The sequence below is a fragment of the Psychrobacter fozii genome, assembly GCF_003217155.1.
GTDB lineage: Bacteria > Pseudomonadota > Gammaproteobacteria > Pseudomonadales > Moraxellaceae > Psychrobacter > Psychrobacter fozii.
The window spans coordinates 230,686-288,356 of the sequence record NZ_QJSU01000004.1; the positions used below are offsets into that span (position 1 = coordinate 230,686).

Consider the following 57,671-nt stretch of genomic DNA (forward strand, 5'->3'; position numbering starts at 1 on the left):
ACGTGCCAATAGTCATAAAAAATCCAAAGATAAGTGACCAAGCACAACTACGTAAAAAAGACATGACACTATGAATATTTCTGGGATCAATCTGCTGCATTCCCAGCCATTTCAGCGGCTTCCACAATACGATCGACAATGCCGCTAAGATAGGAATAAACATCATCACTCGAATAAAGTGGTAAAACATTGCGGCATCACCAAATGGAGAAGCCAAAAATGCCCATTCATCTCCAAAATATTCTTTCAGTATCTTTTCTTGTCCATTGTAATCACCAAATGACAAACTAAAGAGCTTCCTATTTTCGTTAAGTGGTGGTAGCGTCAAGTTATTATGTATCCAACCAATGCAGGCATTGACCCAGTCAGGCTGCCATACTAGGCTCAGATCTCTTATCCAGCAGCGGATATACAATATATCGAAGAGTATGAATGCAAATAAAAATGCCAGTGATAGCGTTTCTAGTCGGTTAGGTGGCAACTTGCCATTGCTAGTAATCTGCTTATGTACCTGCTCTCTTTGCTCAATATCCTCTATGCTGTCTAGCGTTTCATACACTTTGGCAGTGGCTTGAAACAGGTACGCATTTTTGCCTTTTATCAGCCGATACCAAAACTTAGGAACACTTAAGGCCACACATAAGAGCAAGAACCATACTGAGTTGAGGATTAGGTTTTGAATATCGTTGAATACTGGTATGCGTATACCAATAGAAAACAAACCAACGAAAAACCAAAATAGGCATATGAGTAAATAAAAGAAGAGATACTCTTCATAGAGACGGTCTGATGTCATCCATTCTTGGATAGATTCGTTATCGGAAAGGGTTTTCATTAATTATTCTATCTATATACTTATCTAAAAATTCGGTTATATTCTACATTCTTTTAACAAACAAAATACGACTAGTTCATAATTGACTATTTACCCAATGATATTCTTTTATCAGCATAAATCACTTCCTCAGATCACCAATTTATTGGCGGGGCACACCCTTAAAATGTTATATTAACCCTCTATTTTAATAACATGATGTTTATGGACTCGCCTACCTTGACGACTCAATCAGATGACAATCACGCTCATTCCATACTTAATGATACGCCATCAATCTCTGTATCCGATGACACAGTGTCTGCGAACGATGCGGAGCAAGCAAACGCTAGTAATAGTCCGCAAACCCTTGCACCTAATACTATTATTTTAGCAGATGCCTTAACGGATAAAACAATCGCTTGGCGGATTCATAATTGTAAAATCAGTAAAAAAACAGTCACTCAAGACCTTCCGCTGCCCTTTCTATATCATTACGACAGTTTAGACGATGTGATTAAACAGACGCATCCACTCACACCTGCGCTACTGGCTAAATTCAATATACCCATGACGGCTCATGAAGCCGCTCAATTCATTGGTATTAGTGAAGCGCTATTGAGTAGCCCGTGGCATGTCAAAGTCATTGGCTCATTGGTTGTCTTTAGTGAGACTCTGCAACTAGCAGTACGTCTACATTGGACCAACTCAGGCAAAGAGACGCAGCAAATCTATACCAAGGAAGCCGCAGACGCGATTACCGCAGCTTTTAAAGACTGGCAGTTTTTTGGCCGAGTGGATGTGCTCTATAAAAACACTCAGCAGGCACTGGTCAGTATCGACGAACAAGCACCAACCAACGATCAGATTATGAACATCGATGTGAGTAGCGACTATCAGCTTTTGCCGTCGACTCATGCGTTAGCGATTATCGCCAAACTGGATGCAGATAAAGTTGAGCTGCCGTGGTTTGAGACGGCGATATTAGAGCGTCTTGAATAGCACTTTTTTGATCCATCATTTATCATAAGCAACGAATTGTTTTTAGGTATTCATAGCTAATGGTATGGTAACAACCTAGAATTATTCACTAGTCCTCACGCATCATAAAAAGCACACTATCAATATCACAGCTGAGGCTGCACATTTTCACAAACCTCGCCTATTTGTAAGGAATATCACATGGATTATCGCTCAAAAACCTCTACTGGTGGTCGTAATATGGCAGGCGCTCGCGCATTATGGCGTGCAACTGGCATGACTGACGGCGACTTTGGCAAGCCAATTATTGCCATTGCCAACTCATTTACCCAGTTTGTACCTGGTCACGTGCATCTAAAAGATCTTGGACAACTGGTCGCACGTGAGATTGAGCAAGCAGGTGGCGTTGCCAAAGAATTCAACACTATTGCGGTCGATGATGGTATTGCGATGGGTCATAGCGGTATGTTGTACTCGCTACCAAGTCGCGACCTAATTGCCGACTCTGTCGAGTACATGGTCAATGCTCACTGCGCGGATGCGCTAGTGTGTATTTCTAACTGCGATAAAATCACGCCGGGTATGTTGATGGCTGCTATGCGCCTTAATATCCCAGTGGTATTTATTTCAGGTGGCCCAATGGAAGCGGGCAAGATTTTAGCCAGTACCGTTGGTAAGAGCCACAATACTGATAGCAGTGACAGCAGCGCAGTTCGTAAACTGGATCTTGTTGATGCAATGATGGATGCCGCTGATGACAGCATTAGTGATGAAGATGTAGCCGCTATCGAAGCCTCAGCGTGTCCAACTTGTGGTTCATGCTCTGGTATGTTTACTGCTAACTCAATGAACTGCTTGACCGAAGCTTTAGGCTTGGCATTACCGGGTAATGGCTCTCTACTTGCTACTCACTCACTACGTCGCGAGCTATTCTTAGAGGCAGGTCGCACCATTGTGTCATTGGCCAAACGTCGCTATGAGCAAGATGATGATTCAGTGTTACCGCGCTCAATCGCTAGCAAAGCGGCTTTTGAAAATGCAATGACCTTGGATATCGCCATGGGCGGCTCGACCAATACTATTTTGCATCTGTTAGCGGCTGCTAATGAAGCAGAAATCGACTTTAAAATGCATGATATTGACCGTCTAAGTCGTGGTGTGCCTTGTCTTGCAAAAGTTGCACCTGCCTCACAAAAATACCATATGGAAGATGTGCATCGTGCTGGCGGTGTCTTTGCGTTATTGGCTGAGCTTGATCGTGCTGGATTACTGAGCACTGACGTACCAACCATTCATAGTCCAACGATGAAAGAAGCGATTGATAAGTGGGATATCATGAACGCTGATAACCTTGAGGCGCGTGCACGATTCCTTGCAGCGCCTGGTGGCGTACGTACCACTGAAGCGTTTTCACAATCAAAAGAATGGTCAAATTTAGACGTTAACCGCGAGTCTGGTTGTATCCGTAGTGCCCAACATGCCTATTCTACAGATGGTGGCTTGGCCGTACTGTATGGCAATATCGCCGAGCGTGGCTGTGTGGTTAAAACCGCAGGCGTTGACGAAAGTATCTTAGTATTTACTGGTCGCGCGCGTCTATTTGAGTCACAAGATGATGCCGTCGCTGCGGTATTGGCTGATGATATCGTTGCCGGTGATGTGGTCATTATCCGCTATGAAGGCCCTAAAGGCGGCCCAGGTATGCAAGAAATGCTGTACCCAACGACTTACCTAAAGTCAAAAGGCTTAGGCAAAGAGTGCGCCCTACTCACCGATGGTCGCTTCTCTGGTGGTACATCAGGCCTATCAATCGGTCACGCCAGCCCTGAAGCAGCCGAAGGTGGTGCCATCGGTCTGGTTGAAGAAGGCGATACCATCCATATCGACATCCCAAATCGTACCATCAACATGCAAGTTAGTGATGCCGACTTGGCCGCTCGCCGAGACGCGATGGAAGCACGCGGGCGCGATGCATGGAAGCCTGTGAGCCGTGATCGTCATGTGACCCCTGCGCTACGTGCCTATGCTGCTATGACGACCAGTGCCGATACTGGTGCTGTCCGTGATGTGAGCCAAGTAGAACGCTAGAACGTGCAGACTGTGTTTTAAGGTAAATAAATTATCTTAAAACACATCAATCTAAAGACCCATGAAAAGCCTGCATATCTTATGCAGGCTTTTTTTCACCAAAAAACAACGTAGCAGACGTTTTAATAACGATTTTTTGCGGTAATTGATTTTTTTTGGCGTCATGATAAGGGTTATCAAAACTGCCCCCTTAAAAACCACGACGTGCCTACTCCTTATGATCGAAAACTATAATTTATTCTTATTAATTTGCGGTGTCGCTTTTTTATTAGGAGCGTTGTTTCCTATTATGTTTAAGCGCACACCCATCTCTCTGCCTATGCTACAGGTCAGTTTTGGTCTAATTATGGGCTATTGGTGGACGACCCTATCATTTTTAGATCCGATGGATAACGGTTTAATCATCGAAAAATTAACCGAAATTGTGGTGCTCGTATCATTGGTAGGCGCTGGTATTAAGATTGATACCAAGCTGTCTTGGCGATTGTGGAGGCCGACAGTACGCCTATTACTGATTACCATGCCGATTGGTATCTTTGCGATGGCCATTTTGGGATATTATGCGTTTGGTTTGAGCCTTGGAGCAGCTATTTTGCTAGGGGCTGTGCTAGCCCCAACCGATCCGGTATTGGCATCTAGCATTCAGGTAGGGCCGCCTAATACAGGCGGCGAAGACACACCGCGCTTTACCCTTACCTCAGAGGCAGGACTTAACGATGGACTGGCTTTCCCTTTCGTTTATTTGGCAATAAAAATAGCAGAAGTATTTAGTGAAGGTAATAGCTTTACTAGTGAGATGCTTTGGTCGTGGTTTACCCATGATGTACTGTGGAAAATTGGCGCAGGTTTGGTCGTTGGCATCGTTGTTGGTAAAGTCATGGCAAAGCTGGTATTTTCGAAATATAGCCAAGACACTACTATTTCTCAAGGCTATGTGGTCATCGCCCTGACACTTGTAGCATATGGATTAGCAGAGTTTGTACATAGTTATGGTTTTATCGCTGTCTTTATTGCGGCATTTGCCTTCCGGCGTTCAGAGCATGAGCACAGCTACCATCACAAACTCCATGATTTCGCAGAGCAATCCGAAGGTTTGCTTATGTCGCTCGTACTGGTTATGTTTGGCATTTTTCTAGGTCAAGGATTACAGTCAGGTGTGGAGCTGACGTGGCGTGTTTACATCGTCAGCTTCACCTTCTTATTATTGATACGTCCTATTGGTGGGTTTATCGCTTTATCAGGGCTAAATCTTCCTCGCACTGAAAAATACGCTATCTCAGCATTAGGTATCCGTGGTATTGGTACGTTGTATTATTTATCTTATGCGCTGAACCAAGGGTTCTTCGGTGATGAAGACGCACTCAAGTTATGGATTGTCTGCTCAATTGTTATTCTAGCCTCAATCTTCATTCATGGCTTGAGTGCAACTAGGCTACTTAAAATGACACCGAATAAGCCTCATTGAACTTATCAATAAGGTTTTTAAAGCGCTGCATCAATCATACTCAACACAGATTCCGTTAGCACAAACTGACGGATATCATTGAGCATCGTTGCATCAAAATTATGGACAAAGGCAAGTGATAACTGGCGCTCAGGGTCACACCAAGCTACTGAACCGTTGTAGCCCATGTGCCCAAATCCTTGCTTGCTTACATCAGCTGTTTCATTGGCTTCGTTTTGACAAATATCAAACCGGCGGTGATAACCCAAGCGCCAATGCATCGCTGCTGGCATGACAGCATCTAGTCCTGAGACTTGTGGTGTGGATAGCTGCTCAAAGGTTGTACTATCAATAAGCGTCTGTCCTTGCCACTCGCCGCCACTGGCAAGCATGGCATAAATGGTTGCCAATGCCTGAGCTGAAGCGACACCATTGGCTGCTGGAATGACTGCCTGTAGTGTCTCACGACTATGATAATCGATCGCTTGTTTTCCAACTGGTATGAGCGCTGCCTTATAATTTTTTAGATTGAGCTTGCTCGTGTCAAAGTACAAACGATTAATATAAGCCGTGTCCAACACAGGTAAGCTGGTTTGCTCATCAGCTTGACCAATATCTGCCGATTTCATATTCGCTAATGCTTGTTGCTGCCAACATGAGTAACTAGGCAGGTTTTCGTAAGCATGCAAGACACTTTGTGAATCTACTTTTAAGGTTGGTTTTTGACGTTTACTACGCAGTTGTGAGTTGTCTTCATTTGATGACTCAAAATCTTTGGCTAGCTTTGCCACTTGGTTAACTTTGCTTGTTGGTACGCCAAAATAACAGCTATCAGCAATACCTAAAGGCTCAGTAAGATAACGGTGCAGCGCTTCAGCTAAAGACAGTTCAGTAACGGTTTCTATGACACCGCCCAATACCCAACCATAAACTAAAGCACTATAGGCGCTGTCATATAGCTCGGCATGGTCTGGTGCGGTGATCGGCATTTCAGCAACTGTCTTGATCATGTATTCCCAATCAAGTAAGGCTTCACTGTCTACCTCGATACTTTGAATAGAAAATAAATTGGCTTGGTGTGACATCACATTGCGTAGCGTCAGCTCACCTTTACCCTGTGCCGCAAATGCTGGCCAATATTGTGCAATAGGTGTGTCATAATCAAGCATCTGCTGCGAAACCAATACATGCACCAGTGTCGCCAATATACCTTTACCTGTTGAAAAGTTTATCGCTAAAGTGTCAGGCTGCCATGACATGTCCAAACGTGCCAAGCCCGTACTTACCTGAGCAATACACTTGCCAGCCTGATAGACAACCACCGCACCACCTGCTGGCGCATCATCAAGCTGTAAGTCGGTGAGCAGTTGCTGTAGGTGCTGCTGAAGCTGTGTATTAATCTGATTATTATGATTGGTTTTATTATTATCGGTCATAGTTTTCCTGCTCTGTTTTGTAGAATAGCTAAGTATGAAAAACCTTAGCGCTTAATATGATACCAATCCCAAAAAGTACGATTAGCGGTTTAAACTTGTTTTTATTTACTCAAAAAAAAGGCCACCTATCGGTCGCCTTTTTACTCGTCAAACGTGCTTATACTTTAACGTGGTACCAATAGACGATTATGAACTTCTTCGGCAAGCTTAGTCAAACCATGACTGCGCCCACGTTCCATAGCAGTATCCATCTTACGCCCACGCAACCAACCTGCACGCAGGGCAATTGCCGCGCCAACTCTGTTACCAGTTCCGCAATGTACGGCGATTTTTTTGCCATGATTTTGGCGTAATATGTTGTCAAACGCCAATATTTTCAGCTGTTTTAAATCCGCCGCGCCGCCAATAGGCAGATGCTCATAGTGCATACCTGCCTGCTCGATCGCTGATGATTCATCAAAACTCAATTCATCATCAGGCTGCAAATTAATCACTAGCTCGACACCCGCTTGCGCTAAAGCTACTACCTTTTCGTCATCGAGTGCACCGCATACAATGGTGTTATCATCAGGACGAAAATAAGGCTCAAAAATGGCAGCTAAATCGACACCATTATCAGGAGCCTCTTGGTCAGGTGTGACGTTTGTAGTCTCAGCCTCATTGTTAACAACGTCGTTATTAGCAACGTCGTTGTTAGCGACATCGTCATTGGCAGCTGAATTATCAAGTTGTTCTGGGCTTGTTGCTTCCGTATGTGCAGTCATAAGTATAAAGTTGTTCGTTAAGTTTGCTATTGAAATAGTTGTTAGTTAAACAGCAGCCATGTTACTGACTTCTATGCTAGCTTTTGTTAACTATCACTCTGTAATTTAACCGTACCTGCCAAATGCGGCTTGTCATTCTTAGAGCTATATAAGCCAAACTCACAAGTGCCATCTGCGCTCTCAAGCTGCGCTACCGGATCAGCAATGAGTTCGACTTCTGCTGGCAAAAAGATAGGCAGTTTGAACGATACATCAACGGTACAAGCGTCTGGCAACTCATCCATCATGGCAAGACACTTAGCCTTTGACCACATACCATGGGCGATGGCTTTAGGGAAGCCAAAAGCGCGTGCAGATAATGGATGTAAGTGGATAAGGTTAAAGTCACCTGATACAAAGGCATAACGACGACCGATATCTTCTGGTACTTCAAAGATACTGTGTACACCTTTTGGATTGACTGACGGTTTGACCACGACTGGACGCGGTGTGCTTTTTTTATCTTTACTACGGCTTGGTTGTTTGCTACGTGACAGATAAGTCGACGTACCTTCCCAAATCACCTTGTCCTCTGATTTTACCGTTGTCACAAAATCAAACTGCTGACCTTGAGCATGGTCACGCAAATTATCAAAGGTGACAGACATAGCGACCGTTTCATGCTCACCAATTGGACGATACTGGGTCACACTGTTATCGACGTGTACCAGCCCTAGCATAGCAAATGGGAACGGCTCTTTGACCATCATGTTCATTTGCAGCGTTTGAGACAGCACCGAAAAATACGTAATCGGGATATTGCCATTATCAGCAAAGCCACAAATTTTACGATAATCGTTTAAGTTACCCTGATCGATGTGCAGATCGTCCACATAATAGGTCGATTGCGGCAATTGATCTCTACTAACTTTACCATTATTGACGATAGGCAATAAACTTTTGACGATATTGGCGTAGGTCGTATGCGCTTTTGGCAGCGCATCATAATGCTTGTCTGACATAATAAATCCTAAGTGGGGCTTGAGCAAATTTTCTTGGTGCATACAGAGATGCTATAAAGTCGTTCGTTAAGGCTTACCAGTAAACAGTATCTTAAGCGCTATACTCAATCCAAAGTATAAGTAATCTACGTGATTTTTAATACAGGTTACAAGCACTTATTATAACGAAACATGATTTGGCTGATGGTTTCTGTGTTTTTATCATAAAAAAGCCACCCTCGGGCAGCTTTATTACGATTTATCAGCAATTTTTTCGTAAGCATATGTGAGGTAAATAATAAATAATGCACTATATTATATATTTACTATAGGCTTAATCATTACTTCTGTCTACTTAGAAATAGGTGTTAGGCCCCTAGTAAGCTCTGACCACAAACACGAACAACGTTACCGTTCAAACCACCAGAAGCAGGTGATGCAAACCATGCGATGGTCTCAGCAACATCTACTGGCAAGCCGCCTTGGCTCATTGAGTTCATGCGACGACCGGCTTCACGAATAGCAAATGGAATCGCTTCCGTCATTTGAGTTTCGATAAACCCTGGTGCCACTGCATTGATGGTCATGCCTTTAGCATTGTCTTCTAGTTGCTTAGCAGTCGCATCAACCAGACCGATAACACCTGCTTTCGAGGTGGCATAGTTGGTTTGACCCATGTTGCCTGCAATACCTGAGATAGATGATACACATACGATACGTGCATTTTCTTTTAGCACGTCATTGTCTAGTAAGTAACAATTTAGCCTAGCAATACTGCCTAGGTTGATATCGATAACCATGTCCCATTTTTTCTCATCCATGTTTGCCAATGTCTTATCACGTGTGACACCAGCATTATGGATAATAGAATCTAGACCGCCACGCTTTTGTGCTGCTTCAGCGATTTCTTTGCCTGCGTCATCACTAGTGATGTCAACGGTCACGACAGAACCACTGATTTCACTCGCGACTTTTTGTAGATCAGCTTGCTGCTGCGGTACATCGAGACAGATAATGTGAGCGCCTTCACGAGCCAACACACGAGCGATTGCTTCGCCGATACCGCGACTTGCGCCAGTCACTAGCATGGTTTTGCCACCTAGAGGCTGCGTCCAATCTACTTCGACTGACTCGCCTTTGCTAACGCGGACAACTTGTCCTGAGACATACGCTGAACGAGCTGAGGTGAAGAATCGTAACGTCGAATCTAGATTTTGCTCTGCACCTTCTTCAACATAAATAAGCTGTGCCGTAACACCGCGCTTAAATTCTTTACCAACAGACTTTACAAAGCCCTCAAGTGAGCGCTGAGCCATTGCTGCTTCGATGTCAGTAATGTTTTCTGGTGTACGACCAACGATAATGACTCGACCAGATTTGTCGACACGGCGAGCAACAGCATGGAAGAATTCATACACTTCTTTGAGCTGCTCGGCATTGACGATATTACTGGCATCAAACAATAGAACTTTGAATTTGTCATCGCCACCGGTATTGGCTTTTGCTTCGATGCTCGCATCAGCTAATTCGTCTTTGATATCGTCGCTGCTATTTACATAAACATCAGCATGTACGTCTGACAAAATACGTGAGATCGATGCGCTAACGCTTTTATCCTCGCCCTTAGCACGACCAACCAACACACTACCGCGTACTAAATTCTCACCACTCTCGAAACGATCAAGAGTCACTGGTAATGGCAAACCCAAATTTTTGGCCACTTTTTTGCCAAGAGAAGACTGAACAAAATCACCGTAACGGTCTGACATAATATAATCCTTATAAAAATGATTAAAATAAAAAATGCAATGTGCTTATCATATAGACTCGGCAACATTATAATTATTGATATTTAGTAAGTGCGTACAAAACTGGCCTAACTATACACTGCCATCATAAACAAGTCCAAAAACTGACAATGTCCACAAAAATCTGTAAACAAGCAAGTACACAAGACGGCCGCTTTTTCTAGATTTAAAAACCATAACATTATGCTAAAATCAGACCTATAAGTTATGGTAAATAGAATTATCGATAACAATATATTATCAAAACAGCTTTTATGCAATGTTAATAGTCAATACCAGCCAGTCTAAGAAAGTTATATTATTAACTGTTTTCAAAGCCAGTATCAACCTTATATATAAGTGTCACATAGTTTGCTAAAGATATACAGTAAGGTCGTAAAAACGCTTTATCCTAAACAGCCATAACGCATAATAAATGATAATATTTACCTCTTATCTATTTTGAATCTCTTAACTGTATTTTTTAATTCAATTGAATTTTTTATTATTACCCTCTCTTTCTTCTACCCATATTTTTTAAGGATAATATTATGAGTAATAAAAACAACCACCCTGATAGCCCTGTTATCGAAAGCACTGTTGTAAAAGCCAGTGATACAAAAAATGAAAACTCACAAGCAACCTCTACTGACAGCACTAAAAAAGAAACAGCTGTCAAAAAAACTGTAAGTGCTTCGACTAAAGAAGCTGAAACGGTTGAGGACAAAAAAGCAACTGAGGATAAAACAGCAACGACTGCTATCAAGACCTCTTCCGCTGCTGCTAAAAAGACCAGCAAAGCGAAGCCTGCCTCAAATCTAAACCGAGTGGCTATTCTAGGGGGCAACCGTATCCCGTTTGCTCGCTCAAACGGCTCATACGCTGATGTCAGCAACACAGACATGCTAACGGCCGCTTTAGATGGTTTGGTTGAACGCTATAATCTACAAGGCGAAATCGTAGGTGAAGTGGTGGCTGGTGCTGTGATGAAACTGAGCCGCGATATCAACTTGACTCGTGAGGCCGCGTTAAATACTGCACTCAACCCACATACCCCAACTTATGATATTTCACAAGCTTGTGGTACTGGCTTACAAGCGACCTTTGCTTCTGCCAACAAAATCGCACTGGGTCTTATCGATTCAGCAATTACTGGCGGTGTTGATACCACTTCTGACGCGCCTATCGCAGTTGGCGATGGCCTACGTAAAGTACTTATCAAATTGGGTGCCGCAAAAGACAACAAACAACGCCTGAAAGCATTGATGGGTCTAAATCCAAAAGACCTAATCGATTCACCACAAAACGGTGAGCCACGCACTGGTCTGTCAATGGGTGATCATCAAGCGATCACAGCACTTGAGTGGAATGTCAGCCGCGAAGCGCAAGATGAGCTGGCTTTTAATAGCCATCAAAATCTAGCACGTGCTTATGATGAAGGTTTCTTTGACGACTTAATCACGCCGTATAAAGGTTTGACTCGTGACAACAACTTGCGCCCAGACACAACCTTAGAAAAACTGGCTAAACTCAGACCTGTATTTGGTAAAAAGAATGCCAATCCAACGATGACAGCAGCCAACTCTACCCCACTAACTGATGGTGCCTCTTGTGTACTATTAGGTACTGATGAATGGGCAAAAGAACATGGTCTTAAGCCATTGGCTTATATCGTCCATCAAGAAACCGCTGCCGTTGACTTCATCGGCAAATCAGGCACGACTGAAGGTTTGCTAATGGCGCCTGCGTATGCCGTCCCGCGTATGCTTGAACGTGCTGGCCTAACACTACAAGATTTTGATTTTTATGAAATCCATGAGGCCTTTGCGTCACAAGTATTATCAACACTAGCCGCTTGGGAAGATGAAAGCTTCTGTTCAGAGCGTTTAGGACTTGATGCGCCGCTAGGGGCTATCGACCGTACTAAGCTAAACGTTAACGGCTCATCATTAGCAGCAGGTCATCCATTTGCTGCCACTGGTGGTCGTATCTTAGCAACTGCTGCTAAATTACTAGATCAGAAAGGCTCAGGCCGTGCACTTATCTCTATCTGCGCAGCAGGTGGTCAAGGTGTGACTTGTATTCTAGAAAAATAATCTGGATTACATTTAGTTTAAAAAAAAAGATACGCTGACCTATTATTTTAATCAGCATCTGTCTGTCAAAAATGCCCTTTAAGTTAATTAAAGGGCATTTTTTATTGCCTATAGTTTGTTATTATAAAAGCGAACCAGGAGTAGTATCTTACAAAATCCAATATGCCAACCAAAGGTAATATTTATGGGTAAGACAAAATATTTATTAGAAAAGCTAAGGGAAGTCATTTTTGGTTCTGAAAAATTTGTGATGTCAGAACCACGTACAACGACTGATTTTGAATCTTTAGCAACTAAAAAGCAGATAGATCAATACAATCGAGAACAAGCTATTCTTTCAGAGCGTATCGAAAAAGAAGTTCTGGATGATGAGTTGCGTCGAAAAATGCATCAAGATTTAATCGATACCTATGATGAAGAGTTAGAAAATGAAATAGATGACTGTGCACGTGATTTTCGTTTTGATGGACGCGAGATGAGCGAGCAAGAAAAGCTAGACCGTCGTACGTACTTTCATGAATTGGTCCGACTACAGCGAGAGCTTATAAAGCTACAAGATTGGGTCGTTGATCGCGGTGAGCGCATCGTCGTCATCTTTGAAGGGCGTGATTCTGCTGGTAAAGGTGGTGCCATTAAGCGTATTACTCAGCGTTTAAACCCTAGAGTATGCCGTGTTGCCGCATTACCTGCTCCCACGGAACGCGAGCAGACGCAGTGGTATTTTCAGCGCTATGTCGCCCACTTACCAGCAGCTGGTGAAATTGTACTGTTTGACCGTAGTTGGTATAACCGAGGCGGTGTTGAGCACGTGATGGGCTTCTGTACAGAAGCACAGTATGAAGAGTTTTTTCAATCAGTACCTGAGTTTGAGCGTATGCTCGTACGCTCAGGTATTCGCCTCGTAAAATACTGGTTTTCTATTACCGATGACGAGCAACATGCGCGATTTATGAGCCGGATATATGATCCACTTAAGCAGTGGAAACTCTCACCGATGGATTTACAGTCGCGCCGACGTTGGGAAGATTACACCAAAGCCAAAGAAACCATGTTTGAGCGCACTCATATTCCTGAAGCGCCGTGGTGGGTAGTAGAAGGCAACAATAAGAAACGTGCTAGGCTGAACTGTATTGCCCATTTACTCGAACAAATCCCTTATAAAGAAGTGCCACGTGACGAGGTGGAATTACCCAATCGAAAACGCGATGATGAATATTACCGTGAACCTATCCCAAACGACATGTATGTGCCACCGCGCTATTAGAACACTCTCACATTCCGCCAGTTTTTTATATTTTTGCTAAAAAGCAGCCTTATATCGAGTATAAGGCTGCTTTTTTATAGCGGCATTTGTTCAAAACTAATTATCGTAATGGATAAAAATATTGATAGTTATACAGACTACATCGTATAAGTCGCCTGCAAACCATCTACTTTACCAGCCAATAGTCGCTCAACTTCGTTTTTGATTCGTTGACCAGAAATATCCGTACCAATCTGCACGGCAAAACCTGCTGGACGACCACCTTGTGTTTTAGAGTTTATCCAAACCACCTTACCGTTCATAGGTAAACGCTCGCTAGAGTTCGGTAAGGTAACTGCGATAAACACTTCATCACCTAGCTGTTGATCTTGAGTCGAAGGTACAAACAATGCCCCATTACTCACAAAGGATAAGTAGCTAGCATATAGCATTTCGATATTTTCAATATGGCAGGTTAATACCCCACCGCGTCCTGGCATCGCCATAGTTAGCTTCCTTTATTAATTGGGTTAAATGTGTTTTTATGAGTGACTAACGGTATGTAGAGCAAAGCATTGAGTCAATTACCAAACGATAATAAAATGCCATAAAAATTGCTTTATAAGTATGCCAGTTCTTGCATTAGCTTATCATAGGCAAATTTTTCTTGCACATTTTGTTGTAGTGCAATTTTGGTTTGTTGCAAGCTATTAGCAAATGCTTCCAACCCACTATCAGTCGGTTGATAAGCCTCTAGCAATGCTGATAAGTTGATATCTTTTTGTAGCTCATCCAGCCCTAGACAAACACGGCGTATATCGAGCAGCATCAGCTCAGACAGTTGGATAAACTCTACGATGTTAAGCTGATTTTGCCAATAATCACTGGCTGCGATACTGCTACGTTTACCACTACGTAACGCTTGCCACGTCGTCAACCACAGTGCACGCTTGCTATACCAAGGCGCTTGTGCCAGTGCTATCGCCGCTAAAGGCGCGCCATTGGCCAGCTGAATAAGTTGATGAATGGCAGCGGTACTGACTGCTTCACGATTGATGGTATGCCCCAGCTCACCTGTTACATAGTCAACAGCTATTGCAGGCTCAATCGTTTGTAATGCCAACTGTTGTACACGACTTTTAATGGTTGGTAGCAACTGGGCAGGCGTATCACTGATCAAAAATAGATGCACTTGTGCTTGTGGCTCTTCTAAAGTTTTTAGTAGGGCATTGGCTGCAGCAATGGTCATTTTCTCAGCATGGTCTAACACGCAAATCCGCATTCCTTGTCCACCTTGATAAATAAAAGGTTGTAAGGCGCGGATATCATCTACCTTGGTCTTAAGAATAGTACTACTAGCAGTTTTGCTAGATTTTTTATCTTTGGCAGTGCTGCCTGATTTTTCTTTATTATCAGCATGCTCTGCACTGATAGGCATACTGACCAGTGGCAGTACTTGCAAGCTCGGATGGGTGCCTGATCTCAGCCATTGACAGCTCTCACACGTGCCACAAGCACCTATTGGATGACTGTCACGGCTGCGACATAGCAACCAAGCGACCAGTCGCCATACAAAAGCACGCTTGCCCATACCCTGCATACCTGCTGCTAGTAGCGCATGAGGTAAAGACTGCTGCTGCAATACTCGCTCTGTCAGTTGTGACCATAACGACTGCTGCCATGGCAATAAGGGCGCAAAATAAATGCCGTCGTTGATATCTGCTGTACCCATATTTCCCGTTGCGTCATTCATAGCTGTCGCCCTATAACATTGCTCGATTATTCAGGATATAGCGCGTTGATAACGCTTTAAATAAAAGATATAAATTTTTAATTGGGTTATTAATCTATAGACTACCGATAGGATTTAAAAAGTCAGCTAGACTCATATCATTTAAACGATCTAAGTCTTCTTGCGTATCGACACCTGCTGGTAAATGACAAGCGGCGGCAGCAATCGCGATATGACCACCGTTTTCTAACACACGTAATTGCTCTAAGCTTTCTAGCATTTCGAGCGGCGTCTGTGGCCAATGTACAAACTGCTGTAAGAGACGCACACGATAAGCATATAAGCCCAAGTGACGATACGCATTTTTCGGTGGTTGTCTTTGATTATCCTCAGCCAACACGACATCACGATCGCAAGGAATGGGCGCGCGACTAAAATAAAGCGCTCGCTGTAAATCATTGGATTGTTGACTGACCACTTTTACTACTGATGGGCGCATAAAAGTCTCATAGTCATCGATAGGCTCACATAAAGTGGCCATCACGCTATCATTGTCTGCGACCAGAAGTGCTTTTACCTGCTCTAATAATAGCGGCGGTACCAACGGCTCATCGCCTTGCATATTGACCACGATATCATGGTCTGCCCAACCTTTTATGGCAGCCACTTCTGCTAAACGATCTGTGCCTGAGGCATGATCAGGGCTAGTCATTACGACATCGAATCCTGCATCCGTGCATACCTTAGCGATATCTGCATCATCAGTTGCAATGCACATATCATCTGCAAAGTGTGCTGTCTGAGCTTTTTCAGCCACCCAAAGAATCATCGGCTTACCATGTATCTGTAGTAATGGTTTACCAGGTAGTCGTGTGCTTTTAAAGCGAGCAGGAATAACAATATGAGTTTTGGCAGGTGTGGTGACTGATAGCATGGTTTTTCCTATAAAATTTTGCGGCAATGTAGAATATTAGCGGTTATCTATTACGTAGTCTTTATACTGATATCAGGATCAGACTGAATACCTAGTGTCTTGAGTTGCTCGTCTAGATTGTCATAACAACTATCAGAAAGTACGGCTGTCACTGGTAACACCCATAGTCTACTTGCCAGCTCCTCATACTCATAACTCAGTGCTTGCTTACCTGTATATTCGACTAGCAATGCTCTAATTTTCACTGCATCTTTACTGGTTATGACTATAGGATCATCGCGATACTGCAGGAGCTCAGCCAAGCTAAAATCATAATGGTCAGGATAAGGATGACCTATGACATGAAAGCCTAGTGAACTTAGGGTATCGAAGAACCGCTGCGGATAACCGATCCCACTGACGGCGTATACCTGACTACCCTTTTCAGGCATGTCAATTTTCACTTTGGAGTCAGTAGCTCTAGCATCAGTTAATTTAAGTTGACACAGGCGCTGCAACTTGTCAGGCATCAAGTGCATAGTCAAACGATTGGCTAGAGGCAAATTGTCTTTATTATTATAAATGGCTTCTGTCTCTAACTTTTCATGATAAATGACATTTGCGCCTTCTAATCGTGACATTGGCTCACGTAAAAAGCCAGTGGGTAGTAGTTGCTTGTTGCCAAAACCTCTTGCCGAATCGACGACAATCCACTCAATATCACGTTGCAATGCATAATGCTGCAAACCGTCATCTGCAATAATTAACTGTAAATCTGGATAAGCATCTAATAAGGTGGTCACTGCTTGCTGACGATTGGGGCAAACCGCCATCGCGGCACCTGTCATGCTGACGATTAAACATGGCTCATCGCCAACTACATTAGGTAAGCTATCCACATTAACCAATGCTGGCATCTGGCTGGCATCACCACCATAACCACGACTAATGACACCTACCTTGACGCCTTGATCTTGCAAATAATTAACCAAAGCAATAATCAATGGTGTCTTACCGCTACCACCGACACTGATATTTCCGATTACCATGATGGGAATGGGCGCACGATAACTTGATAGCAAACCAATTTTATAAGCTTGACGGCGGAGCATGGTAATGAGTCCGTACAACCAGCTAATGGGTAGTAATAGCCACAACCAAAGAGCCTGGCGTTGCCATGCACGTGTCACTGTCGTTTCAATGCTCATGTTTATTGACTACTTATTCTATAAATTCAGTGCCGCTTTATCATAAAACGTATATTAAAACCGAATCATATGACTCTATTCGAAATCACGATCATACATTTGTGCATAATGGCCTTGTAACTGCATTAACTCTGTATGCGTGCCTAACTCGACAATCTGCCCTGCATCCAACACAGCGATACGATCAGCAGACTCAATGGTCGTCAATCGATGTGCAATCACCAATGTCGTGCGATTTTTCATCACATTATCTAGCGCTTGCTGAATATAATGCTCTGACTCATTGTCTAGCGCACTGGTTGCTTCATCTAAAATGAGAATTGGCGCGTCTTTTAATAGTGCACGCGCGATAGACAAGCGCTGACGCTGCCCACCTGACAATTGCAAACCTTCGGCACCGATTTCGCTTTGGTAGCCATTTGGCATCTTCATTATGAAGTCATGAGCAAAGGCATCTTTTGCAGCGCGCTCAACTTCAGACTGACTCTTATTGGCTAGGCTGCCATAAGCGATGTTGTTAAATACCGTCGTATTGAACAGTACCACTTGTTGATTGACCATCGCTATCTGAGCACGTAGGCTCTCTAGTTTGATATCTTCGATTGGTATACCATCTAAAGTAATTTGCCCTGCAGAAGTTGATAAGGTGCGTGTCAATAGATTTACTAAAGATGATTTACCAGCACCACTACGCCCTACCAGTGCAACGGTTTCTCCTGCACGTATATCTAACGTAAAGTCGCGCAGTGCCACTGTCGAATCCGGATAGATCAGACTGACATTATCAAGCTTCATCTCACCCGTTAGGGCTGAGCTGATCACACCAGTGTCTTTTTCTTCTGGCTCATCTAGTAGAGCAAAAATTGACTCACCAGCCGCGATACCTTTTTGCAATTTTTGGTTCACATCTGTCAGCGAACGAACAGGCTTACTTAGTAGACCAGCCGCAGCGATATAGGAGATGAACTCACCAGCTGAAATATTATCAATCACCGATGGACGCAGTGCGAGCCACACCACAACTGACATAGCTATTGCCATCAGTAGCTGTACTGCTGGCGTATTGATACTATTGGTAACGACTACCTTCATACCTTGGAGCAAGTTCTTTTTTGATGTTTTGTCAAAACGTTCGGCTTCGTATGCTTGTCCGCCATAGTTTTTAACCACCTGATAGCCACCAATAACTTCGTTAGTAATATGACTAACATCACCCATCGTCTCTTGAATACCCTTAGACAATTTCAGGTAACGCTTAGATGCTATGCGAATGAGCCATAATATTGGTGGCAGTACGAGGAATAAAATTAAAGTTAAGCGCCAATTGCTGTAGAGCAAAAATCCAATTAATGCCAATACTGTCAACCCATCACGCAGCAAGGTCTTCATTGACTCTGTACTGGCTGCTGTGACCTGTTCAACGTCAAATATCAACTTTGATGAGATAGTACCTGCTGGATTGGCAAGATAAAATGAGCTTGGCAAACGCAGTAATTTATTGAAGACTTCTACTCGCAACTCATATACTAAGTTACGTGAAACTAAAGCAGAATAGTAATTACCCAAAAAGCTACCCAAACCACGCACAAAAAACAACGTGATAATAAGCAGTGGAAACAAATTCTGTTTGCTTTGATCACCTTGGTTAATAGCATCAGTGATGTATTGTAGAAGTTTGGCCACCCATATCTCTGTCCCAGCATTGATAGCGAAACCTAAAACCACTAATGCTAACGCCCACCAATATGGCTTCAGATAGCGTAACAGGCGCAATAATGTCGTACGCTTAGGTACATCTGATGGCTCTGCTGACAATTTTTTAGCAGATTTTTTTGTAGAGTCGGATTGATATGTTTGGCTCATAAAAGCCTCAATTTGGGTATCATGATATGAATAAACTGTACTCAAAGCACAGTTTTATAGGAGTATTTATGACACTAATATAGCCATACATTATTGCGGTAATGGTTGACCAAGTGGCACAACCGTACTGATATTGAGATTCAAAAACCCTAGTTTTCCTGCGACATCCATCACCCGTACCACAGATTGATGGGTAGCGTTAGCATCAGCGGCGATCACAAATAGCATATCACGATTACTACCCGCCTCTTGCTGTAGCATGCTGATCAATTCAGCCTCATTGCTACTGCCAAGGGTGATACCATTTACCAAATAGCTGCCGTCTTCTTGTACTGCCACTTCAATGCTGTTGTTTTGTTCTGTCAGTGCGACACCTTCAGCTTCAGGAAGAATAATATTCAAGCGACTAAAATGATTAAATGAGGTCGCAAGCAGCAAAAATACAATTAAAAATAATAAGCAATCAATCATTGGTGTTAGATTGATTTCAAGTGGTTCAACGGTTGGTTTTCTAAAGCGCATATCACTCTCTTTAATATTTTTACTATGCTTAAGGCGTGTTTAAAATGCAAATATGATGACTGGATAATTCATCTGACCCTTAGTACTAAAAATAATACTAATAGTATTATTTTTAGTACTAAGAAGTTACTGTGACTCCGTCGCTTAAACTTACCGAATCATTACCTATCGTGCCATGTAATGAAACATCAGGATTAAGCGTATCAAAGCCAGAAGTATGCACATTTCCTAGCAACTGATAGTCATACAACTCTTGAATCATCAATCCTGCTTGGGTTTCAAACTGGGCATTGATATCAATGATCCGGCGCTGAAAATAACGATAGCCAACCAATGCAGGAATCGCAACAATCATACCAGCAGCAGTTGTAATCAATGCCTGTGATACGCCAGCAGCAAGCATCGTTGGGTCTTGCATCGCGCCATCAGTAATCGCTAAAAAAGAAGAGATAATACCCAATACCGTACCCAACAAACCAAGCAACGGTGCAATCGCACCTATAGTACCAAGCATATTGATATTTTTCTCTAACTGATGAACTTGTACGCTCGCACGGTTTTGCATATGCATCGTCATTGACTCTAAACCATACTGACGATAAAGCAAACCCGTTGCCAAAATATCACCCAAAGGTGTTTTTTCTTTCACGTTCATTAATTGTGTACGGCCGATACCGCCGTTTTCGCGTAGGCGCGTTATCAATTGTTCGCGCAATCTGTTAGGTACAATTTTATTAAATTGTAAAGTATGGCTACGCTCAATGATGATAACCAATGCCAGTATTGAGCACACCACGATAGGCGTCATCAACCAACCACCCGCTTTTACCAACTCCCACATACTCGCTCTCTTTTATATTTTTATAAAAATAGTGGTAACCAAGATAGTTTAGACTTGTGCAGTCATTACAAACTGGATGAATACCTTAAGCCTGTGCTTCTATGTGCTTAATCAAGGCGGTCAACTGATCTTGATTTTGGAAAAATATCTCAACACTACCCTGCCCGTCTTTTTTATGCTTAAGCTTTACTTCAGCCCCAAGCATATCCGTCAGTCTTTGTGTCAAACGTTCCGCATCATGAGACTGTGCTTGCTCAGTACGATTGGCTTTAGGGGCTGGCTGTAAAATTGATTTCACGAGCTTTTCAGCTTCACGCACAGTCATGCCACCATCGATGATTTTTTGTGCAATAATCGGCTGCTGTTCAGAAGATAGAGCCAACAGCGTGCGGGCATGACCCATATCTAGCGCACTAGTGGCTAAATGATCTTTTACGGTATCGTGTAGCTGATTCAAGCGCAGTAGATTCGATACCGTCGTACGTGCCTTGCCCACAACTTCCGCAATCATCGCATGACTCATACCAAACTCAGTATGAAAGCGTTGTAATGCTGCTGCCTGCTCAATCACAGACAAGTCTTCACGTTGGATGTTCTCAATCAGTGCCAGTGCAATAGCCAACTCATCTGACAATGCGCGCTCAATCGCAGGTATTACTGCTTTACCCGCCATTTTTGCAGCACGCCAGCGGCGCTCACCAGCGATAATTTCATGAGTAACAAACGCTTCACTCTTGTCTTCATTTGCCAATAATGGACGGATAACGATAGGTTGCATGACACCATGCTGCTCAATCGAAGAAGCCAATTCAGCAAGCGCAGTTTCACTCATATCACGGCGCGGCTGATACTTGCCTGCTTGTAATCGTGTCACATCGATTTGTACCAAACTGATTTGATCTTCAGAAGCACTAGTGTCTGTTCCGCTAACCCGATTTTTATTAGAAGCACTCTTATTCATCGTACGCGGCGCACGTGCTTTACGATTACTAGAATCAGCAGCCTCTAGAACGGTTGGCTTTGCAGTCGATTTTTCGTTGTCCTTTGCACGACCTGTTTGAGCGGGCGTGCTATCGTTTGGCATATCAGTATCTGGCGTTACAGCTGGCAAAGTATTATCACGCGCTGCCATATCATCTTGTAAGGCAGACGCAGTGATTTGCTTTTCTTTTTTGATTGACCCCAATAAGGCATCTAAGCCTCGATTGGCAGCCAATCCTCTTTTCTTCGCCATGATTACCTATCCTATAACGCTAAAATAAAAGCCAAATGATTGTGAATACGGCTTACTCATTACTAATAAATACGATATTTAGTGCTTTATCATCTAATCTGGCTAGTACTTTTATCACCAAATTTTTATCTATAACCAAAACTAGCTGCTTTGATTCATCACTTCAGCGGCTAGCTTTTGATAGGCACGTGCCCCTTTTGACCATCTCTCGTATGCGATAACTGGCAAACCATGCGCAGGTGCTTCTGCCAAACGAATATTTCTTGGAATATGAGTCTTATACATGATATCGCCAAAATGTGCTTCCAATTCAGCGGACACATCGCGAGCCAATGTATTGCGTGCATCAAATAGCGTTCTCACCACACCGCGAATATAGAGCTTCGGATTCAGCTCCGTGAGTCGCTCAATCGTCTGCGACAAATCTGCCAAGCCTTCTAGTGCATAGTATTCACATTGCATCGGGATAATGACGCTGTCTGTGGCAACTAAGGCATTGATCGTCAATAAATTCAAACTGGGCGCACAGTCTATCACGACATAATCGTAAGCAGGTTTTTTAGCCGCTATCTGATCGTTAACCAAAGCCACCATCGCTGTTTTAAACAGCTCATGGCTATTGGTCTTGTTCATCAGGGTGATGTCCATCCCAGCCAAATCACGATTGGCACCGATAACATCAAACCCTGCCGGACTGGTGACAATGGCATCCGACAGCGATACACCATCAAGTAAAACATCAGCAATGGTCAGCGCGAGTTCATTTTTATCCACGCCCGTACCGCTGGTTGCATTGCCTTGTGGGTCTAGGTCAATCAGTAGTACATGCTTACGCTTTGCAGCCAAGCTAGCGGTCAAATTTACCGCCGTCGTGGTTTTGCCCACGCCGCCTTTTTGATTCGCAATCGCTATGATTTCCATACACTCACTCAGTTTAATTAGAATTTATTACTGTTATTTTTTTAGCTATATATTTAAAACGTGAGACATATTTAGTCATTCGTTATACAAATAACTCGCTCTGTCTCGATACCATTTAGATGGTATGTCATTTAATTAAAGACGTAAACTATGTTTCACAATCGGGCAGTCACTGTTTCATAGTTGCTATTTCATGACTGAAAGGTGCTCATAGCTTAGACATTTTTACGAGACAATTCAATTAAATGACGACTATCATGCAAACGTGGTACTTTTAGCTTAATTGTTTTTATGTGCCAATCACTATCCAAAGCTTGTAGCTCTTCTTCATTCGGCGCCTTACCTTTCATAGCACATAAGTGACCATTATCTGCTAGCCTTGGCTGCGCCACATCAACGAAATCTATCAAGCTGGCGAATGCTCTAGAGGTAACCACCTCATAACTTGCTTCATGTGCTTCGATACGAGAAGCTATCGGCTGCATATTACTCAAACCAAGTTCACTACTAATTTGCTTAATAAAACGGATTTTCTTCTGGTTACTATCAAGTGCCGTGCATTGGCGCTCAGGCTGACAAATAGCAATAATCACGGCAGGCAATCCTGCACCCGTACCAATATCAAGCAATGACCCCGATGGCAAATGCGTTATAATAGCCAAACAATCAATCACATGCTTGATTAAAGCTTCTTCAGGATCAGTAATAGCGGTCAGATTATACGCTTTATTCCATAAAAAAAGCTGGTCTAAGTACAATAATAGTGTGCGCTGCTGCGTCTCACTTAAGGATAGACCGAGCTCATGAACTGCTTTCGTCAGAGTGTTGGCCAGCACCGGCAATTGTGATCCAAGCTTTACAAATCCAGTAGGATCAATATGGATAGTACCTGTACTAGCAGATGATGACGTGATTTTATCGGAAGCTGACATACAACAAGTTATCCAGTTTTGACATGTGAACCGTCTATTTTATCATGCACTCTGTCTATTGAATAGTTGCAGATTGCGCCAATGTGAGACATCTTATACTATCTAGGCCTGTATTGAGGTGTTATTCTGCTTTGATAGCCATAAACTCACTGTTAATTTGTCTCTCATTTATTCATCATACACACTGGTATATCTCATAATGATACAAAACTGCGTTTAATGATTTAGCTAAAACGTTGCCGTATCTTGTAAAATACCTTGTAAAATTTCTTGGTTAACTATTCAATATAAAGTATAAAAAGTTCAGCATAAATGTGAATACCTGATAGCATAAAACCAATCACAGAGATCAACACTCCACCTTTTTAAGAAGATATGTCCTACGCCTATGACCGAACAGCCACACGCCCCTATCTCTACAGTATCAAGAGACGCTAATAAAAAAGACACCAATAATATGGCAACACCCATCGCTGAATTGACAGACACATTGACGAATGACAAAAAAGTAAAAACACCGCACCCACTCTTTATTGAGGTAAAGCAGCGCTGTCTTATTGGCGCTGAGCAATTAAAGCGTTATAGCGAGCTAAGTGAGCTGCCGACAGACACACGTACGGCACCAGATTTAGATGTTGGGTTTGGTCAGGAGCGCGCGCTCAAAGCCTTACACACAGCTTTAGACATTAAGGCCAGTGGCTACCATGTGTTTGCAGCAGGTGAAAACGGCTTAGGAAAACGTACTGTAATCAGCCGCTTGCTAACACGCATCGCAGCCGATGCGCCGACACCTGATGACTGGGTCTATGTGCACAACTTTACCGATCCACGCACCCCGTTAGCATTACGTCTGCCTGCCGGTCAAGCCTCGCTATTGCAGCAGCAAGTTAACAACTTATGGCAACAAGCCAAAAAACGACTAAGTCAACGCTTTCGTAGTGACCAATACCAAAGCAAAATCGAAGCCATCAAAAACGACACACATCAAAAAGAAAGTCAGGCTTATGAAGTGCTTAACGCAGAAGGTAAACAGTACGACTTAGCGCTGACGTTCCGCTCTTTCGATAACAAAGCCATGTTTGTGCATCCTAGCAAGCTACCTACAGAAAATAGCGATGCTGATGTCAAACATGAAAAATCCTCTAACAATGATAAAGCCCCCTCCAAGATAGAGGACCATAGCACCGCTGATACTTCTAGTATCAATACTAGTATTGATAACAGTAACGATGACAGCACTAACGAATATGGCAACAGTGAATACGAAGCTGAGCTGAATAACTTTGTCCAAAAGAACCATATGCAAAAACGCTTGAGTCAGCTGACCATCGCCTTAGAGCAGTTAGAGGACGAAGCCAATGACGCGATAGAAGCACTGCATCGCAATATTGCACGCCGTGCGCTACAACCTTTGTTTACGCCTGTTTATGAACAATTTGCAAATCACCCACTGGTTGTTGATTATCTCAGAGCCATATTTACCGATATGATCACTCATGTAGAGCGTATCGTTAATGGCGATGATGAAGAGTTTGTGACGGCCGTTCTGACCACAACACCCAGTCGCTATGCGGTCAATGTCATTGTCAGTCATACGCCTGACAGTGGCGCACCCGTTATTTTTGAAGATTTACCGACGCATTTAAACTTGTTAGGGCATGTCGAGCAAATCACACAATTGGGTACCGTCACCACTGACGTCAGTATGATTCGAGCGGGGGCTTTGCACCGTGCCAATGGCGGCTATCTGTTATTAGAAGCCAGTCACTTACTAGAGCACCCCTACGCTTGGCAGGGTCTCAAGCGAGCATTACAATCCCGTAAAATTAAACTCTCAAGTCTTGAGCAGATGCTGACACTCACAGGAAGCTTATCGCTAGCACCTGCCCCTATCGACCTTGATATTAAAGTCATTTTACTTGGCGAAGCAGATTTATATTATGAGCTGTTAGAGCTTGAGCCCGAGTTTGATGCGGTATTCAAAGTTCGTGCCGATTTCCACGATGATGTGGTTCGCACCAGTGAACACGAGCTGGCATTGGTCGCGAAAATGGCTGACATCATTGATTATGCCAACCTCTATCCGTTCGATCGTAGTGCGCAAGCCACCCTACTTGAGCATTTGAGCTTACAAGCAGAAGACCAAGATCGACTCAGCTTGCACAGTGATTTATTGATTAAGCTGTTGCATGAGTCGAATCGCCATGCACGTTTGAGCGGTAAAAACATCGTCAATGCCAATCACGTCACCCAAGCCATCGAAGATATGGACGAGCGCTCAGGGTATTTACGTGATCTCTATTGGGATGAGCTCAAAAATGGTCAGCAACTTATTCAGACGCAAGGCAATGCCGTTGGGCAGGTCAATGCACTAACGGTGGTCAGCTATGCTGATAGTGAATTTGGCATGCCAGCACGTCTTACGGCCGTTATTCAGCCAAATATTGGTACTGGTGAGATTCTGGATATCGAGCGCGACGTAGATTTGGGTGGTAGCTTACATGCCAAAGGCATGCTAATTATGACCAGCTACTTGCGGGCCCTATTTAGTCAACATCATGCCTTAAACTTTAGCGCTTCACTCGCTTTTGAGCAGAGCTATGCCCATATCGATGGTGATAGCGCCACTGTTAGCGAAGGTTGCGCGTTGTTATCTGCTTTAGCAAATGTACCGATTGATCAGTCCTTTGCGATTACTGGCTCTATGAACCAGTTGGGTGAAGTGCAGGCAGTAGGCGGTATCAACTCTAAAATTGCAGGGTTCTTCGATGCCTGCCGAGAGCAAGAGTTAACGGGCCAGCAAGGTGTTGTCATTCCGATGGCCAACGTCAAACAACTCATGCTACGCGACGATATTATTGCTGCCGTTAATGCGGATGAGTTTCACATCTATGGTGTCCATACCCTGAGCGAGGCATTGACGCTGATGACTGGCCTACCTATCGATACCATGAACAAAAAAAGTCGCTATCGCAAAGAAACATTATTTGGAAAAGTCTTAAGCCGTCTGATGCTGTGGGATGAGAACCAAAATAGCGATGATGATATTGATGATAAAAAATCGAAAAAGAAAGACAAAAAGCAGAAAAAAACCAAACGTCAAAAGAAAGCAGATAAGAGAAAAAAAGAAAAACGTAAAGAGAATAACAGCACTATAATCATTGATAGCGAAGCAGATACCCATAACGAACCAAGTACTCAGAATAGTGACGCTTAATGAGGTATTGACGCTATATAAGTTCAAATATAGTCGATTCAATTTAAAAGTAGTACAAGGCAACCGAGTGTAGATGTATATGTGATACTTCAAGCGAGGTTAACGCTGTAATACTTTTATAGTGGAACGACTATACAGCAGAATCATTGAATAATCTCCGTTGCTAGACGCTACGGGGATTTTCTGCGATGATATAGGGTCACTGACCCACCGCTAGCATATAAAATTGCCCTATAAAAACTGACTCGATACTTCATAAAGGCTACTTCCTAATGACTGTACATCCGACTGACGCCGATCACATTCAAACTCAGACAGACGCTAATGAGCAAACCAAAGCGCTAGCGGCTGAGAGCAGTAGTACCTCGGAAGTGAGCAACGATAATCGACATGGGGCAGCGACGACTGCTCGCCAATGGCAAGTACTATCGCAACTACAGCGCAATCGTTGGGTAGGCACCACGCATATCTACGAGCAACTGATGATGGCAGGTTTTGATATCAGTCTACGCACGGTACAACGTGATTTAAATGCGCTGGCGAAACGTTTTCCTATCGAAAAAAACAATGCCAATCCACAAGGCTGGCGCTGGTGCGATGATGCGCCGCTACAAAGCTTGCCGCATATGAACTTATCACAAGCGGTGGCCTTTAATATGGTGGAGGCTAATCTCACCCAATTACTACCCCCTGTTATTTTGGATGAACTGTTTCCTTGGTTTGACTTAGCACGGCGCCAACTTAAAAACAGCAAAGTCACCCATTCATGGATCGATAGAGTACGCATTGAACCTGCCACGCAGCCATTGATTGCTCCGCATATCGATTTGGATAGCAAAGACAATATTTATCACGCGCTATTTTATCAATTACAAATTAAAGCCTGCTATACGCGCAGTGATAAGTCGCAATCTAGTGAATATATCCTAAACCCTATTGCTATCATTCAACGTGGTGTCATTATTTACCTACTGGCAACTCGTACTGATGATCCCGAAGTTGTTATCCGCACCTTTGCGCTACATCGATTTGCCAGTGTTGAGATACTTGAAAGCGCAGCTAAAACGCCTGACAATTTTCAACTCGATACTTACTTAGATGCAGGTGGCATGGGCTTTAGTCACCCATTATTCAGTGAACTTCCTGACCATGGTAAAAATACCGCTATCGAGCTACAATTCACCACACAAGCAGGCAAAAGCCTCACTGAAAGTAAGCTCAGCGATGATCAAACCGTCACGTTAGATAACGACAGATTGACCATACAAGCAACGGTCAATCTAACCTCACAACTGGTCTGGTGGTTGCGCGGTTTTGGCAGTGGTCTATTAGATGCAAAACCTCAGCTGCTATATCAAGCGGTATTGGACAAGTCTTTAGATGATAAATAGCGACTGGATAGATAACGACTAATAGCTATGACGCTAAAAGTTAAATCTATTCAAACTTCTAAACTATATATACCTCTATTAAAATTTAAGAACGAATAAGGAACACTATGTCAATCACTGCCCCATCGCCATTACTGTCAGACAGTTTAAGAGGACTGGGCCTAGATGCAGGAACCTTGTTTTTTTCGCTAAATTATGAATTTACTAAGATTGAACCCAAAGGGTTGTTCAAGCGCTTTAAAAAGAATCAAAGCGCGATTGATATTGATTTGGCCTGTGTGCTATATGACAAAAACTGTACTATTAGTGACATCGTTTGGTTCAAACAATTGCGTGACAAAGCTGAATCGGTTAAGCATCAAGGTGATAGCTTAAACGGTAAAGATCGCGGTGAGCAAGCGATGTATTTGGCCCCTCTTGATCAAGAGCAAATCAGACTATACTTAGATAAAATTCCAACACATATCACTCATATTGCTATGATTGCCAACTCTTACCATGGTCATCCATTTTCTAGAGTGAAAACAGGCGAGATTCACTTAAGTGATGATGAGGGTAACCATTGTTTTGAAGTCAATCTCAAAAAATTACCACGTGATTGCACAACGCTTTGGGTCGCTCATTTACGTCGAGAAGTGGATGACTGGCATCTAACATTGCAAAACTTACCGCTGCCTGCCGAAGATTTGGCCAGTGCCGCGCAAGAAGTGGCTCACGAACTGGCACGTGCACTCCCTCTATAAGGGATATAGCATTCGTACGATACTCACCAAGTAATAGTGTATAAAAAGGGTGCGACTTTATAAAAACGCTGCACCCTTTTTTGAACACACTTCATAGTGGAAAAAGCACTTTTCTACAATCGCTCACCACAATGTGAGCAAAAATTCTTCTGCCCTATTTCTACCTCTTTTTCTCGGCGCTCAAGCTCTTGCTCACGCAGTACTTGCAGTACAATATTTTGTGCCTGCTCTTTATCTAATCCTAGCTCGCGGCGAATCTTATCGATCATCATCTGATTCTGTACCAAATCAAAATCACTATCGATCAGCTGCTCTCGAAAGTGCTGCTCAAGCTCTTCACGACGCTGAGCAAGCTCATTGGCCAAACCTGTCGCAAGGATACCTGCAGGTAATGCTGCCAGCCCCACACCCAATATCGTAATAACGGCGCCCAATATCTTACCCGCATTGGTAATCGGCGTGACATCACCATAGCCCACTGTGGTGAGTGTTACAACAGCCCACCACATCGCTTTAGGAATAGACTCAAATTCTTCTGGCTGTGCATGATTCTCAACCAAATAAATCCCACTAGATGCCGTTACAATCATAATAATCAAGATAAAGATAACCGCTTGGAACGATCCTTTTTCTTTACTGATGACCACTAGCAGAATACGCATCGAAGCAAAATAGCGTGTAAGTTTGAGGATGCGAAATAAACGTAGGATACGTAAAAAACGCAAATCGATAGAGACAAAGAAGTTCAAGAATGCAGGGATAATAGCAATCAGATCAATCAATGCAGACGGGCTTTTTAGCCAGTTCCAACGCTGTCGCCAAGTCGTGCCATCTGGTTTTACTTCAGCCACGCACCACAACCGTAGCATGTATTCGATAGAAAACACCACAATGGAGAAGTTTTCAAACCACGTAAAATAATCTTGGTAAGGGTAATACCAACTGTCGACTGACTCTGCAATAACCGCCGCCACATTCGTCATGATCAAAAATATTAAAAAATAGTCGATATAACGACTGAAAAGCGTGTCATGCTCATCATTTTGTAGAATATTATAAACAAAAATACGTAGGCGCCGTATAGATTGGAATAGCATACCGTCCCTATGCGGTGAAACACCGGTCTTATATTAGTAGATACTTAACAGTATTGTACTATAAGCGTGCTGCCAGTCGCGAAAATAGAAATTTATGAGAAGTCACGGTAACGTACTATAAAAATAGTAAATATAGACTACCGTAAATAACGTACAGATAATCACCATAATAGAAAATCTTAGGAACTGCTCATCGGCATTCAATTGCTGACTGACATCCTGCGCAGGTAGTAGAAACAAACAGCATTCAGGACAGCAAGAGTCCATCCGATTCAATATCTTTATAGAATAGGCATTGTCACAGCGCAGAGGAGAGTTACTACAGTAGCCAAGCATAATATATTACGCCTATTTTTATACCATAATCATTCATTCAAGAAATGAAACACTAAATATCTTAGAACTTTAAAGCAAATAGTCACACATGTACCTACTACATATTAGCATCACAATAGTTGGTTATTTAAAAAAATGCCAAACATATCAATGTAAATAACTTTATATTGTAATTTATGAGATAAAAATCTTTAATATACATTTAAAACCTTACAGATAAAACGGTTTTGTACTATAATAGAGTCATAATGTTACAGTTTAATCAACAATCATAACATTGTGTATCAGTAACTAATGCTATCCCTTATTAGAAACTGGCCCATAATCATCTATCACATTGAGGAACTAAACGATGAAACTACAATCCCTAGTTTTAGCCACTGCTACTGCACTTACTATGACGACTGCTTTTGCAGTACCTGCTGGTACTTGGTCAGTTGCTGCCGGTGCACATTATGTTGACCCTAAGAGTGATAACGGTACGCTTAATGCAGGCGGCACAGACTACTCTGTAGATGTTGGTGGCGATGCGCGTCCAACACTTACTGGCGAATACTTCGTTGCTAATAACGTTGGTATTGAATTGCTAGCAGCGATTCCATTCAACCATGACATCACATTGACTGATGCTGCTGGTAACGAAATTAAGGGTGAAACTCAACATTTACCACCTACTTTGTCTGTCCAGTATCACTTTGATGGTTATAACATCCCTTTAAACATCAAGCCTTTCATTGGTGTTGGTGTGAACTACACGACTTTCTTTAAAGAAAAACTATATACTGGCGGTTCAGCTAACTTAGAGATCGATGATAGTGTTGGCGTTGCTGGCCATGTCGGTGTTGATTTCCCATTCACTCCAACGGATGCTTTCCGTATTGATGCACGCTATATCGACATCAAATCAGACGTAAGCCTAAATGGCGATGATCTTGGTGAAGTAGATATCAGCCCTTGGGTATATGGTGTTGCTTACGTAAAAAGCTTCTAATTAGAAGTCCGTTTTACTAAGTCGTACTTATAGTAATGAAAAAGCCGGTATCTACCGGCTTTTTTGTGTCTGTTGTTTAGCGACAATACAAGCAGTTACTATCCAAGTGTACTGCAAATGCGCTAATGGAAGCTGTTTGTGCATACTCCATATATCTTAATTACGCTCAAAATATCTTAATTACGTTCAAACTTTAGCGCATAAAAAAGACCGTCCGTAGACAGTCTTTTTTCAAACCAACACTATTATGTATTTAGATTTATAGCAAAATGCGGCGTGGATCAGCCAGTAGCGTTGCAATATAACGGGTGAATACTGCAGCGTCTGCCCCATTAATCACACGATGGTCATAAGACAGCGACAACGGTAGCATCAGACGTGGCTCAAAGTTTTGCTTTTTGGCATCCCAACGTGGCTGCATACTTGCCTCAGACACGCCTAAGATACCAACTTGTGGCCAGTTCACCAGTGGTGTAAATGCTGTACCACCTAGGTTACCTTGGCTTGAAATAGTAAAGCTCGCCCCTTGCAAATCTTTGGTGCTGAGCTTCTTATCACGCGCTTTAACAGCAAGCTCACCGATTTCGATAGCAATCTGCTTCAGACCTTTATCTTGCACGTTTTTGATAACGGGTACGATGAGACCGTCATCAGTTGCCACTGCGATACCCATATTGACACTTTTACGCAAGATAACTTGAGTATTATCATCGCTTAAATGACTATTGAAGCGTGGATGCTGAGTCAATGCATAGGCAGTCGCTTTGACCACAAAGGCCAAGATGGTGAAGCCAATACCTTCTGCCTTCATGCCACCTTTTAGCTCACCACGTAGTTTTTCTGTCTCAGTGATATCTGATAAGTCAAACTGCGTCACTTGTGGTAGCAATGTATTGTAATTGAGCTGTGGTATCGATACTTTCTGTAGACGGCTAAGGTCTAATGTCGATGTTTCACCCCAAATCTCAGTATTACTCATGTCAGGTAAGCTCGGTAAGCCTGAACTCGCCACACCACTGCTAGCAGGTGCTGCTTTTTGAGTGGTCAGACTTTCTTTGACATGTGCAAACAAGTCTTCTTTTAGAATACGATCATTCAGTGCCGAACCGCTCACTTTTGTGATATCCACACCCAACTGACGTGCAAGCTTACGTACAGCTGGACCTGCATAAACGTCAACCAGCTTTGCATTTACTTGTGTTTCTGTCAGCTTGTCAGCTTTCTTACTGGCGGCCACATTAGACGTTGTAGATTTTTCTGCCTGTTTTGGTTCACCAGTTGTTTTAGCAGCAGCTTTCTCTTCTGATTTGGCTGGTGCTGACTCTTTCGACTCAGAACTATCTGATGCAGACTCACTCTCATCAGCAGCGTCTGTACCACTGCTCATGATAACGATAAAGTCTTGACCATTAGCGACCATGTCACCTGTCTGGACTAAGATTTTTTCAATCTTGCCGGCTTCTGGTGCTGGTACTTCAACAGATGCTTTGTCAGATTCGATCAATAAAATCGACTGATCCGCAGTCACTGTATCGCCTACACTGACCATAATTTCAGAAACTTGCGCTTCGTCAACACCTAAGTCAGGTAGAGCATGAGTCGTTGACTTACTAGCATTCGCAGCTGGCTTGGCGCTAGACTCTAATGACTTTGATTCAGTCTCAGCTGGCGCGACTTCTTCTGGCTTAGCAGCAGTGGCTTCTTCTGTATCACTCGCTTCTTGATTGTCATCAGCAGCGCTATCATCACGTTCCGCACTGTCTTCTGAACTCTCAAGTTCAATCAATACCATGCCTTCGCTAACTTGATCACCAATAGCAATATTGATCTTGGTGACTTTACCAGCAGCAGAGCTTGGGACTTCAACTGAGGCTTTGTCAGATTCTAATAATACGATGTTGTCATCTTTTGCGATGACGTCACCGATTTCTACCATAATCTCGCTGACTTCGGCGCTATCAACACCCAAATCGGGGGCTTTAATGTCCATGATTTATCTCCTAGTCTTATGGTTATTATTCTTTGACATCACCATCATTGAGTACATTAGCATCTGCTTGATCTTCAGCACGACCTTCACTACTGATTTCTTCGTCGTCTTCAGCGATAAACTCAGGAACAGGATTTGGATTTACGTTACCTGGTGCTGGTGCATCTGGAGACTGATCATAGTAAGACTGCTGTTGCCATGCAGGTGGATGATCCACATCAATGCCTAGGCTAGAAATAGCGTCTTTAACCAAACGCATCTCAACTTCACCTTCATCCGCAAGACGTTTAAGCGTTGCAACAACGATATGCGCGGCATCAACGTTAAAGAAACTGCGTAAGTTTTCACGAGTATCAGAGCGGCCATAACCATCAGTACCCAACGTGGTATAAGGACGGTTGTCTGGTAACCAAGCACGGATTTGCTCTGAGTAATTGCGCATATAATCTGTCGCTGCAACTACGATACCTTCGTGCGGTGCTAATTGCTCAGTAACCCAAGGTACTTTCTCTTCATCCATTGGATGCAGACGGTTGTAATCATCACAAACCATACCATCACGAGTCAACTCGTTAAAGCTGGTCACGCTCCATACGTTAGACGTAATGTTGAACTCGTCTTTTAGGATCTGTGATGCTTTTTGCACTTCACGTAAGATAACACCTGAGCCTAATAGCTGTACTTGTGCTGAGCCATTGTCCTCGAGCAGATACATACCACGTTTGATACCTTCTTCAGCACCTTCTGGCATTTCAGGTTGCTCATAGTTCTCATTCATTAGCGTTAGGTAATAATAAACGCGCTCGCCTTCGCCATACATGCGGCGTAAACCATCATGCATGACAACCGCTAACTCATAACCAAAGCATGGATCATAGGTCACACAGTTAGGGACTACGTTAAACAGAATCTGTGAATGGCCATCTTGATGCTGCAAACCTTCGCCGTTAAGCGTCGTACGGCCAGCCGTTGCACCCAATAAGAAGCCCTGTGCTTGACAGTCACCTGCCGCCCAAGCCAAATCACCCACACGCTGGAAACCAAACATCGAGTAGTAGATATACATTGGAATCATCGGCAATGCGTTCACAGAATAACTGGTTGCTAACGCAATCCAAGTACTCATTGCGCCTGCTTCGTTGATACCTTCTTCTAACATGTGACCATCGATAGCTTCTTTATAGCCCATCAATGCTTCACTATCTTCTGGCGTATATTTCTGACCAACAGCTGAGTAGATACCCAACTGACGGAACATACCTTCTAGACCGAAAGTACGCGCTTCATCAGGCACGATCGGTACGACACGATCTTGGATGTCTTTGTTTTTTAACATCGCTGATAGTAAGCGGACGAATACCATGGTCGTCGATTGCTCTTTACCATTACTGCCTTTTAATACCCGATCAAACATCGATAATTCAGGGATATTCAGTGGAATATGGCCACTGCGACGGTTTGGTAAATGACCACCCAACGCTTCACGACGGCCTTTGAGATACTTCATCTCCGCTGAACCTTCTTCAGGACGGTAGAATGGTAGAGTCTCTAGCTGCGCGTCGGTAAATGGCAAATCAAAACGATCACGGAAATACATCAAGGCTTCTTGATCAAGCTTCTTGATCTGATGCGACTTATTGACCGCTTGCGTTTGAGCAGATAAGCCATAACCTTTAACGGTTTTAACTAAAATAACCGTTGGCTGACCTTTGGTTTTCATTGCTTCACTAAATGCGGCATAAACTTTAACTGGATCATGTCCACCACGGTTTAAGCGCGAGATCTCTTCGTCAGTCAACGCATCTGCCATTTCTTCCAACTCTGGATATTTACCGAAGAATTCTTTGCGGGTAAATTCAGGCGTGCGCGCTTCATACAACTGATACTCGCCATCAACCACTTCTTCCATGCGCTGCTTAAGCACACCTGTATGGTCTTTACCGAGTAATGAATCCCAGTTGCCACCCCAAATAACTTTGATAACTCGCCAGCCTGCGCCGCGGAATACTGACTCTAGCTCTTGAATGATTTTACCGTTACCACGTACTGGACCATCAAGACGCTGCAAGTTACAGTTGACTACCCATATGAGGTTGTCCAGCTTCTCACGACCAGCCAGAGAAATAGCACCTAAGCTTTCTGGCTCATCCGTTTCACCATCACCTAAGAACGTCCAAATCTTACGACCTTCTTTTTCTAGCAATCCACGGTTTTCCATATAGCGATGTACATGGGCATGATAGATAGACATGATTGGGCCAAGTCCCATCGATACGGTTGGGAACTGCCAATAATCAGGCATTAGATATGGATGTGGATAGCTTGATAGACCTTTGCCGCCCACTTCACGACGGAAATTGTCGAGCTGATCTTCGGTCAAACGACCTTCTAAATAAGAACGTGCATAGATACCTGGTGCTGAGTGACCTTGATAATAAATCATGTCACCACCGAAGTGATCGCTAGCCGCGCGGAAGAAATGGTTAAAACCCGTTTCATAAAGTGTTGCACTAGAGGCGAATGTCGCTAAGTGACCACCCAAATCATCGTCGTTTTTATTGGCACGCATAACCATAGCAAGTGCGTTATAACGAATCAAAGCACGTATTTTACGCTCCATGCCTAGATCGCCTGGGTACATTGGCTCATCTTCGACAGCAATACTATTAACGTAAGCGGTGTCTAGTCTATTGAATGGCAGTCCTTCTTGGACTGCCATGTTGTACAAAGCTTTTAGCAAAAACTGAGCACGATCTTTGTCCGCATGTTTGAGTACAGACTCAAAAGCTTGCAGCCATTCCTGTGTTTCGGTGCTATCAGCATCCTTATAATAATTCATCTTTGTTGTCCTTGTTTGTCAGTCAATCCTACTCAATAGCAGGAATTTATAAAATCAAAGTATTACTTAATACTGTCTTACATACATGATGTGCTCAATGACTTCCTTGTTAATTTTGAGAAGTTACGTTTCATATTGAAGCTTGTATGACTGTACTTCACCGCTCCACAATGTCGAACCGTTCAATATAACGATTCTAAAAGCAGCAGTACTATCCATTACATACGAATGGAATAGTTAGGCAGTCAGGACAAAGTCATCACTCAACGCCTACAGCCAATTATCAAACGATAATAACTCTCTATTATAGGCGCTTATGACATAGATGTTTATAGCTGTAAAGAAATGACGATATGACAAGTATTTTTAAAATAAATAATGATTAGTTTTTTTAAAAATGACTAATATAGTGATAGCTTAAAGTCAAGTATCTAAAAGGTAACAGGTTAATGATCAAGACGTCTTGATGTGATTGGTCATAACAAAACTACCATTCATCAACTTCCTATGATTTTTACGAAATTATTACCTAATATACTTATTATGTAACATATAGAGCGGTTTGGTAGGTAGACATTTATACCGAGTTTTCGTTTATAGGAACAGCAGCATGCAGCAAACTCAACGACTTTTAGACTCAATTAGCACATATTTATTCAGTAAATATATATGTCGAATGATGGCATTGATAGCCGCTGTTCCTATGCTTTTAGTCAGTAATTTGGCCTTTGCTGAAGCCAACCCTACATGCCCAAGCGATCATGCGGTGTACTATCTGGGCTCTAAGAGCACTACTCCTGCACCCAAAGCAACGCTCAGCTGGTCAGCAGCAGGAAATGCTAGTACTACCTATAGCTTTGATAGCGGTCTTAAGTTAGTACTATCATTTTCTGATATTAACTTTGTTAGAACTGGCTATCCAGAGGTCAGCAGTTTTAGCGGTGTGACAACGAATGCTCTTAATATTCGCCATAGTAGCGAGAAAATCGACATCAATCATAGGCTGACAGCTACTATTAATAAACCAGTATCAAAATATGGATTTGTTGTTCAGGATTTAGATGCAAACCTAAGTGGAAAATATACTGAGTCAGTCTCACTTGTCACTGCTGGTGGCGCTTTTAGCAATTATACTACATCAGGCACTACAACCAACTTCACATTATCTAATTCAAGCAAAACGATTACTGCTAACCAATGGACGAACTGTAATCCCACTAGTCCATGTAACTTTAATATTGAATGGGGAGCACAGTCAGCAAACACACCATTTGTTACCACTCATGGTAATACCTATACGGGAGCTTCTACAACCGCATCCACTGGTGACCATGTAGTGGGCTACTCAGACTTCTACTTTTGTCTTGCACCACCTAAATTGACTGTAAAAAAACAATTAGAAGGTACTCGTTTTAACGACAGCGATACTAAACGTGACCAATTCAATATTAAAGTAGCTGGTGGAAAGTTAACTCCTGATACTCAAGGCTCTACAGCTTCTTTTACGACAACAGGGACAGGTTCAACCATAACTAACGGAAGCACTGTTACTCCATTGGAATTAGCTCCAAGTACTATCTATACCATATCTGAAAGTATAATAAATGGTAATGCTAGTAACTACAGCACTAGCTATACTTGTACCAATGCGACAACCGGTAGCACGACTGTGATGCCTACTGGCACAGCCGGCTCATTTACGTTGTCCAATTTAAATTATGGTGATGAAATCACATGTACTATCACAAACAGCCCTAATTATGTGTTCTCAGGCACTGTATTTAATGACAATGGTGGTATTACCGACGCCCAAGCTGATGCTACCAATAGCACCATCACGAGTGGCGTGTATAACAACTCTAATTATTTCAACGGCATATTGAACGCCCCTTCTGAAACAGGTATCTCTGGCAGTACAATTACATTAGTAGATAAATGTGAGAATCCAACCAAAACCTACGCCACACAAACCTTAACCTCGACAAACGCAAGCGATATTGGTACTTACCAATTTAACATCGCTAGCAGTATCATCGGTACTCAAAGCTCTGTTTGTCTCATCGAAACTTACAGTGGGAGCGCCTACCCTGTACGCACAACGATTGATAAACGTAGCATCAGCTTAATAACCAATACCTATAGTTACTCAAATAATAATTTTGGCCGAGTGATTACTAAAAATTCAGCCATCGTACTTGAAAAAGAGCAAGCAGCAAATACGTGTACTATTACAGACTTGACCAAGGTCACCACATATAGCAAAAACGCATTATCCAGCTCAACGAATGGCGCTGATGTGCAGCCAGGTCAATGTATTGCTTATAGAATTACAGCCACAAATCGCGCAAACATGGATATTAGCAATTTTATTATGCAAGATGTACTACAAAAAAATGACGCTAGTAATCCAGCAGACACTACAGTTACTTCTGTATTGGCAGATCCAACACGAGCCTCTGGCATTTACAGCGATGGTCTCGTTAAAGGTCAAAATGGAACTATTACTACCATAGCTACTGTGTTGACAAAAAGGAGCATTCGCAGCTTTTATTTCAACACTCAATATGGATCAACGCAGTCCAAATAATCTTTCCGTACAATCGTCTACAGCCCTTACCACCTATGAACAACAGTCGATATCATAAATTGATCGACTGTTGTTTTTTTTTACCTATTTGACGAGTCAGTTTTACCATTCAGCTGTTTTATAACTCCCTCCATCTGCTTTTTCTGAGCTTAAATAATAAACTATATATAATTACCTTAAGAATACTAAAAACGTATTTTACTTACATCAAACATACAGAACATTCTGAAAACACGTTGGAAAAATTCACGAAATGAATTGGTTTGTTGAAGTGAAATAAATATTTTTTACTGAAAGAGAGACGAATTATGAAATTTTCTGCCATAACAACCAAATTAGTCATGACAACTATATTATGTGCCAGCTTTCTTGGTAATGCACATGCAGCAGATGCTCTAAAAATGGAACTAACAGCCAATCAAGTTATCAAAAATGCAGACGGTAAGACAGTATATTCTCCGGTACGTACCGCACCAGTAGGTACTGTCATTCAATACAAGGCAACTTACACCAATACTATTAATAAAGATATCAACGACTTGATGGTCACTCTACCTATTCCTATAAATATGACATTCACTGGTGAGGCACAACCTACAAGCGCACAAGCCAGTACTGATGGCAAGAATTATGCCGATATGCCTTTAATGAAAAAGGTAGATGGCAAGATGGTAAAAGTTCCATATTCTGAATATCGTACTCTACGCTGGAATATCAAATTATTACCGGCGAAGAAGACCGCTGTTGTTGCTATCAATACTACCGTTGACCGATAAACCTATTGACTCTTAACACCTCTAATTAAACCCCTAGGAAATTTACCGTATGAAACCTAATTCATTTAAATACTCAGTGTTGGCTGTTGGTCTAGCCGCAGCAATGAGCATCACTACTGCCAATGCTGCTACCCCGACGGGCGGTACTTCTGGTTCATTTAATGTAACGAACAAAGCAACTGCTTCTTATACGGTTGCCGGTAATACCACTTCACAGACTGCAGAGTCGAATGTAGTTACGGTGAATGTTACTGAAACTGGTTCGTTCTCTTTAATATCAACAGTAGTTGATGATGTAAAGGATGATGATTTTGGTAAAGACCGTACTATTAATGCGCAAGCGAGCTCAACAGTAGATTTCACTCATACATTGACTAACGGTGGTAACGTTAACGACACTTACAAGATCACTCTTGCTAATGTAACTGGCGATAATTTTGACTACAACCTTGGCAATAGTGTTATTAAGTATCAAAAAACCAATGCAGCTGGCACTAACATTGGTGGTGAAGTAACTATTTCTAATAACGATTCAATTGCATTGGCACCAGGTGAAAAAGCGCTCATTACCGTTACTGCTCAGTCTGATACTAAGCGTGTTGCGGACGCTAACGGTATCTTGACGGTTACTGCTGAAAGTACTTACTTAAAATCGAAATCTGCAAACACAGCTCCTGCTACTTATACAGCAGTCAACACTGATAATGCTAAGACAACAACTCCGATATACAAAATCGTAAAATCAGCTCAAACCAATCTTTTAAACAAGAACTTTGATTTAAATAATGCCAATGCTTATGTTGATTACACTGTAACCGTTAAAAACGAAGGCAATATTGATGGTACTGCCATTGTTATTTCTGATGACTTACCTACAGGCTTAGTTGCCATAAAGTCTACTGAGACTAGCTACACTGCACCGACCACTATATCTTCTAACGGTAGCGCAGCAGTTGCACCTGTTATATCTAGTGATGGTAAAACCATCTCAGTGACAGGTCAAAACGTTAAAGTAGGCGAAACTATTACGCTTACTTTCCGTGCTAAGAAAGCAACTGGCGCAACAACTAGTAGCTTATTTACCAACTATGCAGTTGTTAAAGATAATACTAAGAGCGATGTAAACGCTAACACCCCGGATATCATTGATAGGTCTGATGATGGTGCTACTGCAGGTGGCCTAACAGAGAGCACTTATGAAAATACAGCTACGCCTACAATAGGTAAAGATGACAATACTAATGCAACCGTGACAACGACTAATCAGACTCGTGCTATTGCTATTACTCCAGGTGTAAACAAAGAAGTGGCTTTAGTTACTCCTTCAACTAACAACGAAGTTACCAATACTTATACTTATACCATCACCAACAACGGTACTGATGTCACAGAAGCAGCAGGAACAGGCGATAATGATAGTTCTGTAAAACTGTCTATAAAGCCGACGGCTACTAGAAATAATGGCATTATCGATGACCCTAATATCAGTATCACACGTGTATACGTGGATGCTAACAACAATGGTAAATTTGACTCAGGTGAAACTGAACTCGTCGGTGTGAACGGTATTTATGAGCTGAACGCTGCCACTCCTTTCATAACAGGAAGTACTACTAATCGTAAAGGCCTAGCTCCTGGCGAAAGTGTCAAAATTGGCGTGCAAGTTGCCTCGTCAGGTGAAGGTAGCAACGATCCAAACTCTACACAAGCTAATGTAAATAACATAGGCGACTTTGAGACTTTAACAATAGCCATTCAGCCTAAAGGTCCAGTTAACGGTACTGCTGCACCTACTAGTACTGGCGATAATCCATTGTCCACAACGTCCACTACGACTATGCAAGGTGTTAATCTGACAAAATACCAAATAGTAGATAGTTGTGGTGCGAATCCTGCTGTTAGCTCTGCTGCTTGGTCAACTGGAAATGTAACAGCGACTGCTGCTCAGTGTATCTTCTATAAGTTAGAATCTAAGAACACTTTTACTGATAGCGCTAGAGTAATTAACAACCTTGTCGTATCAGATACTTTGGCATCTACGCTTACTTATCAAGCTAACAGCTTTTCAGCTTCGCCGACAGCAACCGATCAATCTCTTGGTCAGGTGATAAAAGTTACGTTTGCAACTGTAGCAGCTAATACAACCGCTAACGTTGTATTTTCTGCGAAACCTTCACAGACCGGTACCAATCAATAATTAATTCAATAAATCTATGAGTAGCGAATGCTGCTTATAGAACATCCTTCTAGCTTGACCTAATCGATTTTTATTAGCCAAGCTAAAAGGCTCTTACCCTACCCTTTTATGTTTTATTGGATAAGCGACATATGACTCTATCTATCATGACACCGTCTAATCGTATCACATTGTGTACAGCGAAGATTTCTGCGCTGTCATTAGCGATGTTGCTTATGCAATCAAATATGGCGTCTGCTGCGCCTATTACTCTCGTGCAAACTATCAATAATATTGCTAACGTGGCTTATGACGTTGAGTCTATCAAACAAAACGGTATTTCAAATCAGGTACAGGCTAAAGTCTCAGACCTACCTGCATACGGTATCAGCCTGACTCAGCAGCCTCTGCGTACTGTCATGCCTAACACAGAGGTAAGTTGGGTTAACGTACTGAGTAATACAAGTTATAGCGAGCAAACGGTTGAGCTAACACTTGCTATCTCGCCAACAGTTTCTAATTTAAAGGTCTATCAAGACCTTAATAACAATGGAAAAGTTGATTCAGCAGATAGACAAATCATGCTCGATAACTTGAGTGCTCAAATCAAACTTGGTCAGAGTGAAAGCATTCAGCTTATCGTACAAGCGCTATCAGATATCAATGGTGAAGATGGCGATACTGCTGATATAAAAATTGGCGCTATCATACTAGAAGATCCATCAATAGCAGCGGTTGAAGCGATCGACAGACTTGTTATCATCGAGCCTGAGATAAAATTTACCACGCCTCAATTTGATGAAACCAAAGCCACCTCACAAATCAATGAAAACGTCTACATTGACGCAAGCTATGCTCAGTGTAACGTGCAGACTGATAAGCCAGATCAAGTATGGATCACGGTTAAGTCTCCACTAACGGGTGACACCTACTCTCTCAAAGGCATCGAGACAGGCAATAACACCGGTAAATACCGTCTATCTGCCCCGACACAAAATAATGCCAATGCGATTGATGATAAATTTATCCAGACCTTGGTCAACGATACCTTAACGGCCAGTTTAGATGCTTGTATCGACCCTTCTGTCGGTACAGGTACTGATCAATTACCAACTGCTGGCGACTTTACTGTCCGTATCGATGATCTAAATACGCAAATCAATATCATTGATGACAATGCAAGCTTAGTCGTGACCAAAGAAAGTGACGTCAAAAGCGCTGATCTTGGAGATTATGTCAGCTATACCATCAATGTTACGAATAACGGTAATGCTACGGCTTACGATGTACAGCTAAAAGATGCCCTACCACGTGGTTTTGACTACGTTGATAACAGTGTGCGCGTCAGTCCAACGACCAATGTAGATATCAATCAAGCACAGACTACTGAGTTTAAGACTGATGGTAAATATCAGGTGCTAAGCTTAGGTAATATGGCAACTGGCGAAAGTAAAAAGATAACTTATCGTGTGTTGATCGGTGCCTCATCATTAGGTGGTGACGGTATCAACCGCGCGACTGCGGTGGCTAGCAATGACCAAGGTCAAAGTGTTGCTTCAAGAGAAGCACAATGGAAAATTGATGTAGAACGCGGCATCATGAATACGGACGGCATTATCATTGGTAAGGTCTACCACGATATCAACCGTGACGGTATTCAACAAAAAGAAGACGGCGAGCTCGGTGTCGCAGGCGTCCGTATCTACATGGAAAACGGTAACTTTGTGGTTACTGATCCTGAAGGTAAGTATAATTTCTATGGGATAAGTGCAAAGACACACGTCCTAAAAGTAGACCGCACCACCATCCCTCATGCAACCGAAATGGTCACCCAAAGTAATCGAAATGCTGGTGATGCTGGTAGCCGTTTTGTTGATTTGAAGTATGGCGAACTCCATCGTGCCGACTTTGCTATCGTTGGTGGCATGGGCGATAGCACTGAACGCTTGAATGCTGAGCTAGTCGCTCGCAGCAAATCGGTAGGTGCTAAAAACGATACCTTAGAGCAAGCGGTAAAAACAGAGCTGACACTAGACCCTGACTATAACACCGATACTACTGACAATGTCGATGCCAGTGGCTGTAATATCAACGGCGATTTAGATCTTGGTAATAATTGCGACTCTGCAATCGTCAATGATATGGTTGGTGAAGCAAGCAAACGCGTTGACATGGCTGTGACGACAGTAGCACCACCCGTCGAACAAGAATTAGAGCTATATCTAAAAGAAGTCGCTAATAATGATGTTGCCTTTATCAACTTAAACGAAGGTCAACAGCTTAGCTCTTATAAGCAAATAGTACAGGTACAAGCACCGCTCGGATCAATATTCACACTATATGCCAACGGCAAAGCAGTATCAGAGCAAAAAATAGGTAAAACAGCTGAGCAAGAAAAGCAAAACGTCACTGCTTTCGATTATTACGCAGTGGACTTACAACGCGGCAAGAACACCTTGCGCGGTGTGGCTACCGACATCAATGGTAAGGTCATCTCTGAACAAACGATCAAAGTATTGACGCCAGATAGCCTTCAAGCGATTGACTATCGTACTCAAACCCAGCTAGTAGCTGCCGACGGTATCAGCGAATACCAAGTCGTCATCAGCCTAAAAGATCGTGATGGTCGTCCATACATCGCCTCGACCCCGATTACTATCGATACCAATATCGGTCGTATCAATCTAAAAGATGGCAGTAAAGACACGGCCGGTACCCAAGTTATCGTATCAGGTGGCGAGCTATTGATTCCTGTGACCGCGCCTAGCGCACCGGGTAAAGGCGAGCTGGTTATCGACACTGGCAGTAGTAAACAGGTTATCCCTCTACAGTTTACCGCTCAGCTGCGTCCACTGATCGCTGTGGGTATCGTAGAAGGCGCTATCTCGCTCAAAGATTTTGATGGCAGTAGTATTACAGATGCTCAAGGCGCATTTGAGCAAGAGCTAAATGAAATTTCTGGCGATGACAACTATTCAGCGACTGGTCGTGCTGCTATGTTCCTCAAGGGCAAAGTACGCGGCGACTATCTGCTGACATTAGCATATGACAGTGATAAAAAGGGCGAACGTTTATTCCGTGATATCGATCCTGGCGAATACTATCCTGTTTATGGTGACTCATCAGCTAAAGGCTTTGATGCCCAATCTACTAGCAAGCTGTACGTACGCCTTGATAAAGGTCGCTCGTTCGCTATGTATGGCGATCTAAAGACTCAGATTGATAATGATGAAGGCATCAAGCTCGGTCAATACAATCGTACTTTGACAGGCCTAAAAGCTCAGTTTGAAGACAGTAATACTCGTGTTACCGCTTTTTTAGCAGAGACCAGTACAAGCCAGCGTGTCAATGAGACTCGTGGTCTTGGTATTTCAGGCCCTTACCCATTGGCTGAAAACTTTGATGCCGTACTAGAAAACTCTGAAACCATCGAAATCATCACTCGTGACGCAAACAATGCTGGACTGATCGTCAGCCGTGAGACACTGACACGTTTTGCTGATTACGAAATTGACCCTATTAGCCGTAGCCTATATTTAAAGAGTCCTATTGCCAGCCAAGATATTGATGGTAACCCTGTCTATATTCGTGTCACAGTAGAAGTAGATGAAGGTGGTGAAGATTACTTGGTTGGTGGTATCGCAGCCAAGCAACAGTTAAATGAGAAAATTTCTATTGGCGGTAGTTATATCAATAGTGATGATCCACTTAACAAAGAAGAGCTTGCTAGCCTGAATAGCGTCATTAAATTCAATGACAAGCTAAAGCTAGTCGCTGAATATGCCATGAACAAAGCTGAAAATCCAAACTTCCAGCCAAGTAACCAGATCAACACCACAGAGTTGAACGACAGTAATGTCGAAGGCAACGCATTCCGTATCGAGCTTGATTTTGATAACAAGAAAAACACACGTGCCAAAGCTTATTACAACGATGCCGACGAAGGTTTTGTCACTGGTTCATCGCCACTGACTGCTGGGCGTACCGAATCTGGTGTAGAAATCAACCGTACTTTAAATAGCAAGCAAACTGCGTTAACGTTAGAAGGCATACGTACAGAAGATCATACTACTGATGCTAGCAGTGAAGGTGTACAAGCCAGTATCGAGCATCGCTTGACTGAAAACGTCGTTGGTGAAATTGGTGTGCGCTACTACAAACAAGATGCAACCGCTGCCTCACGTAACACTCAAGCTGCAACAGATGTTTTGGACATCACAAACGACACCTTATTCAATGACGACATCATCAATCAGTCAGCGTTAAGCAGTATCAGCAGTGCGGACGAAGACATCGAAGGTACCACTGCTCGCGCCCGTATCACAGCGCATTTGCCGAAGTTAAATAATTCGTTGGTATTTGCAGAATATGAGCAAGATATTGAACACAGCTCACGTAATGCAACGTCCATTGGTGGTGAAACTCCAATGGGAAGCTTGGGCCGACTATATGCCCGTCATGATTTGATCAACAGCTTATCTGGTACTTATGGCCTTGATGACACTGATGAACGTCAGCGTACGGTTTTTGGTTTTGATGCCGCTTATATGAAAGATGGCAAAGTCTATAGCGAATACCGCATGAGTGATGCCATTAGTGCTCGCGAAGCTGAAGCTGCTATCGGTCTAAAAAACAAGTGGTATGTTCAAGAAGGTCTGACTTTAAATACCTTATTTGAGCGCGTTGAATCTCTTGAAGGTGAAGAAGATAACACGGCAACGGCGGCAGGTATCGGTGTTGAGTATCTTGCAAAAGAAGACTACAAAGCATCAGGACGTTTTGAGAAACGTTGGGGCGAGACGAGCGATACATTACTCGGTAGCGCAGGTATTGCGTACCGCTATACCGACGATATTACTTTACTGGCTAAAGACATTTATTCACGTATTGACTATGACGATGGTGATCGTACGATCAACCGTTTTCAGCTAGGTGCAGCATACCGTGATTACGATAGCAACCAGCTAGACATGCTTGCAAAGTTTGAATATCGTTTAGATGACAATAATACTGGCGATGATATTTATCAGAAAGATACCATGGTGTGGTCATGGAACGGTAACTACCATCCTACGCGTGCTATGACATGGTCTGGCCGCTATGCAGGTAAATATACAGAATACAAAGCAGATGGGTTGACGAGTGATAACACTGCTCATGCCGTCTATGGTCGCGGCCTTTATGACATTAGTGAGCGCTGGGATATCGGCATGCAAGCGGGTACGTACTGGAACGAGCAAGCAAATGACTTGGCTTATATGCTTGGTGCTGAAGTAGGCTATAGCCCAATGACCAATCTTTGGTTATCCATTGGCTATAACTTCATGGGCTTTGAAGATGAAGATATAGCCTATGATGACAGTACGCAAGAAGGGGCTTACTTCAGACTACGCTTTAAGTTTGATGAAGACTTATTCAAACGTGAAGATCCACGCAAAAACAACCGCCTAGCCAGTGACTCTACCTTATAGTTTGACAACATTGTTCTCAGTTACTGATGACAATGTTGCCCTTACTCTGTTATTTATCATCAGCTGATAGGTCATAGATCTAGCCATCATGATGCTAAATATCAATACTTATTACCTTAATATAAGGTTTGCACCATGTTTACATCTGTTATTAAAACCATTTCTCGCAAACAGTCGATATATACTGCGCTGTCGGCAATCGTACTGCTGACAACTGTCTCACCTGTTTTGGCAGAAAATGATACTGCACAGATCACAGATAAACATAGCTTTACTGACTGTCGTAATGATGCTCAAGATCAAAAGCCTTCTTATAGATACCAAAGTAATGAGCAACGCGTCCTGAACTGTATGGTAGATCAGCTGAAACCTTACCAACAAGCTGATAAAACTGCGCAGCAACAGTATTTTGCTTACCAGGCACAAGGATGGCTAAACTACGCTATTCATCAAGACAGTATGAATAGCAAGTCATCTGCTGGTAGTATAGCGACAGAAATGGCCGAGTCGATACTGCAAGCGCTAGAGACTGATACGATACAAAACATCGCACTACATCAAGACATACCTTCAAACTCTGCTCTCATGCGACCTGATCTGTGGGCGACTCTAAATGCTCTTAAAGATAGTGATGGTATCGCCTCAGCACCACGTGAGATAGCATTTAGCGAAGTGACTCTCATTTGGGCAGCCACCAATCAATGTGAGCGCGGCTGGCGAGAGTCAAGTATGCATTTTCGTATGGCAGATCGTTGGCTTGAACAAGCACGCGAGGCTTATGTAAACGCACACGACTCACAAACCAATGTAAATTTAGAACAGCTAATCGTCCGCTATTATAAGCAATATGCCCCTTTGGACACGGGTGATGATGTTTGCCAAGGGCAAGTGTTGACCCCAGTTCCATAAAGTAATCATAGCCATATTCATTGCTAATGGAGTTATTAAAATCTTAAACACAAAAAAGCCGACATATTATGTCGGCTTTTTCTATACATTCTTAAGGCGATTCTTCTACACTGATACTTTTTTACGTGGTAGCTTCTCTGGTAAGTAGCAACGTAAATAGGCAATAAATGCAGTGTTCGCTTCTTGGATATAGTCGTCAGTGATTTTCTGATGACGGCGATAAGATAACGTAAATATAGAATTGACAATACTATAAGCAATCAACAACGTATCTTGGATATCGTGGAAACCTGGCATCTCATAGCGTTCTGATAGACGTTTGTAAACCAAATCAACGATTTGATGATTAATGTCTTCACCAAAACTATCACCTTCAAAATCAGGCGTGTTGGTGTCATAAATGAGCTTTGCTTTCGTTTCATCATTATGAAATATCGTCACACACTGGTCAATCAGTGCGGTTAAATAGCCCTGCCATCTATCATAATTACCAACATCAACCGTCTCTACTATTTCTAATATTTCAATAGCATTCAAAAAGCGTAATGCTAAAAATATTGCTTCAATATTAGGGAAGAAATGATAAGCAGATGCTCTTGGAATACCCGCTTCTTCACAGACAGCAGCCAAGGTAATATCATTAATTGGTAGCGTTTCGCTCAACTTTTTGGCACCAGCCAACAATTTTTGACGGCGCGCACGGCCTTGCTGACTCGTAAACTTAAACTTATTTGGTACAAGCTTTTTTGCCAGTTCCGAGTCTACCAACACATCTTCAATCTTTTCGTCTTTATTTTCGCTCATTATAAGTCTCTTAAGGTTACACCCTGTTTTATAAATACAATTTTCATTGGATAATACTTATCCGAAATGAAAGAATTACATCCTATTAGTGAGTAATATAGCGTCAATGTGAGCGCTACTACATCTAACGGAGACGCATCATAAACGCTTGTACACCATCAAGCAAGGGAGATAAATGGGTTAAAAAATAATGTATAGATCAACAATTTAATAGAGTTGACCCTTTAGTGCAATTTAATATAATAAAACTAACTATTAAGTTTTATTTTCGCTCTTATAATACCATGATCGATGACTCTATCTGCATAATCCCATTTTAAATGGTCATTAAAATAGTCCACCCGTTCAACCTGACCAAGCGAAAACTTACTGTCAGGCAAAAACTCTTCTGAAACAAATAGTTGATCAATCACTTCTGGCATGCCTTGATAGATATGGGTATATGCCACATCTTTCATCCAGCCATAACGTGATTGAATTCGAGCAGCATCAAACAATGCGATATCACGCATGCTTTTGTCATAGTTGACTTCACCCGTTTCCGCCATTAATTGAGTGGTGACGCTACCAGTAACATCATTCATATCACCCAATAAAATCAATGGCTCATGAGTATGCTGCAAGCGCTCTATGATAGACATACGAATAGAAGCGGCTTCTGCAGCACGCATACATAAACTGCGTAGCTTGGCACGGACTCTAATATTAGGATCGTCTATATCTTCTAACAAGATGCCATTTTTATCACGTAAGAAAAAAGCACGCTTACTCTTAAGATGAGCAGTGATAATCGTTATTGGTTGACCATAGGCATTAACACGTACCACCAACGGCGGACGATTAAATCGCTGATAAGGACCTATATCAGGAACCTCAATCACCGCTTCAGGTAAAATCTCTTCTAACAAGCTGCTTTCCAGCTGTTCAAAACGGCTGATAATGCCAACAGAAGGCGTGTTCTGTGCGCCTTTACCTTGGGTATAAGGACTCGACACATCATTACTGGCCAAGGGAACAACCACATGCTCCGCCTTAAATCCTAACGAGACTGCCAATGCTTCAAGCGCATCACTGTCCCATACTTCTTGCACAGCGATGATATCAGCATGTGCTTTTGATAATAAATCACTAATACCGTGTAATTTATGCTTATACTCATCATTATTATAAGCGGATGCGTTCTCATAATAAATACGATCTGGGTTGGCAAAGTTAAGCAAATTGGCAGTGGCGATATAAAACTGCTTTGAATTATTCTCTTTTATATTATTAGTCATGGATTACCTACTATTATTATTCTTAACATTTGTTTTTAATAGTGTTTTTTGGAAATAACATGCATATATAACAAACAATATACAGCAAAAAAGCCCCCAAAGAAATCTTTGAGAGCTTCGAAAATGCATAAATTCAAGTTATTCTGTCTGTTAATAGAGCAATATCTACAACTTTACTCAATCTGGTCATAAGAGTGCAAGCTTACACACTGTATGCTTACTTACACTTAATATGCTGTTAGTTTCACCTAGTTGATTTTAGTTCACTAATTAACATAAATAACTATATTGTTAATTATGATACACGGTTCCATGCGTCACGTGATGCTCTACGTGCATCGTTCCATTCCATACGCGACTCGCCTTTCACTTCATGCCATGAACGCTCTAACTCTGATTCATGATCTTCGAAACGAGCATCTACGGGATAGTTAGCACGATTAGCATAGCCTACTGCATAGGCTGGATGTAAGTCACGGTCAAAGTCATGACCTTCTTTGTAGTAATCGGCGTTAGCATGCTCTGCGCGCCAGTAGGCTTCTTCATGGGTAGGATCGATAGCTTCTGCTGCTGCATGTCCAGCGCCGCCGCCAACGATAGCACCAATAGCGCCGCCAATCAAAGTACCCAGTGGACCTGCCATTGTACCAATAGCTGCACCTGCCGCTGCACCGCCTACACCACCAATACCTGTTCCTAGTGGATGTGAGCCTGGCTCACCAGTGATGATGTCAGCATTTAGGTCTTGCTTTGCCTCTTTTGACATATGTTTTACTTCACTGCGATCAATACTGTCATGGTTACTCATATTATTATCCTTAATTGTTTATTATATATTCGATTTATTAAGTGCCTGTTTCTTAAGCACCTGTTTCTTAAGTGCTTATGTATTAAGTTATGAATCTTAGAATTGTAATTTTACTAATTTCTTAAGAATCATCACGTTCGCTTAATTCAACTAAAGTATAATAATTTATGGATAACAACAGATAGGCAGATTATGTAAACTGTGTCCAAGTTGCGATTGCATTGCGTTACAGCCTGTATCTTTATAACGTTTTTGTAGAACACTCGACAACGTTAAGTAATCTTCCGTTAAATAACTACAGGGCTTTGATGATAATACTCAACCGTTTATATCGTTCTTAATGCTCGATCAACAGCTTGTTTCCACTTATTGAGGTGTTGCTCACGAATATCGCTGGACATTGTAGGTTCAAAAATCCGCTCAACTTGCCATGATGCTCGCATCGTTGCTTCGTCATATAGCCCAGTCTTTAGACCTGCCAGTAATGCAGCGCCTTTGGCAGTAATTTCTGTGTCTCTCGGGCGTAATACTGGTACATTCAACAAATCAGCCTGAAACTGCATCAGCAAGTCATTGTTGGCAGCGCCGCCATCTACTCTTAGCTCAGTCAGCGGATGAGGGCTGTCTTTTTGCATGGCAATGAGGACATCGTAAGTTTGATAAGCCACGGCTTCTAGAGCTGCACGCGCAATATGAGATTTAGTAGTGCCACGGCTCATGCCCGTGATACTCGCGCTGATATCAGAGCGCCAATAAGGTGCACCCAGTCCGGTAAATGCAGGCAGCAAAACCACATCTTCACTACTGTCTACCTGTCGTGCCAAATCTTCAACATCGCTGCTTTTTTGAATCATACCCAAATTATCACGCAGCCATTGGACGATCGCGCCCGCCATAAACACACTGCCCTCTAACGCATAGGTCACTTCTTTTTTGGGTGGCTGTAGCATACGCTTGCCCGATTGTACGATTTGATCAAACGATAGATTCTCTGGACGAGTTGGCATAGATTTTCTTTGCCAAGCGATGGTTGTCAATAATTTATGCTCACTGAGTTTTGGTTTTTGGCCAATATTCATCAGCATAAAACAACCTGTGCCATAAGTGTTTTTTGCCATGCCAGCATCGAGGCAGCCTTGCCCAAAAAGCGCTGCTTGCTGGTCACCCAGTACAGCCTGAATGGGTATCTGCTTGGCGAACAATCCTTTTTTAGTTTTGCCAAAATCACCGTCGGATGGTAGGACTTTAGGCAAGATATTCATGGGTATGGCAAACCGTGCACACAGCTCTTGTGACCACGCCAGTTTATGAATGTCATATAGTAACGTACGAGAAGCATTGCTCACATCAATGACATGCTCTCCGCCAGTCAGTTTATAGATAAGCCAACTATCTATCGTACCGACCGCGATTTCACCCCTATTAGCACGCACGCTCAATTTGGGATTGTTTTCGAGCAACCAAGCAATTTTACTGGCACTAAAATAAGGATCTAGACGTAAGCCTGTGATGCGTTGCACTTCACTTGCCATGTCTTCATCGCTATCATTAGTAACCTTTTCCACAGCCAATGTTTGACAATAGCGTTCCGTACGGCGATCTTGCCAAATAATAGCAGGCGCTAAGGGCTTGCCCGTTTGCTTATCCCAAATAACAATCGACTCACGCTGATTGGTAATCGCAATACTGGCCACATCGGTAGCAAGTAGGCCTGCCCGATTGATCACATCATGTGCACAGCTAATCTGAGTCTGCCAAATTTGTTGGGCATCTTGCTCGACATATCCAGCTTTGGGTGTTTGCAGCGTTGTCGGCTGTTGTACCATTTTTATCGGACGTGCATGGTCATCGTACAATATCGCGCGACTCGATGTTGTCCCTTGATCTAAAGCCAAAATGTATCCTGCCATGCCACCCACCTTCTACTGGTATTGTTTATACGATTCATTAATCGGTGCAATGATTCAATCATTCATTACGTATTACTGCTGACATTAGTTAATAATGTCATTTAAAAATAATAATTATTTAATACTAATCCGCTCAAACTTAAAAATACGCCACCCATGGTATTCGCTATCACATTACTTATAAACGAATATTTTAAAACTAAATCAGCTCTCTATCATACTGCTATTGACTATACAATAGAAAACAGGAGAATATTGAGCATTGACCCGTCACTATTGTGGCACTACAGTGTACGCTTTGTTATTGATAACAAAGTTCTGGTCTCTGTAATAGACTGGTATTTCGGCTTTTCTCCATCAGTAAATAGCTACAATGGTTCATACTTTCGCTATAGTTAAGACGTTATCTGACACCAAAACACCTTGCACTCTAATTAATGGCTTATGTGACTTATGAAATTTGCTTTATCGACTCTATCTAATTCGGTGATGATGGTTGCGCTTATAGCTTCAGCGGCATCCAATGTCGCAAGCGCAAACGAGAGTAATACTGAGCTCCAGAATAATGTGACACAAATTACTGATGCCGACTATCCAAGCGATATTCAAAAAACCCATGCCCAAGACAGCTCACTCACTACAAACCAAGAACTGAATAGAGCTCAGCAACCAATTGGCCTATCTACGGTTATCGACCCAATTACTCATAAAAGTATCGATGATAGTTATTCTTTAGAAGTACCAAGCTTATTAAGTCTCGAACAAGCCCAAAATATTTTATTACAAGTATCGCCGAAAATCGCTGCCAATCAAGCAGCAATCGCCGCCAGTGACTATCAGACTGATGCGCTAAGCACCTTAGACAACCCACTGGTGTTTGCACGCGTATCAGCGACTGCTTACCATCTGGACACTGATGTTGATTTATCATCACTCAAAAGTGGTGTTGTCAACGAAATAGATAGTATTGTTCCGGCTATACCGAACTTGCCAGATTTTGATGGATTGGTTGATGAGCGTATCCCAGATTCTTATAACATAAAACGCTCGGGATCAACGTCGGGTGCAGGACTTGGGGTCTTATGGCCTATCTATACCGCTGGACGCACAACTGCCTTAATAGGCGCTTCTGATGCTCGTACTCAAGAAGCCGTCGCAGACAGCTTGTTGGATAAAAATGAGCTATATAACACGTTGATTGAGCGGTATTTCAAAGCGCAGTTGGCTATCATTGCGGCCTACTTACGCGAAGATGCTTATGATACTCTGCAACAGACTGACCATATGGCTCAGCGACTGTTTGAAGAAGGCTTCATCTCTCGTGTTGATCGGTTAGAAGCACAGTCTGCACTGGCCGATGCAAAAAGCGAATCCGTCAATGCCAACAATGATGCACGCCTTGCGATGATGGCCTTGCAACGCCTATTGCGTACCGAATATCGCATCAAACCTACCACACCACTATTTGTCTCTAGTCGTCCCTTACCAGATGTAAATTACTTTCAAGATTTGGCACTGACCAATCATCCAGGTTTACAAAAAGTAGCGGCCAAGCGTGCGCAAGCACAGCAGTTACACGCACTGTCCGATACGGGTTACAAGCCTACTGTCATGCTGTATGGCTATAGTCAAGTTGAAAAAGACCCTAGTTGGGTTACTGGTATTTCGGCAAGCTGGAAATTATGGGGCGGACTAGATAAAACGGCATCGCTGGCATCGAGCAATGCCCAAATCCGCCAAGCAGATTTGTCTGAAATTGAAGTCAGTGACAATCTATTATTATTAGTAGAAAAAAACTGGCACGATGTCAACAATGCTCAATCACGTTATCAAGCATTACAAAGCAATGTTGATCTGGCTGCAGAAGTACTGCGTTTACGCCGATTGGGGCTGCAAGAAGGCGTGAATACCCCTATCGAAGTGGTGCAGGCTCAGACACAGTCACTCAAAGCACGTACGGAACAAGCACAAGCAGCAAACAGCTACGTACAGTCGCTGGCGGCGCTCATGCAAAGCTGCGGCACGCCTCTCGCGTTTAACGCTTATCTGAATGCTGCCGACATTCAATTGCCGACTTTATATAACGAATAATAATTTGATATGAGTAATTAATTAATCAGCCTATTGCGAATACCTGTCTTATGAAAGAACCAACTTCTACATCAACAAATAGCTGGCTACAGACTTTACTAGAAACCTGGCGTATCGCGAACAGCTCTAATGTTTGGGCACATTGCGCGAGCGTGGGGTTTTTTGGTTTTCTCTCCATTTTTCCAGTAATGGCGGTATTTGTACTGCTTTATGGTCTCGCATTTTCACCCGCTGAGATGCAAGAACAGATTGCGCTTTTACAGCCATTTATACCTGATACAGTATATGACATCCTAAATTCACGTCTGAGCGACTTGGTCTCTAGTACCACGTCTACACTAACGCTCAGCCTTGTTTTATCGAGCTTGCTCGCCCTTTATGCTGGCTCTAAAGGCATTAAGTTTTTAATTATTCTGATCAATCTTGCCTTTCATATCACTCAAGAGCGCGGCTTTATACAAGGTACCATCAGAGCCGTTGGTTTGACCCTTGCAGCAGTAGTGGTGTTGATTATCGCGGTTTCCTCTATTGCTATCATACCTTTGGGGGCGGCCTATTTTCCTTTCCCTCAGATAGCTAAGACCATTGCGCTTTGGAGCCGATGGCCGATATTGGCGGGTATCATATTTTTAAGCTTTTTAGGCTTTTATCGCCTAGCACCAAACCGTGATGCCGTAGCGCTAAAGAAACTGGTGCCCGGAGCAGCGCTGGCAACCGTTCTTTGGATCTTATTGTCTGTCATATTTTCAATTTATGTACAGAACTTTAATAATTATAGCGCTGAGTTTGGCGCACTTTCAGCGGCTGTGGTCATTATGCTGTGGCTTTATTATTCAGCATTTATCGTGGCCTTTGGTGCGATTTTTAATTCTGAAGCCATAGAAAGCGCCAAACCTTATGCTACCCGTGTTTACTAGGCCGTGTCATCAATTAGATTCTGATTCTGAGGCTAAAAATGAGAAAAATTGTAGATAAACAAGGAAGGAATTGCCGTTAATATGAACATATTGACAAAATTACTGACGATATTTAGCAAAATTTAGCCATTTTAAGGCCACTAAATGTATCAATGTGCTAATTGATGACACGCCCGAATTATAAACCCTTTATTTTCAACTTTGTTGCTTTAGGAATCTCACCGTCATGACTGAATTTCCAAACGAATCAGACCACTCACAAAAATCAGCTGATTCAACCGAGCCAGTAGTCTCTCAAGATGGCCAAACTTCAGTTGATGCTGCAGAAGATATACCTGAATCTCAACAAGAGCAGACAGTGCCTCACTATAAGCGCGATGCAGCAAAAGCTGATAAATCTACCATGATAAAAAAGGGGCTTCTGGCACTATTTGTTTTGATTGTATTAGGCATGGTTGCTTACGGTCTATATAAGAGTAACCAGCACAGCGAACCTGAAGTGATTACCTTACAAGGGCAAATGCAGATGCAGCAAACGTCCATCGCTGCAAAAGTACCGGGGCGTATTTCTAAAATCTTGGTCACCGAGGGTGATGCTGTCACCGCTGGTCAACAGCTTATTGAAATGGACTCGCCTGAGATTAATGCCAAAATTGATCAAGCACGTGCTGGCAAGCAAATGGCACAAAGTCAGTTAGATAAAGCAGAAAATGGCGCCCGCCCACAAGAAATCGCTCAAGCAAAAGCGGCATGGCAAGCCAATAAAGCGGCATCGGACTTGGCAGAAAACACCTATCAACGTGTCAATCGTCTGTATGAAGAAGGACTAATGGCACGACAAAAACGCGATGAAGCGTACGCTCAATATCTCGCTACCCAAGACCAAACTGAAGCAGCACGCTTGCAATACGACTTGGCGATGGAAGGCGCACGTAGTGAAGACAAATCAGCTGCCACGGCACAAGTGGCACAAGTCGATGCAAAACTTGATGAAGCCCTAGTCGCAAAAGATGAAGCCAATTTACGAAGCCCAATAGCAGGTATCGTGGACAATGTCATTGTCAATGCTGGTGAAGTCATCGGTCAAGGTGTGCCGTTGCTCACGTTGGTCGATACCAGTGACCAATGGGTGGTGCTTAATGTCACTGAGACGTATTTGAACCAGTTGGCAATTGGTCAGCAGTTTACGGGGACGATTCCAGCGCTATCCTCAGCGAATAAACCTTACACGAAACAGTTTACGGTTTACGCCACTTCGACGTTGTCTGACTTTGCCACTTGGCGTCCGACCAATAATGATGATGGCTTTGATGTCCGTACTTTTGAGGTGAAAGCACGCCCAACGACGCCTGATGCACGGATTCGCTCAGGTATGAGTGTCGTTGTGCGCATCAACCCTACTCTTACTAATAAAAGCCCAGAGTAGCCCATGCGCCTGACCAAGCTAAGTGGGGCTTTCTTACGTAGTGCAGCCTATGAGCGACGGTTTTTATCCAAAAACCCATGGGACTTAGCCATGGTAGTTTGGATACCATTAGCAAC

At 42.7% G+C, this 57,671-nt stretch carries 40 protein-coding genes (2 of these 40 only partly in view); 18 read left to right on the plus strand and 22 right to left on the minus strand.

Going from position 1 to position 57,671, the window contains the following annotated elements; translation table 11 throughout:
- Window positions 1–835, minus strand: partial view of a hypothetical protein gene (locus DFP82_RS07070; protein WP_110923027.1) — the 5' portion only. Its footprint begins 185 nt before the window's first position; only the first 835 of its 1,020 coding nucleotides appear in the window; it begins with the start codon at window positions 833–835; the stop codon falls past the left edge of the window.
- 204 nt (window positions 836–1,039) lie between these two features.
- Between DFP82_RS07070 and DFP82_RS07075 the strand changes: the two genes are divergently transcribed.
- From DFP82_RS07075 to DFP82_RS07085, 3 genes are all read left to right on the plus strand, one after another.
- Entirely contained in the window at window positions 1,040–1,816 is a 777-nt protein-coding gene (locus DFP82_RS07075; RefSeq protein ID WP_245905663.1) for a hypothetical protein, read from the plus strand.
- Window positions 1,817–1,996: 180 nt separating this feature from the next.
- Entirely contained in the window at window positions 1,997–3,883 is a 1,887-nt protein-coding gene (gene ilvD, locus DFP82_RS07080; RefSeq protein WP_110923028.1) for a dihydroxy-acid dehydratase, read from the plus strand.
- Between the two features lie 217 nt (window positions 3,884–4,100).
- Complete coding sequence (locus tag DFP82_RS07085) at window positions 4,101–5,348, plus strand: cation:proton antiporter (protein ID WP_110923029.1); 1,248 nt, start codon at window positions 4,101–4,103, stop codon at window positions 5,346–5,348.
- Between the two features lie 17 nt (window positions 5,349–5,365).
- Here DFP82_RS07085 and DFP82_RS07090 read toward each other — a convergent pair whose 3' ends face one another.
- From DFP82_RS07090 to DFP82_RS07105, 4 genes are all read right to left on the minus strand, one after another.
- On the minus strand, window positions 5,366–6,763 hold the full coding sequence (locus DFP82_RS07090; RefSeq protein WP_110923030.1) for a serine hydrolase domain-containing protein: 1,398 nt from the start codon (window positions 6,761–6,763) through the stop codon (window positions 5,366–5,368).
- Window positions 6,764–6,927: 164 nt separating this feature from the next.
- Window positions 6,928–7,527 (minus strand): protein tyrosine phosphatase family protein, encoded by a 600-nt coding sequence (locus DFP82_RS07095; protein WP_110923031.1) that lies wholly within the window; start codon window positions 7,525–7,527, stop codon window positions 6,928–6,930.
- Between the two features lie 86 nt (window positions 7,528–7,613).
- Window positions 7,614–8,528 carry a MaoC family dehydratase gene (locus DFP82_RS07100; protein WP_110923032.1) on the minus strand — a complete coding sequence of 305 codons (915 nt, stop codon included), beginning with the start codon at window positions 8,526–8,528 and terminating at the stop codon, window positions 7,614–7,616.
- Window positions 8,529–8,875: 347 nt separating this feature from the next.
- Window positions 8,876–10,276, minus strand: a complete 1,401-nt coding sequence (locus DFP82_RS07105; protein WP_110923033.1) for a 3-oxoacyl-ACP reductase — start codon at window positions 10,274–10,276, stop codon at window positions 8,876–8,878.
- 569 nt (window positions 10,277–10,845) lie between these two features.
- Here DFP82_RS07105 and DFP82_RS07110 point away from each other — a divergent pair.
- Both DFP82_RS07110 and ppk2 read left to right on the plus strand, forming a co-directional pair.
- Complete coding sequence (locus tag DFP82_RS07110; RefSeq protein ID WP_110923034.1) at window positions 10,846–12,390, plus strand: acetyl-CoA C-acetyltransferase; 1,545 nt, start codon at window positions 10,846–10,848, stop codon at window positions 12,388–12,390.
- 184 nt (window positions 12,391–12,574) lie between these two features.
- The gene (ppk2, locus tag DFP82_RS07115; protein ID WP_245905664.1) at window positions 12,575–13,654 is read left to right on the plus strand and encodes a polyphosphate kinase 2; all 1,080 of its coding nucleotides are present in this window, start codon (window positions 12,575–12,577) and stop codon (window positions 13,652–13,654) included.
- Between the two features lie 137 nt (window positions 13,655–13,791).
- Here the strand turns inward: ppk2 and DFP82_RS07120 are convergent, their stop codons facing one another.
- The 10 genes from DFP82_RS07120 to rsmG all read right to left on the minus strand — a co-directional run bounded on the left by DFP82_RS07120 (window position 13,792) and on the right by rsmG (window position 23,799).
- The gene (locus DFP82_RS07120) at window positions 13,792–14,139 is read right to left on the minus strand and encodes a PilZ domain-containing protein (protein ID WP_110923035.1); all 348 of its coding nucleotides are present in this window, start codon (window positions 14,137–14,139) and stop codon (window positions 13,792–13,794) included.
- A 113-nt stretch (window positions 14,140–14,252) separates the two neighbouring features.
- Window positions 14,253–15,386 carry a DNA polymerase III subunit delta' gene (locus DFP82_RS07125; protein ID WP_245905665.1) on the minus strand — a complete coding sequence of 378 codons (1,134 nt, stop codon included), beginning with the start codon at window positions 15,384–15,386 and terminating at the stop codon, window positions 14,253–14,255.
- Between the two features lie 94 nt (window positions 15,387–15,480).
- Entirely contained in the window at window positions 15,481–16,299 is an 819-nt protein-coding gene (gene kdsB, locus DFP82_RS07130; protein ID WP_110923036.1) for a 3-deoxy-manno-octulosonate cytidylyltransferase, read from the minus strand.
- 50 nt (window positions 16,300–16,349) lie between these two features.
- A complete protein-coding gene (gene lpxK, locus DFP82_RS07135) occupies window positions 16,350–17,486 on the minus strand; it encodes a tetraacyldisaccharide 4'-kinase (RefSeq protein ID WP_110923037.1) in 1,137 nt (378 codons plus the stop codon).
- A 75-nt stretch (window positions 17,487–17,561) separates the two neighbouring features.
- Entirely contained in the window at window positions 17,562–19,349 is a 1,788-nt protein-coding gene (gene msbA, locus DFP82_RS07140) for a lipid A export permease/ATP-binding protein MsbA (RefSeq protein ID WP_110923038.1), read from the minus strand.
- 90 nt (window positions 19,350–19,439) lie between these two features.
- Window positions 19,440–19,871 (minus strand): ExbD/TolR family protein, encoded by a 432-nt coding sequence (locus tag DFP82_RS07145; RefSeq protein WP_110923039.1) that lies wholly within the window; start codon window positions 19,869–19,871, stop codon window positions 19,440–19,442.
- 118 nt (window positions 19,872–19,989) lie between these two features.
- Window positions 19,990–20,712: a MotA/TolQ/ExbB proton channel family protein gene (locus DFP82_RS07150; RefSeq protein WP_110923040.1), complete on the minus strand. Its 723-nt coding sequence runs from the start codon at window positions 20,710–20,712 to the stop codon at window positions 19,990–19,992.
- 85 nt (window positions 20,713–20,797) lie between these two features.
- Complete coding sequence (locus DFP82_RS07155) at window positions 20,798–21,946, minus strand: ParB/RepB/Spo0J family partition protein (protein ID WP_110923041.1); 1,149 nt, start codon at window positions 21,944–21,946, stop codon at window positions 20,798–20,800.
- A gap of 141 nt (window positions 21,947–22,087) precedes the next feature.
- Complete coding sequence (locus DFP82_RS07160) at window positions 22,088–22,867, minus strand: ParA family protein (RefSeq protein WP_110923042.1); 780 nt, start codon at window positions 22,865–22,867, stop codon at window positions 22,088–22,090.
- Window positions 22,868–23,082: 215 nt separating this feature from the next.
- Window positions 23,083–23,799, minus strand: a complete 717-nt coding sequence (gene rsmG, locus DFP82_RS07165; protein ID WP_110923043.1) for a 16S rRNA (guanine(527)-N(7))-methyltransferase RsmG — start codon at window positions 23,797–23,799, stop codon at window positions 23,083–23,085.
- A gap of 388 nt (window positions 23,800–24,187) precedes the next feature.
- On the opposite strand from rsmG, the gene DFP82_RS07170 reads away from it, so the two are divergent.
- The 3 genes from DFP82_RS07170 to DFP82_RS07180 all read left to right on the plus strand — a co-directional run bounded on the left by DFP82_RS07170 (window position 24,188) and on the right by DFP82_RS07180 (window position 29,150).
- Complete coding sequence (locus DFP82_RS07170; RefSeq protein ID WP_110923044.1) at window positions 24,188–27,016, plus strand: ATP-binding protein; 2,829 nt, start codon at window positions 24,188–24,190, stop codon at window positions 27,014–27,016.
- 272 nt (window positions 27,017–27,288) lie between these two features.
- Entirely contained in the window at window positions 27,289–28,407 is a 1,119-nt protein-coding gene (locus DFP82_RS07175) for a helix-turn-helix transcriptional regulator (protein WP_110923045.1), read from the plus strand.
- A 107-nt stretch (window positions 28,408–28,514) separates the two neighbouring features.
- On the plus strand, window positions 28,515–29,150 hold the full coding sequence (locus DFP82_RS07180) for a TerD family protein (protein WP_110923046.1): 636 nt from the start codon (window positions 28,515–28,517) through the stop codon (window positions 29,148–29,150).
- 113 nt (window positions 29,151–29,263) lie between these two features.
- Here the strand turns inward: DFP82_RS07180 and DFP82_RS07185 are convergent, their stop codons facing one another.
- Window positions 29,264–30,247 (minus strand): ion transporter, encoded by a 984-nt coding sequence (locus DFP82_RS07185; RefSeq protein ID WP_110923047.1) that lies wholly within the window; start codon window positions 30,245–30,247, stop codon window positions 29,264–29,266.
- Window positions 30,248–30,935: 688 nt separating this feature from the next.
- On the opposite strand from DFP82_RS07185, the gene DFP82_RS07190 reads away from it, so the two are divergent.
- Window positions 30,936–31,574 (plus strand): OmpW/AlkL family protein, encoded by a 639-nt coding sequence (locus DFP82_RS07190; RefSeq protein ID WP_110923048.1) that lies wholly within the window; start codon window positions 30,936–30,938, stop codon window positions 31,572–31,574.
- A gap of 259 nt (window positions 31,575–31,833) precedes the next feature.
- Here the strand turns inward: DFP82_RS07190 and DFP82_RS07195 are convergent, their stop codons facing one another.
- Together DFP82_RS07195 and aceE are read right to left on the minus strand one after the other, a co-directional pair.
- A complete protein-coding gene (locus DFP82_RS07195) occupies window positions 31,834–33,564 on the minus strand; it encodes a 2-oxo acid dehydrogenase subunit E2 (protein ID WP_110923049.1) in 1,731 nt (576 codons plus the stop codon).
- A 25-nt stretch (window positions 33,565–33,589) separates the two neighbouring features.
- Complete coding sequence (gene aceE, locus DFP82_RS07200) at window positions 33,590–36,403, minus strand: pyruvate dehydrogenase (acetyl-transferring), homodimeric type (RefSeq protein ID WP_110923050.1); 2,814 nt, start codon at window positions 36,401–36,403, stop codon at window positions 33,590–33,592.
- Between the two features lie 610 nt (window positions 36,404–37,013).
- Between aceE and DFP82_RS07205 the strand changes: the two genes are divergently transcribed.
- From DFP82_RS07205 to DFP82_RS07225, 5 genes are all read left to right on the plus strand, one after another.
- Window positions 37,014–38,990 carry a hypothetical protein gene (locus DFP82_RS07205; protein WP_110923051.1) on the plus strand — a complete coding sequence of 659 codons (1,977 nt, stop codon included), beginning with the start codon at window positions 37,014–37,016 and terminating at the stop codon, window positions 38,988–38,990.
- Between the two features lie 308 nt (window positions 38,991–39,298).
- Window positions 39,299–39,766: a hypothetical protein gene (locus DFP82_RS07210; RefSeq protein ID WP_110923052.1), complete on the plus strand. Its 468-nt coding sequence runs from the start codon at window positions 39,299–39,301 to the stop codon at window positions 39,764–39,766.
- A 49-nt stretch (window positions 39,767–39,815) separates the two neighbouring features.
- Complete coding sequence (locus tag DFP82_RS07215; protein ID WP_110923053.1) at window positions 39,816–41,963, plus strand: beta strand repeat-containing protein; 2,148 nt, start codon at window positions 39,816–39,818, stop codon at window positions 41,961–41,963.
- A gap of 131 nt (window positions 41,964–42,094) precedes the next feature.
- Window positions 42,095–47,413: an SdrD B-like domain-containing protein gene (locus DFP82_RS07220; RefSeq protein WP_110923054.1), complete on the plus strand. Its 5,319-nt coding sequence runs from the start codon at window positions 42,095–42,097 to the stop codon at window positions 47,411–47,413.
- Between the two features lie 135 nt (window positions 47,414–47,548).
- On the plus strand, window positions 47,549–48,322 hold the full coding sequence (locus tag DFP82_RS07225) for a hypothetical protein (RefSeq protein WP_110923055.1): 774 nt from the start codon (window positions 47,549–47,551) through the stop codon (window positions 48,320–48,322).
- Window positions 48,323–48,427: 105 nt separating this feature from the next.
- Here the strand turns inward: DFP82_RS07225 and DFP82_RS07230 are convergent, their stop codons facing one another.
- From DFP82_RS07230 to glpK, 4 genes are all read right to left on the minus strand, one after another.
- Window positions 48,428–49,126, minus strand: a complete 699-nt coding sequence (locus DFP82_RS07230; protein ID WP_110923056.1) for a TetR/AcrR family transcriptional regulator — start codon at window positions 49,124–49,126, stop codon at window positions 48,428–48,430.
- Window positions 49,127–49,374: 248 nt separating this feature from the next.
- Complete coding sequence (locus DFP82_RS07235; RefSeq protein WP_110923057.1) at window positions 49,375–50,403, minus strand: endonuclease/exonuclease/phosphatase family protein; 1,029 nt, start codon at window positions 50,401–50,403, stop codon at window positions 49,375–49,377.
- 295 nt (window positions 50,404–50,698) lie between these two features.
- Window positions 50,699–51,211 (minus strand): hypothetical protein, encoded by a 513-nt coding sequence (locus DFP82_RS07240; RefSeq protein ID WP_110923058.1) that lies wholly within the window; start codon window positions 51,209–51,211, stop codon window positions 50,699–50,701.
- A gap of 326 nt (window positions 51,212–51,537) precedes the next feature.
- Window positions 51,538–53,121 carry a glycerol kinase GlpK gene (gene glpK, locus DFP82_RS07245; RefSeq protein ID WP_110923059.1) on the minus strand — a complete coding sequence of 528 codons (1,584 nt, stop codon included), beginning with the start codon at window positions 53,119–53,121 and terminating at the stop codon, window positions 51,538–51,540.
- A 453-nt stretch (window positions 53,122–53,574) separates the two neighbouring features.
- Between glpK and DFP82_RS07250 the strand changes: the two genes are divergently transcribed.
- The 4 genes from DFP82_RS07250 to DFP82_RS07265 all read left to right on the plus strand — a co-directional run.
- A complete protein-coding gene (locus tag DFP82_RS07250; RefSeq protein WP_110923060.1) occupies window positions 53,575–55,212 on the plus strand; it encodes a TolC family protein in 1,638 nt (545 codons plus the stop codon).
- 50 nt (window positions 55,213–55,262) lie between these two features.
- Window positions 55,263–56,129 (plus strand): YihY/virulence factor BrkB family protein, encoded by an 867-nt coding sequence (locus DFP82_RS07255; protein WP_110923061.1) that lies wholly within the window; start codon window positions 55,263–55,265, stop codon window positions 56,127–56,129.
- A gap of 226 nt (window positions 56,130–56,355) precedes the next feature.
- Window positions 56,356–57,555: an HlyD family secretion protein gene (locus DFP82_RS07260; RefSeq protein WP_110923062.1), complete on the plus strand. Its 1,200-nt coding sequence runs from the start codon at window positions 56,356–56,358 to the stop codon at window positions 57,553–57,555.
- A gap of 3 nt (window positions 57,556–57,558) precedes the next feature.
- Window positions 57,559–57,671 carry the start of an ABC transporter permease gene (locus DFP82_RS07265; RefSeq protein ID WP_110923063.1) on the plus strand. Its footprint extends 1,219 nt past the window's final position, so 113 of the gene's 1,332 nt are visible here — the first part of the coding sequence; the start codon lies at window positions 57,559–57,561; its stop codon lies beyond the right edge, outside the window.

Coding starts and splice junctions, on each gene's coding strand:
- DFP82_RS07075 (WP_245905663.1), top strand. CDS start 1,040: ATGGACTCGCCTACCTTGACGACTCAATCAGATGACAATCACGCTCAT.
- ilvD (WP_110923028.1), top strand. CDS start 1,997: ATGGATTATCGCTCAAAAACCTCTACTGGTGGTCGTAATATGGCAGGC.
- DFP82_RS07085 (WP_110923029.1), top strand. CDS start 4,101: ATGATCGAAAACTATAATTTATTCTTATTAATTTGCGGTGTCGCTTTT.
- DFP82_RS07090 (WP_110923030.1), bottom strand. CDS start 6,763: ATGACCGATAATAATAAAACCAATCATAATAATCAGATTAATACACAG.
- DFP82_RS07095 (WP_110923031.1), bottom strand. CDS start 7,527: ATGACTGCACATACGGAAGCAACAAGCCCAGAACAACTTGATAATTCA.
- DFP82_RS07100 (WP_110923032.1), bottom strand. CDS start 8,528: ATGTCAGACAAGCATTATGATGCGCTGCCAAAAGCGCATACGACCTAC.
- DFP82_RS07105 (WP_110923033.1), bottom strand. CDS start 10,276: ATGTCAGACCGTTACGGTGATTTTGTTCAGTCTTCTCTTGGCAAAAAA.
- DFP82_RS07110 (WP_110923034.1), top strand. CDS start 10,846: ATGAGTAATAAAAACAACCACCCTGATAGCCCTGTTATCGAAAGCACT.
- ppk2 (WP_245905664.1), top strand. CDS start 12,575: ATGGGTAAGACAAAATATTTATTAGAAAAGCTAAGGGAAGTCATTTTT.
- DFP82_RS07120 (WP_110923035.1), bottom strand. CDS start 14,139: ATGGCGATGCCAGGACGCGGTGGGGTATTAACCTGCCATATTGAAAAT.
- DFP82_RS07125 (WP_245905665.1), bottom strand. CDS start 15,386: ATGAATGACGCAACGGGAAATATGGGTACAGCAGATATCAACGACGGC.
- kdsB (WP_110923036.1), bottom strand. CDS start 16,299: ATGCTATCAGTCACCACACCTGCCAAAACTCATATTGTTATTCCTGCT.
- lpxK (WP_110923037.1), bottom strand. CDS start 17,486: ATGAGCATTGAAACGACAGTGACACGTGCATGGCAACGCCAGGCTCTT.
- msbA (WP_110923038.1), bottom strand. CDS start 19,349: ATGAGCCAAACATATCAATCCGACTCTACAAAAAAATCTGCTAAAAAA.
- DFP82_RS07145 (WP_110923039.1), bottom strand. CDS start 19,871: ATGCGCTTTAGAAAACCAACCGTTGAACCACTTGAAATCAATCTAACA.
- DFP82_RS07150 (WP_110923040.1), bottom strand. CDS start 20,712: ATGTGGGAGTTGGTAAAAGCGGGTGGTTGGTTGATGACGCCTATCGTG.
- DFP82_RS07155 (WP_110923041.1), bottom strand. CDS start 21,946: ATGGCGAAGAAAAGAGGATTGGCTGCCAATCGAGGCTTAGATGCCTTA.
- DFP82_RS07160 (WP_110923042.1), bottom strand. CDS start 22,867: ATGGAAATCATAGCGATTGCGAATCAAAAAGGCGGCGTGGGCAAAACC.
- rsmG (WP_110923043.1), bottom strand. CDS start 23,799: ATGTCAGCTTCCGATAAAATCACGTCATCATCTGCTAGTACAGGTACT.
- DFP82_RS07170 (WP_110923044.1), top strand. CDS start 24,188: ATGACCGAACAGCCACACGCCCCTATCTCTACAGTATCAAGAGACGCT.
- DFP82_RS07175 (WP_110923045.1), top strand. CDS start 27,289: ATGACTGTACATCCGACTGACGCCGATCACATTCAAACTCAGACAGAC.
- DFP82_RS07180 (WP_110923046.1), top strand. CDS start 28,515: ATGTCAATCACTGCCCCATCGCCATTACTGTCAGACAGTTTAAGAGGA.
- DFP82_RS07185 (WP_110923047.1), bottom strand. CDS start 30,247: ATGCTATTCCAATCTATACGGCGCCTACGTATTTTTGTTTATAATATT.
- DFP82_RS07190 (WP_110923048.1), top strand. CDS start 30,936: ATGAAACTACAATCCCTAGTTTTAGCCACTGCTACTGCACTTACTATG.
- DFP82_RS07195 (WP_110923049.1), bottom strand. CDS start 33,564: ATGGACATTAAAGCCCCCGATTTGGGTGTTGATAGCGCCGAAGTCAGC.
- aceE (WP_110923050.1), bottom strand. CDS start 36,403: ATGAATTATTATAAGGATGCTGATAGCACCGAAACACAGGAATGGCTG.
- DFP82_RS07205 (WP_110923051.1), top strand. CDS start 37,014: ATGCAGCAAACTCAACGACTTTTAGACTCAATTAGCACATATTTATTC.
- DFP82_RS07210 (WP_110923052.1), top strand. CDS start 39,299: ATGAAATTTTCTGCCATAACAACCAAATTAGTCATGACAACTATATTA.
- DFP82_RS07215 (WP_110923053.1), top strand. CDS start 39,816: ATGAAACCTAATTCATTTAAATACTCAGTGTTGGCTGTTGGTCTAGCC.
- DFP82_RS07220 (WP_110923054.1), top strand. CDS start 42,095: ATGACTCTATCTATCATGACACCGTCTAATCGTATCACATTGTGTACA.
- DFP82_RS07225 (WP_110923055.1), top strand. CDS start 47,549: ATGTTTACATCTGTTATTAAAACCATTTCTCGCAAACAGTCGATATAT.
- DFP82_RS07230 (WP_110923056.1), bottom strand. CDS start 49,126: ATGAGCGAAAATAAAGACGAAAAGATTGAAGATGTGTTGGTAGACTCG.
- DFP82_RS07235 (WP_110923057.1), bottom strand. CDS start 50,403: ATGACTAATAATATAAAAGAGAATAATTCAAAGCAGTTTTATATCGCC.
- DFP82_RS07240 (WP_110923058.1), bottom strand. CDS start 51,211: ATGAGTAACCATGACAGTATTGATCGCAGTGAAGTAAAACATATGTCA.
- glpK (WP_110923059.1), bottom strand. CDS start 53,121: ATGGCAGGATACATTTTGGCTTTAGATCAAGGGACAACATCGAGTCGC.
- DFP82_RS07250 (WP_110923060.1), top strand. CDS start 53,575: ATGAAATTTGCTTTATCGACTCTATCTAATTCGGTGATGATGGTTGCG.
- DFP82_RS07255 (WP_110923061.1), top strand. CDS start 55,263: ATGAAAGAACCAACTTCTACATCAACAAATAGCTGGCTACAGACTTTA.
- DFP82_RS07260 (WP_110923062.1), top strand. CDS start 56,356: ATGACTGAATTTCCAAACGAATCAGACCACTCACAAAAATCAGCTGAT.